We start from the raw sequence: 57671 nt of genomic DNA on the forward strand, positions 1-57671 counted from the left end.
ACTGGCTCACGCTCACTGGATGCGGCAGCTTACTTCATCGGGCATGGCTTTACGGAGACAAAATGCCTCGCTGGCGGCATCGACGCCTACAGCACGGAGGTCGATGCCAGTCTGCCGCGTTACAAGCTGGAGATCGAGGCTTAGAGAGCTCTGGACTCACAGCACATTCACCGCAGCACCGCCATCGACGACGAGTGCCTCACCGGTGATGTAGCTGCCAGCATCACTGGCCAGCAGCAGCGCAGGCCCAGCCAGCTCACGCGGGGCAGCCCAGCGCTTCAGCGCCGTGCGATCTGCGAAGTATTTTTTCTCCTCATCATTGAGCAGCTTCCCCGGCATGTCGGTGAGGAATGGGCCAGGGCAAAGGCAATTCACCGTGATGCCATAGGGGCCTAAATCCAGCGCACTGGCCCGTGCTAGGCCGATCAGGGCGGCCTTGCAGGCACAGTACACGTTCCGCTTCAGTCTGCCGCCCACACCCAGCACGCTACTGATGTGGATGACGCGGCCCCATTTCCGCGCCTTCATGCCGGGCACGATAGCGCGGGTCAGGGCCATCACGGCGGTGAGGTCCACTTCGACATTTTTGTCCCAAACCTCATCCGTGATCTCATCAATGGCCTGCGGGTTATTGATCCCGGCGTTGTTGACCAAGATGTCGATCTTTCCCAGCCGCATCTCTGCCTCGGCGGCCAAGGCGCGGACTTGCAGGCGATCCGCCATGTCGGCCACCATCCACTCCACCTTCACCGAGAGTCCCTGGCCGATCTCTGCCGCCGCAGCACGCAGTTCATCCGCATTCCGGCTGGAGATGAAGACATCGGCTCCCGACTCGGCAAAACCGCGTGCCATCGCCTTCCCCAGTCCTTTGCTGCCGCCAGTGACGAGTGCGCATTTACCGTGGAGATCAAAAAGAGGGTGGGGGGAGGTCATTTATGCGGTTTAGGCAGTGAATGCACGCTGGCAACTCCGAGCCGCACTCCCCTGCCCCATCCCGGCCTTGCGCCTGCCGCATTGCTGGTTAGAAAAGACCACCGCCATGCCACGCATCCAATACACCACTCCCAGCGGCTCCTCCGGCCTGCTCGAACTCTCCGCCGAACGCCTCTCCCTCGGTCGTGCGGACGACAATGCCCTCGTCCTGGCGGACGACTCTGTCTCCAGCCACCATGGCGAATTCGTGTATGACAACGGCTCCTGGTTCTTCACCGACCTAGGCAGCACCAACGGCACCAAAGTCGGCGGGCAGCGTGTCGAGAGCCTCGAACTCAGCGAAGGCGGTGCCTTCACTCTGGGCCACGTCGATTGCATCTTTTTCAGCGATGAAGCCGCCGCAGCAGCCCCACACGGTGGTGCCGCAGCCTCCCGCACCTTCTCCAGCGGTGATTTTGCCTCCCGCCCTTACAATCGCAACCAGCGTACTGGTTTTGGCACGGCCAAGACCCGCAAAAAATCCACCAAAGGTAGCGGAGCTGGTGCCCTCATCGCCCTCGGCATGCTGGGGCTCATCGCCTGCGGCGCAGCAGCCTACTTCGCCATGCAGCTCGCCTGAAGCACAACTCTCTAGGCAGCAGGGATGCGAGATCCGTGGTGCGTGCGCCGAAACAAGGCCACGCATGAGATTCCCGCGTCACTCGGCATGGCCGCCATGCCTGCGCCTCGTTCCCCGTCCCACTCACTCTCCATTTCCCAGAAAAAACACCCTCCCATGTCCAATACCATCATAGTCGGCGCCCAATGGGGCGATGAAGGAAAAGGCAAAATCGTCGATTACCTCACCGAAAACACCGACGTCGTCGTCCGTGCCGCAGGCGGTAACAACGCAGGCCACACCGTCATCTCTGGCGGTCAGAAATACATCCTCCACCTCATCCCCAGCGGTATCCTCTGGAAGGATAAAATCTGCGTCATCGGCAACGGCGTCGTCATGGACCCCCTGGGCCTCCTGGAAGAAATGGCCAAACTACGCGGCCAAGGCGTGACCATCACGCCAGAGAACCTCCTCATCAGCGAGACCGCGCACCTTGTCCTCCCCTACCATCGCGGACTCGATAAAGCCCGCGAAACCCAGCGCGGAGACAAAAAGATCGGCACCACCGGACGCGGCATCGGTCCTGCCTATGCTGACAAAGTCGAGCGTGATGGCATCCGCACCATCCTCATGACTCAGCCGGACATTCTCGAAGAAGAACTCCGCTCCCGTATCGACCGCCACAATCAATTCTTTGCCCAAGTCGGTGTCGAACTCGTCCCTGTCGAAGAAACCGTGCAAAAAGTGCTCGAAGCCGCCAAGACGCTCGCCCCGCACATCACCAACACCACCGTCTATCTCCACGAAGCGATCAAAGCCGGCAAAAACCTGCTCTTTGAAGGAGCGCAGGGCACTTACCTCGACATCGACCAAGGCACCTACCCCTTTGTCACCTCCTCCAACACCACCTCCGGCGGCGCATGCACCGGCTCCGGCGTCCCACCGCGCATGATCGACAAAGTGGTCGCTGTAGGCAAGGCTTACACCACCCGCGTCGGCTCCGGCCCCTTTGTGACTGAAAATGACGCTATCGGCGACATGCTTCACAACATGGGCCGCGAATTCGGAGCCACCACGGGCCGCGCACGCCGCTGCGGCTGGCTGGATGCCGTCCTCGTCCGCTACGCCGTGATGATCAATGGTGCCGACGAGCTCGCCATCACCAACCTCGATGGGCTCGATGGCCTGGAAGAAATCAAAATCTGCACCGCCTACAAACTGCGCGGCAAAATCATCCATTACCCGCCCAGCACGGCAGCCGACCTCGCCGCCTGTGAGCCCATCTACGAATCGCACCAGGGCTGGAAGCAGGACCTCAGCGCCATCACCCGCTTCGCGGATCTGCCACCTTTGGCCAAAGCCTACCTCAAGCGCCTCGAAGAGCTCACCGGAGCCCGCATCAGCCTCCTCGGCGTGGGCCCTGCCCGCGAACAGACGCTGGTGGCCTAAGCATCGCAACAACGCTTCGTATTGTCCCGGCAAGTCGCTCTGACTCACTGCCGGTATCAAGGCGCAGCCCTGTAGTGCAAAAGGTTTGCTCTCTCAGCCGCGTTTCTATTTCACCTACCCATGAAGCCTCTTCGACTCGCACTTTTCCTTTTGGTCGCCGCTACCGCTTTTGCAGAGCCTGTGGCACTTTTCGACGGAAAAACCTTCACCGGCTGGGAGGGCGACATCGGCAGTGTTTGGCGGATTGAGGATGGTGCATTCGTCGCGGGCTCATTGCAGAAAAAGCAGGAGAAAAACAACTTTTTGGCCACGACAAAGTCATACGGCGACTTTGAGCTCACGCTAAAATGGAAGCTGGAAGGAACCGAGGGCTTTGTGAACGGCGGAGTGCAATTCCGCACGAAGCGTATCCCGGATCACCACGAGGTCTCCGGCTATCAAGCCGATCTCGGGAAAGGCTATGACGGTGCCTTGTATGACGAAAGCCGCCGCAAAAAGATGCTAGCCCAACCCACGCCCGAGCTGCTGGCGAAAGCACAGAAACCGCTCGGTGAATGGAATGACTACCGCATCCGTGCCCAGGGGAATCGCATTCAAATCTGGCTCAATGGCGTGCAAACCGTCGATTACACCGAAACAGAGCCTGGGATCGATATGAGCGGCATCATCGCCGTGCAGATCCATGGCGGGGCCACTTCCATCGTCCGCTACAAAGACATCCAGATCGAGGAATTGAAGTGAGAGGCCACCGTTTGCGTGTCACACAGGCACCAAATGCTGCTTCAGACGTGCCTAGGGTGAAGATTGTGCTATGGCCACGCCTTTGCAGCATGGATGAGCGAGAACGAATTGTGACCATGGGCTAGAAACTGCGATAACAGCAGTGCATCGCGCCCGTTTGTTGCCATCCTCCGAGCCAACCAATCACCACGCCTCTCCCACAAGCACACTCCTCATGTCGAACTCCGCCACTGCACGCAATGCCGCTCTCCTCGCTGCCTTTTTAGGATGGATGTTCGACGGATTCGAGATGGGCCTCTTCCCACTCACTGGCCGCGATGCGCTCAAAGAGCTTCTCGGGGCAGATGGCGCAGCAGATCTGAATAAATGGTTCGGCGTGATCATGGCCATGTTCCTGGTTGGAGCTGCGACGGGAGGTGTGGTTTTCGGCTGGCTGGGAGATCGCATCGGACGGGTAAAGGCGATGTCGCTGTCCATTTTCACCTACGCTATTTTCACGGGCTTGTGCGGTGTGGCTAGTGAGGCCTGGCACGTCGCGGTGTATCGCTTCGTCGCCTCCCTGGGGATGGGCGGCGAGTGGTCACTGGGTGTGGCTCTGGTGAATGAGGTGTGGCCTGGCAAATCACGCATGCTCGTGGCAGGCCTCATCGGTGCTGCGGCCAATGTGGGCTATCTCCTCGGTGGATTCCTCAGCCTGGGGCTCTCCAGTGTCCTCGGCAGTGTCAATGACATGCTCATTGCCATCGGTCTCACTCAAAAAACCGTCACCACGCTGCTCTCGAACAACGGCTGGCGCATCCTCATGATGAGTGGTGCTGTGCCGGCCTTTTTGGTCTTTTTCATCCAGCTCTTTGTCGGTGAATCGAAAAAGTGGGAGGAAGAAAAAGCCCGCGGTGCCACCGATCACTGGGCGACGAAGGATCTGCTCGGTGTGCTCATCGGCTGCGTCTCTGCATTGAGCATCGTGGCGGTCTGGTCGCCCTTTACCGCGGTCCCAGTCCCATTGGCGATTCTGGTGACAATCGTGGGACTCGTGATCACGCTCTTGGGCTATCTTTACCCCGTTTGGCAGTATCTCGGTCGTGCGGCATCCCAAGACCCTGCGCATGGCAGGCCATTCATCATCAAACGCATGCTACTCGGTGCTGGGCTAGCTGGTGTGGCTCTCATGGGCACCTGGGGAGCCGTGCAATGGGCTCCGAAGTGGGCGGAAGAGCTCGCAGGTGACCCCGCGCTGCATGCCAAAGACTGGGCACAAATCTGGACCGCCACCGGAGCCATCATCTTCACCATGGTCGCCGCACTCATGGGCGATAAATTTGGCCGCCGCATCACCTACACCATCCTGTGTGTCGCTACGATTATCGCTGCGCTGCTGTTTTATCAGACGAATGAGAGCTACACGAATTGGTTCCTCTTCACCGGCTTCCTCATCGGTGGCATCAGCGCCTCGTTCTACGGCTTCTTCCCGCTCTATTTCCCGGAACTCTTCCCCACCCAAGTCCGTGCTACGGGCCAGGGCTTTTGCTTTAACTTTGGTCGCGTCCTAGCCGCTATCGGAGCCCTCCAGACGGCCAATCTCATGTCCTACTTCGGCGGCTCTTTCGCGAAAGCGGGCAGCGTCTTGTGCTTCATTTATTTGCTAGGCATCGTGCTCGTGTGGTTCTGCCCTGAGACGAAGGGCAAGGAGCTCTCTTGAGCGCTACACCTCGCACGCGGCCCCAAAGCGCCACTTCACGGCATTCACCCAGCACTGACGCGGCGACGGAAATATTTCTCCACCGCGAGCACGGCCAGCGTGCCAAATAATCCTCCCAGAGTGTCTGCGAACCAGTCGCCGACATCTCCGCCGCTGCGGCCAGGGACGTGGAGCTGATGCCACTCATCCCAAATGCCCACAAAGGAACAAAACAACACGGTAAGCAGTAGCGCCAGCCACTTGCGCTGCGCCTTCCCCGCCAGCCGCAGCCCCATCAGGAAACAAAAACCACCCAGGGTGAAGTAACCTGCATGCTCGATCTTATCGATGCCCTGGACTCCTGGCGGCGATGGCAGCGTGCTCTGCGCTGAGAGCCAGTACAACACACCGATCCACACCAGCACGGCGGATCGCCAAAAAAGCGGCTGCTGAAGAAATCGCGGCATCATGAGCACTTCGGACGATTTTTTAGAGCACCTTGCTCAAGGTTCCCAGCCCATGAGGCCGATGGAAGTGGAGTCCAGTTGCCCCAAAATAGGCCTGGAGAGTGCCGCATATACCTCTGGTGCCGTGGTGGAGGGGCCTGGGCCGAGGAGGGGGATGTCAGGGATGGTATCGAGCGCATGGGGCGGGACGGTGCGGCTTTTACTCGGGATTTGCCGTGCCGCTAGTGTTTGCGAGAGGCCTTACTATGCTGAAAGAGACAATCCGATGCGCCCCTTGCCCCTTTTCCTCGCCCTCTCAACCTCGCTCGCAGTGGAGCCAACTAAACCCCACCCACAGGCCCTGGCCAACACCCATCCTCCAGGTGAAGTGGATCGGCCTGAGATGGTGAAATTCATCGTCGCAGATCCAGCGACACTGCCGGGCATCCTCGTCGATGAGACCAGCGCCGAGCTCACTGGCCAGTGGCAGTATTCCACGCACACACCGCCTTATGTCGGGCTGGGTTATCTGCATGATATGAAGGCAGGCAAAGGCCACAAATCCGTCACCTTCACACCGGATTTACCCACCGCAGGCTGGTATGAAGTGCGGCTGGCGCATTGCTACAATGTGCGCCGTGCTACCAATACTCCCGTAACCATCCACCACGCTGATGGAGAAACCACCCTGCGCATCGACCAGCAGAAGGAGCCCGCGCATGGCCGACTTTTCCGCAGCCTGGGCATCTTTCGCTTTGCCAAAGGCCACATGGGTTTTGTCCGCATCTCCAATGAAGGCACAGATCCCTCCAAAGTTGTCATAGCCGATGCCGTGCAGTTTTTGCCCGTCGTCGCACCCAAATGAATGGGAGATTCAAAATACTGCCTAGCGGATCAGGCCCCAATTTCTCCCAAAGGGGAAATAGCAGAACAGCCCTGGCCCAACGAGGTTCCGCTCAGGCACATGGCCCCAGTAGCGGCTGTCTGAGCTGTTGAAGCTATTGTCACCCATGGCCCAGTATTGACCAGAGGAGAGCTGCTTTTGGTCTCCGGCCTGAAGGTGATAAATCGCTCCGTAACCACGATATTGCCCCTCCTTGGAAGCAACGCGTTTCATGCCGGGCTCTTCGGCAGGCTTACCATTGACCCAAAGCTCAGGTTCTTTGACTTCCAAAGTATCTCCAGGGACGCCGACAAGGCGCTTGATGTAGTGCTGAGATCCCTGTTCAGCCGGAATGTGCATATTGGGGCTGTTGATGTTCTTGGTGGTGAAAACAAAGACCTCACCACGCTCTGGACGACGAAAGTGGTAGGCGAATTTATTGACGAGAACATGATCTCCCGTGTCGAGCGTGCCACGGGCGAGAGTTTGCCCCTTGGTCACGAGACGTCCGCTAAGTCCGCCTGGATAATGCTGCCCCACGCGATCTGGCGTGATCACCGAGCGATCCACCTCTGGAGCTGCTCCGACATACTGGAACAGACCGAGATTGAAGTGGGTATTGATGAGCTGCGATAAGGGAGCCCAGATTCGGATGCTATGACCATCCTCAAAGTGCAGCTTGCAGTGGGTAAAGAAGCCGAGGACGCCATGCTCCGTGAGTGGCTCACGGGAGCGTATGGTGCCGGTGTGATCGGAGACGACATTGATGTAGCTGCGCCCGGTGACGAAGTCTTTCGCCTGTGCCAAGATGTTCGGCGAGGTGTCGTCCTCCGTGTGATTAGCGACAATGCCGTACAGCGTGGGCTGCATGGACCCGGTAGGGATTTTAAATGGCTGTGCGATGTAGGTGCGGATGCCAAAGGCGACGACGATGGCGACGAAAAAGACCTCGATATTGTCTGCGATCTCCGAGTGCGGCGTGACAGGGAGCGCCTTTTCGCAGGTAGCATTGATTTGCTCACTGAGGGTGTCGATGCGCTCTTTATCTTTTGCACGCATGGCATCCTCCAGACCAGATCGAAGCGTGGTGATCTCATCGAGCTTCGCGGGAGGGAGAATGTCCCGCTTGTAGTTGATGAAGCGAGTGACCCCTTTGTGGAGGAGCTTGGCGTTCTTGAGGTAGCGCGGAGTCAGAAAGAACATGGATGGATTCCTGTGTTGAGATTCACGATTCCTGGTTCTGGGGGAGCTTGATCGATGAACGAGGAATCTGGATTCATAAATCAGCGATTCGAGCAGCTTTAGTTATTCTTGAGCACCTCGATGAAGGCCTCTTGGGGGATATTGACCTTACCGATGGCTTTCATCTTCTTTTTACCTTCCTTCTGCTTATCGAGGAGCTTGCGTTTACGGCTAATGTCGCCGCCATAGCACTTGGCCGTCACATCTTTGCGCAGGGCACTGATGCTCTCACGGGCGATGATTTTGCCCCCGATGGCGGCCTGGATAGCGACGACGAAAAGTTGCTGTGGAATGACTTCTTTGAGCTTTGCACAGAGCTGGCGACCACGGCTCTCCGCTTTGCCACGGTGAACGATGCAGGAGAAGGCATCCACGGGATCACCCGCGATGAGGATGTCCATTTTGACGAGTTCTGCGGCCTCATAGCCTGCGTGCTCGTAGTCCATGCTGCCGTAGCCACGGGTGATGGACTTGAGCTTGTCGTTAAAGTCCACCAGGATCTCATTGAGTGGCAGGACGGTGTGCAGGAGCACGCGGCGGTCATCGAGCGTCTCGGTGTTATTGACCTGGCCGCGTTTATCCATCACGAGCTGCATCATGTCACCAATGTGTTCATTGGGGATCATGATATTGACCTTCACGATGGGCTCGCGGATTTCGTCGATCTCCTGGGCACTGGGGAGGAAGCAGGGATTATCCACCTCCATCTCCGTGCCGTCGGTTTTGCGGACTTGGTAAATCACGGACGGATAGGTCGAGATGACGTCCATGTTAAACTCACGGCGCAGCCGCTCCTGGATGATCTCCATGTGCAGTAGGCCCAGGAAACCGCAGCGGAAGCCGAAACCGAGCGCGGCGGAGCTCTCACTCATGAAGGTGAAAGCGGCGTCATTGATCTGGAGCTTGCCGACGGCGGCTTTCAGGCTCTCGAAGTCATCTGTACTGACTGGATAGATGCCACTGAAGACGAGCGGATGAATTTCTTTGAAACCGGGGAGAGGCTGCGGCGCAGGTTTGCGTGTCTCGGTGAGCGTGTCGCCGATTTTCACATCGGCGGTGGTTTTCACGTTGGCAATGAGGTAGCCGACGTCGCCGGGCTCCAGCTTTTCACAACTGACCATCTTCGGGCGGAAGATGCCGACGTCTTTGATCTCGTAATCGAGCCCGGTGGACATCATGCGCACCTTTTGGCCACGAATGATGGTGCCCGAAATGACACGGACATAACTGACGACGCCACGATAAGGGTCAAAAATGGAATCAAAGACGGAAGCGCGGAGGTAGCCATCCCCTGGATCGGTAGGATGCGGGATGAAGGCGATCACGGCCTCCAGAATGTCCTGGATACCGATGCCCATCTTCGCACTAGCGGGGACGGCTTGGTCCGCTGGGAGCTGAAGGATGTCCTCAAGTTGACGTTTGCACTTTTCGATGTCGGCGCTGGGCAGATCGACCTTATTGATGACGGGGATGACGTGCAGATTTTGCTGGAAGGCCAGGTTCAAATTCGCCACGGTCTGGGCCTCTACGCCCTGTGACGCGTCGATGAGCAAGAGGGCACCTTCACAGGCGGCGAGAGAGCGACTCACTTCATAGCTGAAATCGACATGACCAGGCGTGTCCAGCAGGTTGAGTTTGTACTCTTTACCATCGCGGCCCGTGTAGTTCATGCACACGGGGTGTGCCTTGATGGTGATGCCGCGCTCGCGCTCGAGGTCCATGCTGTCGAGGAGCTGGTCCTGCTGCTGGCGCACGGTGATGGTGTTGGTGAACTCCAGGAGACGGTCGGAGAGCGTGGTCTTCCCGTGGTCGATGTGTGCGATGATGGAGAAGTTTCGGGTAGTTTCGATGGGCATCCGGCAGTGGTGTGGAAAAGGGCGGCTATCTAGGCCACAGGTAGATGGAATGCAACGCAGGATGCTGGAGCGACCTGATAGCCCCAGGAAACAATCTCTCAATAGTCCCCAGCACTCCCCAGCAGCCGAATGCTAGGTCAGGACGCCCACCAATGCTCAATCTCGACAAACCAACCTAATCTTGGCGTGTTAGGTGAATTAATTCATAAAAAGCACAAAAAATACCGTGCTGTTGTAGCGTATCATGCTACACGCCTCCCCGCCACGAGCGCCACACATTGATGCCTATAATTGTCACACCTTCTTCCGGGTATCCTACGACTACCAGAAACCTCTGGATGCTTCTCTGTGCCCTAATTGCTTTTTTGGCCGTGGAGACTCCTTCTTCTGCCCAGTTTGCAAATGGGATACTGCGTTCTAACGGCATAAGTCAGCAGCCCATGATGTTGCCACAGATCATCCTGGCCCCACCCGTTCCTTCTAGCCCAGTAAGTGAGCCAGCCGAAGCCGCCAAGAGCGACTACCAGTCTAGCTCGGGCCCCTGGGGTGATCTACGAGGTCATTTTATTTACCTAGAGGCACCGCAGTCGCTTTTAGAAAACTTCTCGTTACCTAGCACGCAGCCGCGCTGGACTTTCCCTGCCGACTTTGAAGCATCCTTACCTACTTTTCTAAAATCAGCAGGGCTCCCAGAGGAGCTTGTCCAAAAATCTCTCCACAAAGCCTCACATCGTCCACGAAGATGCTTTTCTGCACATCATTCCGAGTGTCGCAGATGTCGAATCCCTCACCTCAGAATCCCGTGCAACGATCTACACGGAGCTATCGAAATACCCGCCGAACGAATACCACGTCGATCCAGTGCTCATCATCGGTGCGAGTGTGCAGGAATGGTACAAAGGCAGTAAACTGCGCCCAGAGCTGATCGATAAGATCGACAAACTTAGCTACAAACGCGGCGAAACCACGGCCTTTAGTGACATCCCGCTCCTCATTAGCTACGCCAAATCTGACACCGAAGCGAAGACCATTTTTAAGGCCTGTACTCGCACCCGTGCGCTGATGGTTCGTCTCCACCTCGATCACAGCACAGACGTACCTGCTCTGCTGAACTATTGGTCCTTTGGCGTCGGTATCCGGCGCAAAGACATCGAGCCTATCATCACCTCCATCATCGAGAATGAAACCCTGCCCGACTTGGGCATCTCACAGATTCTCCCGGCCCTCGCTCGCAAGCTGCTCTATACTTACCCCGGTCTGGACATGGCCAAAAACGGCCTCCTTCCAGACTGCCACTGGACCTGCCTGAACTTCTATAACTTCGAGCCCCATCAGTATCTACTAGACTCTGGTCTGGCCACCAGTCAGGTTCTTGAGCAGTTCACGCCCGTCGAAGCACCTTATCAATTTGGAGACGTTTTATTCTTCCTCGATAACAACACTGGAGATGCCTTCCACTCCTGCGTCTTCCTCGCTGATCAGCTCGTCTATACTAAAAATGGGCGAAACCTACTCTCCCCCTGGGTGCTCATGACGTTGGACGATGTTAAAAAAGTTTATCTCTACCGTGGTAATGGCCGAGTTCAGGGCTTCCGCCGCAAGGACATCGCCGCAGCGAAAGCATCTTCCACAGCCTCCACACGCTGATTCTGAATGTGAAGTCCAGAGAGTCACCTCCAGCGGCATCTCTTCTCAGTTCCCCATTTGACCTTTCCGTCCCGACCGTGGACTAAAATGTCCATGAACTGCCACCTCCACACGCTGCACCTCCGCGAGCCCTTTCGCATCGCCCACGGCACCTCCAGCACGCGCCAAGTGCTGCGCATCCAGCAAGACTCGCACACTGTCGAGGCACCTTTCGTTCCCTATTACGGCGAAAACCCAGATGAAACACTTCGCATCGTAACACAGGCAGTTTTGCCCCAAAAACTGCCCCAAACAGCCTCCCTCGCCTTCAATCTCCTCCGTCACGACATCCTCTGCACGGCGCAAAATCAGCCCCTCAGCAGCATCGCGGCGGATTCGCTCGGCAGCGCTGGCGTCGTGCCCCCAGGCTGCCGCTCACTCGGCATTCCAGACGATCTCGCAGCTTTTGCGGATAAAGTCCGCGCACTAGCAGCAGATTTCCGCGTCTTGAAGCTCAAGCTCGGCAGTGGCGACCTCGGGCTCGACATCGCCACCGTCTCCGTCGCACGCATGGCCGCACCAGAGGCCCAAATCATGATCGACGTAAATGGTGGCTGGGATGTTGTGCAAGCCGTCTCCATGATCGAAAAACTCGCAGAGTACGAGCCAGCACTCATCGAGCAGCCCATACACCATCGCCATGGCATTGATGCATGGATCGATCTGCGAGCCAATCTCAGCGCCAAGGCACCGCCCATCTTCGCAGATGAAAGTGCTCAAACTGCTGCCGATGTGGAAGCCCTCGCGCCCTATGTCGATGGCGTGAACGTGAAGCTGCTCAAATGCGGCAGTTTTGATGGCGCTGTGGCCATGATCGCGGCAGCACGGAAGCACAGCCTCCGTGTCCTCCTTGGCTGCATGATCGAGACGAGCCTCGGAGTCACCACCGCAGCCCATCTCGCCCCCTGGGCCGATTGGATCGACCTCGATGGCCACTTCTACGTCGCCAATGACGATTTCGATGGCCTCTATTACGACAAAGGCACTCTGCTCATGCCTCAGCGTCCCGGCATCGGCGCTCGCAGCATCACCCCGGCCTGAAAAATGCCTCTTCGGCATCAAAGTCATGTCGAAAGTCTATTTTCGTTACCGTCGTGTTGATGGATTCTAGCGGTCCACATGAATCCCGCCAAAATCGAAGACCACCTCAAGCTCGTTCTCCTCGGCTGGATCGTCATCATCGCCGCCTCGTGGCTGATGGGCCGTCTTTGCCGCCGCATCGGGCAACCACCTGCTGTGGGCGAAATCGCAGCCGGTTTACTTCTGGGCCCTTCCTTTCTCGGCCTCTTGGCACCGGATTGGGTCGCCTTCATCTTTCCAGATGAGATCAAAGGCTCACTTGCTCTACTCGCAAAAATCGGACTCATGCTCATGCTCTTTCAGGTCGGCATGGAGTTCGACTTTTCACATCTACGGGCCAAATCACGCGTCGTCTTTGCATCCTCGCTCATGGGCATCCTCGCCCCACTGTTAGGCGGGCTAGCCATCGCACCATGGTTGCACCGCACCTTTGCACCCGAATTACCCGAATTTGGCTTCAAGCTCTTTATCTGCATCGCCTTAGCCATCTCCGCCCTCCCCATTATGGGCCGCATCCTGTTAGAAATGCGGCTGGAGCGCACCGCACTCGGTGCCACAGCCATTAGCGCCGCCGCCATTGATGATGCCATCGGCTGGATCTTCCTCGGTATCGCCAGCGCCATTGTGAAACTCGGTAACTCTTTCTCCTGGCTGCCCTTTCTCGGCCAAGTGGCGCTCATCACCCTTTACTTCGTCGTAATGATGAAAGTCGTCGGCCCGCTGCTCATCCAACTCTGGCGCAAACAGTGCGCACAGCACCAAACCACCACCTTCACGCCGGGTTACCTCGCGCTCTTGCTTTGCGCTCTCTTCATCTCCGCTCTCATCACCAATAATCTCGGCATTTTTGCCATTTTCGGAGCCTTTGCCCTCGGAGTCGCTCTTCACAGCGAAACCAGTCTCGTGCGAGCCTGGCGTGAACGATTCGCCGACTTCGTCATCGTCGCCCTCGTACCCATTTTTTTCACCAACACGGGCCTCGGCACCAAAATCGACTCTTTCAACGACGCTACGGCATGGATCGGCTGTGCGCTGGTCTGTGGCATCGCCATCCTGGGTAAGCTCGGTGGCTGCACCCTCGGCGCACGCTGGGGTGGAGCGAGCTGGCGTGAGGGACTCAGCATCGGAGCCCTCATGAACACGCGTGCGCTCATGGGCCTCATCGCCATCAATGTCGGCAAAGATCTGGGCCTGCTCAATGACAAGCTCTTCACCATGTTCATCATCATGTGCCTGATCACCACCGCCACGACCGGCCCGATGTTGCGAGCATGGCTGCCGGCGGATTTGAAAAAATTGGTGCCGGATATGAAATGACAAAATAATGCCGCAGTCTCGAAGGACCCGAGCTTCCACATGCGTCCTTTTCAGCTCCGCATACCATGAACCGCACCATCCTCGCCATCGGCGCTCACTACGACGACTGTGTCTTCGGCATACCTGGCACGCTGCTACGGGCGGTAAAGAAGCACCAGCGAGTCGTCATCCTCAGCCTCATCGGTGATTACTCAAACTGGCCCCCCGTTCGCGGACGTGACCAGGATCTGCTCAAACTCAGCACCGACATGGCCCGTGAGCGCGGCATGGAGATGCGCTTCCTCCCTTGGAAGAGCATGGGCTTCGAGCCCACTCTGGAGGCAAAACGTGCCGTCGCCCAAGTCGTCGCCGATGTGAAGCCAGACACCGCCTTCATGCTCTGGCCGCGTGACCGCCACCCAGACCATGAGGCCGCCAGCGCCATCTGCCACGCTGCCTTGCACCAGCCCGCTCGCCTGCTCGGCATCGAAGAGGCTCGCGTCCCCTCCCGCGTTTATTGGTATGACAACGGTCCCGGTCACACCATCGGCTTCGAGCCAGACACCTACGTCGATGTCACCCCCGAGTGGGAGGCCTCGCGCGAGTGGCTCGGCCGCCTCATGGCCTTCGTGCGCAAAGAAGAATACGACCCAGCCAAGGTAGATGCCGCCATGGACACCAAGACCGTCCTCTCCCGCTACCGCGGCCTCGCCAGCGGCGTGCGCTACGCAGAGGCACTCCGCAGCGTGAAGCCCATCGTCAATGCAGAGCTTTGATCACGCTAGAAGGAGCCACCAGTCCCCTCCCAGCGCACCTCCAGCTCCTGAATCCGCGCTCGCACCACACGGCGCACCTTAATGTCTGCCTCATGCAGCTTCAATCGCTCACCCGGCTTTGGCACATGGCCGAGCTGGTTAAAAACTAGCCCACCCAGCGTGTCGATCCCGCCCTCATCATCGAATGGGATGCCTAGCTCATCACGCAGATGATCCAGACGCGTGCCACCATCCACCAGATAGCGCCCCTGCCCTAGCTCACGGATTTCAGATGCCTCACCCAGCCATGGAGCCGTATCATAGAGCAGCCAGTCCGCGATCTCACGCCGCGTCACCAGCCCCTCCAGACCACCGTACTCATCCACGATGATGAGTGGCGCATCATTCGCATGCAGATGCTCACGCAGTGCATCCAGAATAGGCATCGTCTCCGGCACAAAGACCGGAGGCCGCAGCAGCCCACGCCAGGCAGGCCGTCCAGCATGCCGCCACTCTGACACATCCAATAAACCCACGACACTGTCCGGCGTCTCACCATACACGATGACAAAACGCCCCGCCGCACGCTCGAGCTGCCCAGCGATCTTCGCCTCCGAGTCCTCTGCACTCACCAGCGCCAGATCGACACGCGGGATCATGCAGTCACGCACCGTCAGCCCCTCGATGTCCAGCACCTCATGGATCATCGCGCTCTCACTCTCCTCCAAGATTCCCTGCTCATGAGGCATCTCCACCAGTGTCTCAAACTCCTCCCGCGTCACCGGCAGCCGCGTCTTCACATGCTGCGGCACAAAGCGGGCCAGCAAAGCATCCGCAGCACGATCCGCCAAATTTGTCACCGGGTCCAAAACCGCACGCAACGGCCTCAGCAGCCGCAGACTGCCCAGCAGCACCGCAGAGGGCGATCTCGCCGCGAGAAACTTCGGCAACAAATCACCAAACAGCAGCACTCCGCCGAAAAGCACCCCGCCAGGCAGCCAGGGGCGCCATCCCGCCTCACGCAACGGTCCCGTGATGATCCACAGACTCAGCGCCGCCAGCGACAGATTCAGCGCCGCAGACACCAGCAGCGAGCGCTGCATCTGCGCAAAGGGATTCACCGTGATCTCACGCAACCGCCGCGCCACAGAGCCCTCACCCGCCGCTAGCAGCTCCTGCTCCAAATCGCGTGCGCTATGGATCGCCGTCTCCGCCGCAGAAATGACCGCCAATAACGCCAAAAGAGCGAAGTAGAGCAAGAGAGCGGCAGCGAGTAGCATGGAACGTATGACGCAGCAGCATGACGAATGCCGAGTGAAGTGCAACAGTGTGCTTCGAGCCTCCTGCAACTCGCTCCTCCGCTAGATCACCTCCCTCATCCGCGTTTCCTCCGTCCCCCAAAAATGTCCCTTCGCCTAGTCATCTTCTCCCTCGCCTGGAGCGGCCTCGCTGTCGCTGCGGATAGCTTTCCACCAGACCAGATCGAGTTCTTTGAGAAAAGCGTCCGCCCCGTCCTCGCCGAGCGTTGCTATGAATGCCACGGAGCACATAAGCACCAAAACGGCCTCCGTCTCGACTCCCGCGCCGCCGTCCTGCGCGGCAGCGATTACGGCAAAGTCGTCGAACCCGGCCAACCCGCCGCCAGCAAGCTCATCAAGGCCATCACACACGCCCCCGGCGTCGAAGCCATGCCAAAAAAAGGCGACAAGCTCACCTCCAGCGAAATCGCCGCACTCGAAAAATGGGTCCAGCTCGGACTCCCCTGGCCCCCAGAGGCAGAAACCGCCTCCCACACTGAAAAGGCCGATCCCATGCAGCATTGGGCCTTTCAGCCCGTGAAAGCTGATCGCTCAAAATCCCTCGATCAACTCGTCGCGGCAAAACTCCAGGCCGCTGGCCTCGACTTCGCTCCTACCGCAGACTCAGCCACACTGGTTCGCCGCATTTATATCTCCCTCACAGGCCTACCACCGAGCTACGACGAGCTCCAATCCTCCATCCGCAGCAATCCGCAGTCCACCATCGCGAAGCTCCTCGCGACGCCCGCTTACGGCGAAAAATGGGCACGCATCTGGCTCGATGTCGTCCGCTACGCCGACACGAACGGCTACCAAGTCGCCGGCCGCTCCAACTTTTATCCCTACGCCTACACCTACCGCGATTGGGTCGTGAAATCGCTCAACGATGACATGCCCTACGACCAGTTTATCATCCGCCAGCTCGCCGCAGACCGCGTTTCATCACCGGATTCACCGCAATTAGCAGCCCTCGGCTTCTTCAATATTGGTGAACGCTTCATCAACGACCGCGTGCTCATCACCGATGACCGCATTGATGTCATCGGACGCGGCTTACTCGGACTCACCATCGGCTGCGCACGCTGCCACGATCATAAATTCGATCCCATCCCCAGCCGTGACTATTACGCCCTCTACAGCGTCATGAATAGCTGCACCGAGCCGGAAGACCCCGCCATGCCCATCATCGGCAAAGCCGCCAATCCAGCCGATGCCGCCGACTACGACCAAAAAGTCGCCGAGATCGACAAAAAGCTCCTCGACTTCAAAAAGAAAATCCACGCTGAACTGCGCACGCCCACGCAGATCGCCAGTTACCTGCTCTTCGCCCAGGAAACGCAGCACATGGAAAAAGATGCCGAATTCCGTGGCAAAGCTGGCCAGCGCCAGCTCCGCGACAGCGTCGCCTTCAAGTGGAAAAACTTCCTGAAGCGCTACGCACTCAATCCAAAGCCGCACCCAGCTCTCACGACATGGAAACGCTACGCAGAGGCCAAACCCGAGCAATTCGCCTCCATCACCACCGAACTCGCGAAAACGCCCAATGACCCCGTCGCCGCCGAAATCGTGAAAAAAGCCCCCAAGTCGCTTCCCGACGTCGCCAGCATTTATGGTCAATTATTCGCCACTGGGAAAATCGACTCCAAACTCCTCCAAGACCCACTTTGCCCACTCTCCGTGCCCGTGGAGCAGATAGACGCCTTCCTCACCCGCAAAGACCGCGAAACCGTGGTCAAAAACGAAAACGAACGCACCAAGCTCGACAGCACCCACCCCGGTGCCCCACCCCGCGCCATGGTGCTGCTGGATAAACCCAAGCCCGAAGACGTCCGCGTCTTCATGCGTGGCAATCCCGCACGCCAGGGCGAGCCTGCGCCGCGTGCCTGGCTCACCATGTTCGGCGGACAAAAATTCACAGATGGCAGCGGCAGGCTCGAGCTAGCCAACCGCATCGCCAGCAAAGACAATCCGCTCACCGCACGCGTCCTCGTCAATCGCGTCTGGATGCAGCACTTCGGCAAGCCGCTCGTCGCCCAGCCCAGCGACTTTGGCGTGCAGACACAGCGCCCCGTGCAAGCGGACCTGCTCGACTTTTTGGCCGACTACTTCATCCAAAACGGCTGGAGCCTCAAAAAGCTCCACACCCTCATTTTGACCAGCCGCACATGGCAGCAGAGCAGCCACGCCACACCGGAAAAACTGCTCAAAGACGCCGACAATGAGCTCCTCAGCCGTTTCAACCGCCAGCGCCTCGATTACGAGACCATGCGGGATGCCATCCTCTCCGCCACGGGCGAGCTCGATGCCCAAAAACGCGGAGGACGAGCTATCGAGCTCACGGCGAAGGACGCCGACACTCGCCGCACGCTGTATTTGAAAGTGGATCGCTACGACCAAGCCTCCGTGCCCGCTATGTTCGACTTCGCCAACCCGGAAAGCCATAGCCCACAGCGCTTCAACACCACCGTGCCACAGCAGTCCCTCTTTTTGATGAACAGCCCCTTCATGCGTGCCCGCGCAGACATCTTCGCCACAGCCGAGGTCGAATCGCTCTACCGCCGCATCCTCGCCCGCACACCCACGAAAGACGAGCTCACCCTCGCCCAGCAGTTCATCAAGGAAGCAGAGGCCCTCAACGGCGAAAAACCCTTCCGCTGGAGCTACGGCATGATGAAACTCCATGGCGACAACACCTTCAGCGACTTCCAGCCCTTCACCCACCTCACCGAGCGTGCAGGCGGTGGACAGAAGCTCTGGAGTCCCGGCGAAAAAATCCCCGACAAACAATGGGGCCACGCCTTTTGGGCCAACTACGGCGGCCACGCCGCTCCGAACGGCTACGTCGTCACCTCACGCTGGCATGCACCTGCCGACATGCAGATCCGTATCGAAAGCGTGCTCAGCCGCAGCAGTGATCGTGGCGACGGCGTGCGTGGCTGGGTCCACAGCAGCCGCACCGTCATCCTCACCGAAAGCACCGCTACTCCGCAGGCAAAAAAATCGCCCATCCAGCTCACCACCGCCGTGAAAGCGGGGGATGTCATCAGCTTCATCGTCCACAACATCGGCGGCACGGATAGTGACAGCTTCGACTGGCAGCCCATCATCCACCGCGCGGACACAGACGAAGTGCTCACCAATGCCAAAAATGACTTCTGCGACGCCTCCCACTGGCCCTTCGGTCGCCAGCGCCCGCAGTCTCCCACCAGCCAGCTCGCCCAAGTGCTGATGATGAGCAATGAGTTCCTTTTTGTGGAGTGATCGGGAAGGTCTTGCCACAGATTCAGGAAAGCCGCCGATTTTCTCCCGAACAATTCCATCTGTGGTTTTCCTGAATCTGCGGCAAAAATTTGGACGGATGATGAATCAAGGCATCACGGCTTCACCGCATCTTCCACACCATTCAGGCTCCGCACGACGCTTTCTAGCCAGTCTTCGAGCTGCTGACGCATTTCGGCCACACGTTCTGGCTGCTCGGCGATGAGCACGTTTTGCTCCTCCGGGTCGGTGGAGAGGTTGTAGAGCTCCCAGCTCACATCCGAGCCTTTTTTCTCGATGCGGTGCAGTTTCCACGGCCAGTCAGTCCACGCAGCATGGCCTAAAAATGTATCCAGCGGATGCTGCGTGGTGATCTGGCCCGCATCAGCACGGATGCGGGCGGGATCAGCCGGTTCGATGCCTTTGGCCTGATCGGCGAGTAAATCGCTCATCCATTTGTCCGAGGGCGTGCTGATGCCTTTCGTGGGGTGATCCCAGAATCCCATAGGCTTGCGGCGCTTGTTCGTTTCGCCCTCCAGCAGCGGCATGAGGTTTTCACCATCCAGAGGCACCTGCTTTTCCAGTTTGGAGTCCGTGATGGCCAGCAGTGTGGGGAAAATGTCACTGGTCACGCATGGCGTGCTGATGACCTGCGGCTTCTTGAACTGCGCGGGCCACTCGATCAGCGATGGCACCGGCAAGCCGCCCTCATAGATGCTGCCCTTATTCCCACGGCGCTTGCCCGCACTACCCACTTTGGGCAAAGCACCATTGTCGCTGCAATACCACAGCAGCGTGTCGTCACGCAGGCCCAGTTCTTTGATTTCGCTACGCAGTCGTCCAAAAGCGCGGTCCATCGCGGTGATCTCGCCGTAAAAGTTACGCACGTTCGCCGGCTGGTCCGCATAGAGCGCACGATCAGCCTCCAGCGCCCGGTGGGGACTGTGAGGCGAGCCAAACCAGATCACCGTGAAGAAACGCTGCTCCTTTTCTGCGCAGCGGCGGATGAACTTCAGCGCCACATCCATCGTCACGTCCGAGCTGTCGCCGTGAAACTGCGTGGCCTTTCCTGCGTCGCTCAAAATGGGATCTAGGTCGAAAAAGTTCGGCGCAGACACCCATTCGTCGAAACCGCTCGCACCTGGAGACACCGGGCTGGCTTTTTGCACCGATCCGAGATGCCATTTCCCGAAGTGCCCGGTGCGGTAGCCGCTCTTTTGCAGCACCTCCGCGATCGTCACTTCCTGCGGGCGCAGCGTGTGCCCCCAGGAGAAGCAGCCAAAGCGATTCGGCGTGCGTCCCGTCATCACACTACCGCGTGTGGGCGAGCACACTGGTGCAGCGGCATGAAACTGGTCAAAGCGCACTCCCTCCCGGGCCAAAGCGTCAAAATTCGGCGTCTGAAGATGCGGGTGACCATTGTAAGCCATGTCCCCCCAGCCCTGATCATCCGCCATCACCAGCACGATGTTTGGCGGGCCACCCGGCTCGGCCTGGAGCGTGACACAAAGCGGTAAAAGCAGAGCGAGTAGGATTTTCATCGGCATTTTCTAGCATGAGCGGCGCTCCCAGGACCACCAGTTTTTGCGCAAGCACATTTTCCGCCGCTATTCCGGTTTGCATCCAGGCGGTGGCTTTCTATGACATCTGCCTATGGCAAAACCCGCACTCGGAAAAGGACTCGGAGCACTCATTTCAGCACCAGCGGCTGTCTCGGGCGTCGCTCGCCCACCTGTGCTCGCCCAGCCAGCGCCCGGTGATGTCGTACAGCGTGTCTCGCTCGATCAGATCGTCCCCAGCCCCCTCCAGCCGCGCAAAGAATTCCAGCCCGAGCAGCTCACCGAGCTCATGGAGTCCATCCGCGAGCACGGCATCATTCAGCCGCTGATCGTCCGCCGCGTCGCAGGCAAGCTGGAGCTCATCGCCGGTGAGCGCCGCTTCCGCGCCTCACGTGAGCTTGGGCTCAAAGAGGTGCCCGTCATCACCCGCGAGGCCAGTGATAAAGATGTGCTGGAGATGGCCCTCATCGAGAACCTCCAGCGTGAGGGGCTCAATCCGATCGAGGAAGCCCAGGCCTACGCCCGCCTCTCCAAGGACTTCAACATGAAGCAGGAGGACATCGCGCAGCGTGTGGGCAAGAACCGCGCCACCGTGGCCAATGCCATCCGCCTGCTCGACCTACCTACGAGCGTGCAGGAGATGCTCTCCAGCACCATCATCACCACCGGTCACGCGAAGGTCATTCTCGGGCTCAAGAAGCCTGAAGATCAAAAGAAGATCGCTCACGACATCGTGCAAAAGGGGCTGACGGTCCGCGCCACGGAAAAAGCAGTCCAACTGATCCTCCATCCACCCGCTCCGAAGCCACCGCCCGCTGGCGCAGGTGAGCTGGACAGCGCCATCGCCTCCGTCGAGCAAAAGCTCATCTCCAGGCTCTCCACAAACGTCACCATCCATCACTCGGAGAAAAAAGGCCGCATCGAGATCGACTACTACGGCACAGAGGACATGAATCGACTCCTCAGCCTCCTCGGAGTCGAAGAAGAAGCCTTTTAAATGATGCACCCTGACCGCAGCGCAATGAATACGCCCACTCGCAGCATGCCGAGCTGGGTTTATTCCTTCCTTTGCTATTTCTCTTGCCTGCTGCTCCTCGCACTCGCTTCCTGTGCACCACAATCCGCACCCGCCGCTCACCCGGATGAGCCTGCGGTGCGCACCTTCCTGGATCGCTATTTCTCCACCTGGTCTGCACAGGACATGGATGGCTATGGTGGCTGCTTTCACCCGCAGGCACGCGTGACCTTTGTGCACGACGGCGTCGCTGACACGCAGGGGCTCACGGATTTCCTGCATGGACAAAAAATGGGTCACCAGACCGCCAGCGTGCCGATGAAGGAAATCCCTACCAGCATGCGCATCCTCATGGACGACCGCACCGCGCAGGCCAGCGTGCGCTGGAAGCTCACTCAGGGCTCACGCGTCGTCACGGGCACAGATTGCTTCACGCTCATCAAAACACCGCAAGGCTGGCGCATCGCGAGCTTGGTGTTTTACAATGACTAAGCCTTCGTCCGCATCGACTCCGGCACCATTTCATAAAAGGAAGGCAAAGGCCAGGAATACTCTGGATAGGCCGGATCACGTGCGGAGCCATCTGCTAGCGGCGTGTAGCGCCAGTGCTTGTACATCCACATCCAGCACTCGGGGTGCTCACGGATGGCTTTTTCGAAATCATCCCACACACGCTGCGTCAGCTCACGCGTGTCATCATCTGGCCCGGGCTGGATCGCCTCAAAGAGCCGCGCCTCATAGCGCCCATCTGGCAGCGGACGGCACACACCGGTGATGATGGAGAGTCCCAGCCGCTTCGCCAGCTCCACATGCAGCGTCGGCACGCAGGTCCACATGCCAAAGCACTGAATCGCCGCCGCAGCCTTCCCTGGCTCCAGATTTAAGTCGGTGAGCAATCCGGCGTGGCCTTGGCGCTTCAGCGTCTTCATCAGCTTCAGCATCGCATTCTCCTGCGGGATGATCGTATGCCCACTCTGCTCACGCAGCTTCTTAAAAAGGCGTGTGAGAGCCGGATTTTTGAAATCCTGCGCCACCACGGTGAATGGGAAGCCCCGAAAGCCCCATACCATGCTCACCAGCTCGAAATTCCCGAAATGCGGCGTCACCCACACGCCGCCGGTGCGCCGCGCCTGTGCCTCGATCTCTGGCTGTGGGATGTGGATGTCGAAAAAGGGCTGCCAGTTATTCTGAGTCAGCCGCGTGGACCAGAACAGATCCAAAAATGTCCGCGCAAAAGTCTGATACGAGCCCTTGGCGATACGACGGCGAGCTGCATCATCATACTGGTCACCGAAAGCACAGCGCAGATTCTCCAGCGCCGTCGTGCGACCACGTTTGTCGAAAAAGAACGCCAACGAGCCTACTCCGCGAGCCAGCGCCAGCAGCAGCCCACGGGGCAATCGGGGCAAAATCCACGCCACCGACTCCAAAACAGCGGTTTCTAGGAAATGACGGAGCTTCTTCACGAGAGAGTTGGCGTTGATGAAAAGTGCGTTACGGTGCCTACATGGCCCAATCCCTCACTAGCATCCTCAAACGACTTCTCAAGCTCCCCACGGCTCCCTTTCACGAGTACCATGTCCGCGCTGAGATCGAGGCCATCCTGAAGGACTGCCCGAATGTGAAGCTCAAGTGCGATAAATTCGGCAACCTGCTCGCCACTTACAAAAACGGCACCTCCCGCAGCAAGCCCACCTGGGTCTTCGGAGCCCACATGGATCACCCCGCCTTTGTACAAGGCGAAGACGGCTGGGAATTCCTCGGCGGCAGCGTCACTCCAGAAATGGATGGCGCCATCAAAAGCGGCCTGCGCAAATCCCACGGCGAAATCGCCACCTGGAACTTCCCCGTGAAAGTCACCGGCACTCGCATCGAGGCCCCCGCCTGCGATGACCTCATCGGCTGCGCCATCATCGTCTCCACGCTCCTAGAGCTCGCACGGCTAGAAATCAAAACCACAGTCCATGCCGTCTTCACGCGTGCGGAAGAGGTCGGTTGGCTCGGAGCATGGCATCTGGCTCAAAACTGGCCCTTTGGAAAAGACAGCGTCTTTGTCTCCATCGAAACCAGCCGCCCCGTCAATGGTGCCGTCATGGGCGAAGGGCCCATGGTCCGCGTCGGTGATCGCATGAGCGTCTTTGACAGCGAAGCCGTCGCTATCCTCTCCAAGACAGCGAAAGAACAAGCCATCCGCGTCCAGCGCTGTCTGCTCGATGCCGGCGCCTGCGAGGCCACCGCTGTGCAAGCCGCCGGCATCCGCAGCGTCGGCATCTCCGTCCCGCTGGGCAACTACCACAACATCGGAGTCCAGCGCCAAATCTCCCCCGAATACGTCATGATGGACGACGTAAAGTCCCTCATCGACCTGCTCAAAGCCCTCGTCGCCACCAAGCATGATGGCATCGGCGAGCGCACCATCCGCGAACGCGTGGAAATCCGCATGGCTGAGCACGCCGAGCACTACAAGGCTGGCTCGAAGCTCTTCGAGTGAGGTTTCAAGTTTCAGGTCCAAAGTTTTAAGTCTTCCAGGCGCAGGACTGGAAACCTCCAACTTTAAACTTGGAACTCGGCCCGTCCTCGCCTTCTTCCGCGCCCCTATGTCCAGCGAGCAGCGCAAAGCCTTCCCTTTCTCCGAGTTTGAACCGAAATGGCAGGGCGAGTGGGAGGCGAAAAAGGCCTTCCGCACGCCCAACCCCGGTGATGCCGACTTCGATGCCTCCAAGCCGAAGTACTTCGTGCTCGATATGTTCCCCTACCCTAGTGGCAATGGTCTCCATGTCGGCCACCCGGAGGGCTACACCGCCACGGACATCATCGGCCGCTTCAAAAAGATGTCCGGCTTCAATGTGCTGCACCCGATGGGCTGGGATGCCTTTGGCCTGCCTGCGGAGCAATACGCCATCAAAACCGGCACGCATCCCCGCGTGACCACGGAGGCGAACATCGCCAACTTCACCAAGCAGCTCAAATCCCTCGGCTTCGCCTACGACTGGGATCGCGAGGTCAACACCACCGACCCCGGCTACTTCAAATGGACGCAGTGGATCTTCCTGAAGCTCTACAACTCCTACGTCGGCGACGACGGCAAGGCGCATCCGATCAGTGAACTGGAAGCCAAAGGCCTCTCGCGTGAGGAAATCGACGCGAAACGCCTCGCCTACATCTCCTCCGCGCCAGTGAACTGGTGCCCGCAGCTCGGCACCGTGCTGGCGAATGAAGAAGTCGTGGACGGCAAAAGCGAAGTCGGCGGTTTCCCCGTCGAGCGCCGCCCCATGCGCCAGTGGATGCTGCGCATCACCGCCTACGCCCAGCGCCTCATCGACGAACTCGACGGCCTCGACTGGCCAGAAAGCATCAAGCTGCTCCAGCGGAACTGGATCGGCCGCAGCGAAGGTGCGCATGTGAAATTCCAAGTGCATAGCACTGAGCACTCCATAACGGTGTTCACGACCCGCCCCGATACCCTCTTCGGAGCGACTTACATGGTCCTCGCGCCCGAGCATGCCCTGGTGGATCAAATCGTCACCAAGGAGCAACTTCCATCCGTCGAGGATTACCGCGCCAAGACCGCGCGGAAGAGCGATCTGGAGCGCACCGAGCTCTCGAAGGACAAATCCGGCGTCTTCACCGGCGCTTTCGCCATCAATCCGGTGAGCAACGAGCAAATCCCCATCTGGATCGCCGACTACGTCCTCATGGGCTACGGCACCGGAGCCATCATGGCCGTGCCTGCACACGATGTGCGTGACTTTGAGTTCGCACAGAAGTTTGCCTTACCGATTCGTGAGGTCGTAGCCGCTTCACCAAAGCTCGTGGGCGAAGGCTCACCCGTTTGCACGATGGAGCCGCTGGTTTGCTTCCAAGAGGATGGTTTCGCCGTGAACTCGGGCTTCCTCGACGGCATGCCCACCGCCGAAGCGAAGAAGAAAATCGCCGCCTGGCTCGAAGAACAAGGCCTCGGCAAAGGCACCACCAATTTCAAACTCCGCGACTGGCTCTTCAGCCGTCAGCGCTACTGGGGCGAGCCCTTCCCCATTGTGTGGGAAGACGGCAATCATCGCAGCATTCCCGAAAGCGAGCTGCCGCTGCTGCCGCCGACGCTGGAAGACTTCAAACCCACCGGCACGCCCGAGCCTCCGCTCTCCAAGGCCACGGATTGGGTGCGTTACTCCGCCACCGCCACGCGTGAACTCAACACCATGCCGCAATGGGCCGGTTCGTGCTGGTATTACCTGCGGTATTGTGACGCCCGCAATTCGGAGCGCTTTGTCGGTGTGGAAGCCGAGAAGTATTGGATGACGGGCAAGTGCTCAGTGCCCAGTGCTCAGTCCTCAGACTCTGAAAAACTAAGCACTCCCCCACTAAGCACTGAGCATTCCGCTCCGACTCGCCCCGGCGGCGTCGATCTCTACGTCGGCGGCACCGAGCACGCCGTGCTCCACCTGCTTTATGCCCGCTTCTGGCACAAGGTGCTCTTTGATCTCGGTTACGTCAGCACGCCGGAGCCTTTCCAGCGTCTGGTGAACCAAGGTCTCATCCTTGGTGAAGATGGGCAGAAGATGTCGAAGTCCCGCGGCAACGTGGTGAATCCCGACGACGTCGTGCGTGAGTACGGTGCCGATGCGTTGCGCCTGTATGAGATGTTCATGGGTCCGCTGGAGCAGGTGAAGCCGTGGAGCATGAAGGGCGTCGAGGGCGTGTATCGCTTCCTCGCCCGCGTGTGGCGTCTGGTGATGGAAGTCGATGACGAAGGCGTGTGGAGCATCTCCAAGGCCCTGCAAGACGTGCCTGCGAACAAGCAGCTCACCAAAGCACTGCACGAGACGATCAAGAAATGCGGCGAAGACATCGAGAAGCTCAGCTTCAACACCGCGATCAGCCAGATGATGGTCTGCACCAATGCCTTCACCGGAGCGGAAGTGAAGCCTGCGGGAGCCATCGTGACCTTCCTCAAGGTGCTCAGTCCTTTCGCACCGCATCTCGCCGAGGAGCTGAATGCGATCATCCGCTCCCAATTCCCCGCCTTGGCCGCTTCCAGCTTCCTCAGCGATGAAACCTGGCCGAAATACGATCCCGCCGCCCTCATCGAGGACGAGGTGGAGGTCGTCTTCCAGGTGAACGGCAAGCTACGCGACAAAGCCCGCGTGCCCATCCAGGCCACGAAGGAGGAGATCGAAAAAATCGCCCTCGCCAGCGCCCGCGTGCAGGAATTCATGGAGGGCAAGCCCGCCAAGAAGGTCATCGTCGTCCCCGGCAAGCTCGTGAACGTGGTGGTCTAAAGTAGCCTTGTTGCTGCGCAACAAGGGCTGTGCTGTTCCGCAGGAACAGCACTACTTTTGCTCATCGTCATCCCCATGGGTGCTCGCGAACGTCGCGGCCTAAAGTAGCCTTGTTGCTGCGCAACAAGGGCAGTGCTGTTCCGCAGGAACAGCGCTACTTTACAGATACTCCTGAATCGGCAGCACGCCGTTCCAGGCGCAGATGAACATGGTGCCGGGCTTGGTGGTGCTCGGCTTCGTGGTGACTTTCCCACCCGCGTTTTCGATGAAGAGCTGGCCTGCGGCGATGTCCCAGAGGCTGATTTGCTCCTCAACATAAGCATCGAGCCTGCCACTCGCGATGTAGGCCATGGCGAGGGCGGCGCTGCCGAGCATGCGTGTTTTCCGCACTTCGTAGGCGATGCGTTTGTAGCGATCAAAGCCGAGATCGAGCGCCTCTTTGCTTTTGCTGAAGCCCACCGTGACGACGGCTTCGGCCATGGTGGCGCGGGTGCTGCATCGGACAGGTTTGCCATTCAAAAGTGGCCCTGAGCCCGCGACGCCGGTCCAGGTCTCGTTCTGCATCGGATCAAAGATGACGCCCACGAGCAGTTTTTTGCTCGCACGGTCGCGTGCGGCGATGGAGACGCAGAAGTGCGGGATGCCAAAGAAGTAATTCACTGTGCCGTCGATGGGATCGACGATCCACTCGATAGGGCCATCTCCACCTGTATCGCCGCCTTCTTCACCGAGGATGGCGTGATCTGGATGCGCGGCGAGGATCATCTCGGTGATGAGTTGCTGACTGCGCACATCGAGCTCGAGCTTGATGTCGTGCCGCTGCATTTCGTTGACGGTGAGCTCGGAGCCGAAGTTTTCTTTGATGAAGGCGCCGGCGGCATGTGCGGCGGCAGTGGCGGTGGCGAGGAGGGCTGGGAGGTCGTTCACGAGGCGGTTTTTTTCTGGGCTAGCGGGATAATCTCGGCGAGCAAAGCACGCGCGAGGCCGGTTTTTGTCTGACGTGGTAGCGGGAGTGCCCGGCCACCGGGAAAGCAGAGGGTGACGGCATTCTCTGCGCTGTCAAACCCGATGCCGGGCTGTGTGACGTCATTGGCGATGATGAGGTCGCAGTCTTTGCGTGCGAGTTTTTCACGAGCGTTTTCGAGCAGATTTTCTGTTTCTGCGGCGAAACCGACCAAAAAGCCGCGAAAGCCGAATTGAGGCCGTGCGGAGCCTAAAATGTCCTCGGTGCGCTCCAGCTCCAAAGTGAGCGACTCGGCACTTTTTTTGATTTTTTGGCCTGCGGTGGTTTTGGGCCGGTAATCGGCCACAGCGGCAGTCATGATCGCGATGTGGCTACTGCTGATGTGCTCGGCCACAGCTTCAAACATCTGCCGCGCCGTCTCTACCGGCACCAAGACGGCTCCAGGAGGCGGCGAAAGGCTCACAGGGCCGGAAATGAGCACGACCTCATGCCCCGCAGCCAATGCAGCCTCCGCCAGCGCATAGCCCATGCGCCCGGAGGAACGGTTCGAGAGGAACCGCACCGGATCGAGCGGCTCCCGTGTCGGACCTGCTGTGATGAGAATGCGCATGAGTGGGGATGGTGTGCCGGATGCGGTCAAAAGGCAATGATTGTCAGGATTCGGCTAAAAGGGTAGAATGTGCGCATGAAATCGCTCAAAAATCACTCTGTGCTTGCTGGTTTCACGCTCGTGCAAACGCTGGTTGTCCTCGCCATTTTGGCTGTGTTGGCGGCTTTGTTTCTGCCTTCTGGCAGTATTGCTTTAAAAAATGGAAAGCGCCGAACGAATGAGTCCATGCTCACAGCAGTCGAGTCAGCTTTGGAACTTTATCATGATGAATATGGTGAATTTCCGGAGCCATCGAATAGCGATGAAACTGCCGAAGTTATGCCTGGAAAAGTTTACCGCATCGGCGCGGCCAGATGCCTGTATCAGGCGATGACCGGAGAGGCAGGCGATGCGATCCAACAAAGGACCAAGGATGAGTCTGGCCTGAGGATTTTTAAAGACATGCCGAGTAGCTTCTGGCGCGATGTAGGCGGGAAACGAATCCTAGTGGATGCTTTCGGTGCCCCTTTTCAATACACGAAGGCGGAAGCAGGCCAAAACAACACGGTAAACTCAACTTACGATCTATGGTCATTCTCTGGCGATGATGAGAACATCATGGCGACATCAAAGCAAACAGAGAGCAATCCGCAGTTGGGCTCGAAGTGGATCAAGAATTGGTGATCAAACCGCCTGTGGCAAGGTCACTCGCACGGCGGCTCCGTGGGGAGAGGTGTTTTGGATGGTGAGTTGGCCGCCGTGGGCTTGGATGATGGTGGAGACGATGTTGAGGCCCACGCCCATGCCGCCTTCTTTTTCGCTGAAGAAAAGTTCGGTGCCGCGGGCTAGGGCGGCTTCGGAGAATCCGGGGCCGCTATCGGTGAAGATCATGGCGGGGCCTTCCCTCTCAATGCGCAGGGTGCCACCGCGGGGCATGGCCTGGATGGCATTGAGGAGGATGTTGCGGAAGGCTTGGGCGAGGCGTGAGGAGTCTCCCTGGACCCAATAGGGAGCAGCGAGGCTGTTTGTGATCTGAACGCTGGCATGCGTGGCCTGCGGGGAGATGTTTTGGACGACGCCATGCACGCAGGCGGTGAGATCGAGCCGTGTGAGCACGGGCGGGAGCGGATTGGCGAGGTGGAGCCACTGATTGACGAGGCCTTCGATGACACGGGATTCGCTTTCGATGAGTTGCACTGCTTTGGCATCCTCCTCGCCACTGGGCTGGAGGAGTTGGGAGTGGAGCTGGATGGAAGCGAGTGGGTTTTTAATGTCGTGCGCGAGGCTGGTGGCGACTCGCCCGAGCATGGCGAGCCGCTCGGACTCTGCCCGCTTCCCACGCTCGCGTGCAAAGAGCCATCCCACTGCACCAGAGGCGAACCAGAAGGCGAGTAGCGCATTCCGCGTGGCGGGATCAGCGAGGGTGAGAGTGGCAGCGGGGTGAGAGCGTGTGAAGACCATCTCATGGGCTCCATCGAGCAGGATCGTGATGCTGTCTGGGGTGGTGGAGCGCACAGGCAGGTCACTGCCGGCGGGGCGGAACTGGATGCTCATTTCTGTGAGGCGCTCTAGATCATGGGCGAGCTTTTCGCTGCGCGGTAGATTCATCTGCCGGACGAGCTCGGCGCTTTGTTGGGCGACTTTTTCGAAGAGATGCCGTGCCTCATCCTCCTGGCGGTGACGTAGCCAGAGGAGCAGCACCAGGGTGCCGATGAGGACAAAGCCAGCAAAGCCGAGTCCGAAGGCAAGGCGTGAGCGTGTGGCGGTAAAGAGCATGGGCGGCGCGGTTTTCCGTTCTCGACTGGGACAAAAAGGTCAAACGGAGAACTGCGAACAGAGCTCCGTTTTATCGCTCTTCGATGGGGACGACTTTTTGGCCGTAGGGCTTGCCGGTGTACTCGCTGAGGGGGCGGAAGAGGCGGTTTTCGCTCCATTGCTCCAGCACGTGGGCCGTCCAGCCGCTCATGCGTGCGATGGCGAAGATGGGCGTGAAGAGATCCGTCGGGATGTCGAGGCTGTAATAGACCGTGGCGGAGTAGAAATCGACGTTGGCGTTGAGGTTCTTCTGCTCGCGCATGATGGTGGCGATGCGTTCGCTCATCTGGATCCATTTTGCCTCGCCGAGCTGCTCGGTGAGCTTGATGGCCATCTCGCGGAGGTGCGGGGCGCGGGGATCGAGCACTTTGTAAACACGATGGCCGATGCCCATGATCTTCTTTTTCTGAGCGAGTGCGTCTGCGACCCAGGCATCGACTTTATCGAGGCTGCCGATTTCCTGGAGCATGTGGATGACGCCTTCATTGGCACCGCCATGGAGGGGGCCTTTGAGGGCACCGATGGCGGCAGAGATGGCGCTGTACATGTCGCTTAGAGTGGAGGCGACGACGCGTGCGGTGAAGGTGGAGGCATTGAAGCCATGCTCGGCGTGGAGGATGTAGGCGATGTCGAGGGTGCGCTCTGCTTCCTTGCTGGGGACTTCCCCATTCATGAGGTAAAGGAAGTGTGCGGCTTCGCTGAGGTCTTTGCGCACAGGTGGCAGTTCCAGCCCCTGACGAGCACGGTGGAAGTAAGCTGCGATGACGCCGATCTGGGAGGTGAGGCGGATGGCGTTGGCGAGATTTTCACTGACGTCGATGTCGTGGCGCTTCTGATCATAGCAGCCGAGCATGGAGACGGCGGTGCGCATGATGTCGATGGGCTTGGCGGTCTTGGGCGCGGTCTTGAGGAATTCGATCACGCCCTGAGGTAGCTCACGCTCAGCACGGAGGGCGGTAGTGAGCTTGTCGAGTTCAGTCTGATTGGGCAGTTTGTTGTAGTAGAGTAGGTGGACGACTTCCTCGTAGGAGACTTTGACGAGTTCGTTGATGTCGTAGCCACAATAGAAGAGGACGCCTTCGGCTCCTTTGACTTCTCCGAGGCGGGTTTCGGCGGCGACGATTCCTTCAAGACCTTTGCTAACGATGGATGACATGGCGTGACTGGCTTTCTAGGCGGTTTTTTAAAAGTGAGCCTTTGCCTTAGCGGGAACGCCCGGCGGCACAAGAAAAAGTCCGTGAGAAATCCATCTCATTGGCCATTTTGGTGCCAAAATTTGATCTGGGTGAAACTAACGCCCTGGGACATCCGCGTCACACCTTGCGCGGTGGCGGTGGCGCGGTAGCGTGGGGTGTATGAGTAGAAAAATAGGCTGTTTGTTCGCTTTTCTCGTTTTCGTGCTCTTCGCGAGCTTTGCGCTGAATCTGGTCTTTTGGGCCCGAATGGGCGATGGAGACGGGGAGGCCTTTGTGTCCTCTAAAGCAACCCCGAAGACGAAATATAGCGAAAAGCTCATCGAGCCGGCCTTGGGCGGCATCTCGGATAAGATCGTGCAGATCGACCTCGATGGCATGATCTCATCCATGGGGTCTTCCTCGCCGATTTTCGATGCTTTGCCGGATATGGACGCGATCAAGCACCAGGTCGAACAGGCGGCAGCAGATGCCCAGGCAAAGGCGATCATCCTCCGCATCAATAGCCCAGGTGGCGAAGTCACCGCCAGTGACGTCCTCTATAATAGCGTGAAAAAAGCGGCAGCGGTGAAGCCTGTGGTCGTCCACATGGACAGCCTCGCAGCCAGCGGCGGCTATTACATCGCCTGCGGTGCCACCAAGATCGTCGCCAGCGAGACCACGCTCACTGGGAGCATCGGGGTGATCATCGAGACGCTGAATTACACGGACCTTTTTGGCAAAGTGGGCCTGGGGATGAATACTTTCACCAGTGGTGCCTTTAAAGACAGCCTGAGTGGCGCTAGACCGATGCGTGAAGACGAGAAGGCCTATGTGCAGAATCTGGTAGCGCAGATGTATGAGCGTTTTCTGGGCATCGTCAGCCAAGCGCGGGGGGTGCCTACGGAGCAGCTCCGCACCACCGTCGCGGATGGGCGTGTCGTCACTGCCCGTGAGGCACTCGCGGCGAAGCTGGTGGACCAGATCGGCTACATCGAGGATGCTTATACGCTGGCACGGTCTCTGGCGAAGGCACCGCAGGCTGGCGTGGTGCGCTATTATCGAGACGTGGGCTTCTTTGAGACGCTGGGCATGGCTACAAAGGCCGGAGCCTTGCCAAAAACCGCGTCGCGGCTGGAATTGAGCCTCGGTGGAGCCTCTGCTCTGCCACAGCTCCGCCCAGGGGTGCCCTACTACCTTTCCACCACCCACGCACGCTGATCCACGCTCATGTCCGACGCAGTCAATATCGGCATCCTCCAAGACGTGACCTTCATCGCGGGCGTGATGATGTTCTTCGGCATCATCGGCTACAAATTGCTGCGTATCGCACGGCCTAGCGCCGCATGGAACCATGAGGGGCAGGTGCTCTCACGCCCTTACGGTGATGTGGACCTCCTCGTGGCCGTCGCAGGCATGGCGGTGCTACTCACTGGCGTCATGCAGCCGGTGGCAGAGATCGGTGTGAGTGCGGCTGCTCGCGTAGTGAAAGCCGAAGATGTCGCTCTCGGCGTGGTCTTCCAGCTCCTGATGTGTGCCGTGTTGCTGATGTATCTGAGCCAGTTCCGGCATCTGAATCTTCCAGAGATCTTCGGACTGGAAAGCGTCCGGTGGCGCAGGGCACTGCTCACTGTCCTAGCAGGCATGCTCATCATTTATCTAGTGGTGGGTGGCGTGGCGCTGGTCTGGATGCAGTGGCTGGAGCAGATGGCACCTGGGGCGGAGGCACAGGACTTGGTAAAGGCTTTTTCGGAGTCGGATAGCTGGAGCTTCCGGCTCCTGATCACGCTGGCGGCCGTGGTGGTAGCCCCCGTCGTCGAGGAAACGCTTTTCCGAGGCTTCTTTTACGCCGTGCTCAAACGCTACACGGACGCCCCCTTTGCTGCGGTGGTCACGGGTTTATTCTTTGCCATCATGCATCTTCATGTAGGCAGCCTGCTACCACTATGGGCACTGGCCATGCTGCTGTGCGCCGCGTATGAGTTCTCTGGCTGCTTACTCGTGCCTATCCTGCTGCATGCCGTCTTTAATGGCACCAGCATCGTTCTGATGCTGATCGGCGTGGAGTGAGAAAAACCACCCATGGGCAAGATGCGGGGCTGAGAGCCGTACTTCTCCATAGCCAGCTGCCCACGATGAAGCGATCTGCCCTCAGCGTCCTCGCCTATCTATTCGTCACGACTCTCGTTCGTGGCGCGGGAGTTCCATCCGCTGACGGGGCGGCATTTTTTGAAAAAAACATCCGTCCCATCCTCATCGAGCGCTGCTACGAGTGCCACTCTGCGGAGAAAGGAAAGAGCAAAGGAGGACTCACACTCGATACACGAGACTCCGTGCTCAAAGGCGGTGATAATGGCCCCGCACTCGTCGCTGGCTATCCAGAGAAAAGCCTGCTCATCGAATCCATCCGCTACAAAAACCAGGACATGCAAATGCCGCCGAAAGGGGCACTACCAGCACGGGAAGTCAGCCTCATCGAGCAATGGGTGAAGATGGGAGCTCCAGATCCGCGCAGCGGTGCCGCAGCGACTCCCTCGCACGGACCGCGTGTGATCGACATCCGTGCGGGAGCACAGCATTGGGCCTTCCAGCCTGTCGCACGCCCGGCTGTGCCAGCGGATGCATCACTGCCAAAGCCAGCCAATCCCATCGACGCGTTTATCCGAGCGAAACAGCGCAACAGCGGCCTCCAGCTCTCTCCAGCCGCAGATCCGCGCACACTTATCCGCCGCATGACCTTTGATCTCATCGGTCTGCCGCCCACGCCACAGGAGGTGGCAGACTTTGTCAGGGAAAGCAGCCGCGACGCCGCCTCTGCCACGCGGAATCTCATCGATCGCCTGCTCGCCTCACCGCATTACGGAGAGAAATGGGGCCGTCACTGGCTGGATGTCGCACGATATGCAGACTCGAATGGTCTCGATGAGAACATCGCTCTCGGCACAGCATGGCGTTACCGTGACTACGTCATTCAGGCTTTTAACAACGACCTGCCCTTTGATCGCTTCGTCCTGGAGCAGCTCGCAGGAGATCTGCTGCCCTCCAAAAGCGCCGAACAGCGCCAGCGCCAAGTCACCGCCACCGGCTTCCTCAATCTCGGTGCCAAAGTCCTCGCCGAGCCCGATAAGGAAAAACTCAGCATGGATGTCATCGACGAGCAAATCGACGTCATGGGCCGCGCTTTCATGGGCATGACACTCGGCTGCGTGCGCTGTCACGATCATAAATTCGATCCCATCCCCCAGGATGACTACTACGCACTCGCCGCCATCTTCAAAAGCACCCAGAGCTTCAGCAAAGACCGCATCGGAGCTCTCAGCACCACCTTTGAGGCACCGATGGGCGACCTCGACGCCTTTGCCCGAGTGAAGTCAGCCGAGCGTGTGCTCTCTGAGCATAAAAGCGCCGTCGCCAAGCTCGAAACAGAGGCCAACAAAGCGCTCAAAGACGAAGTGCGTCGTCAGGCCGTCGGCTACCTCATGGCCGCCGCGCAGCTCCCTCACTCCCCTACCCTGAGCACGGTGCGACCCATCGCAGAAAAGGCCGGTCTCCGCCCGCAAATCCTGCTCAACACACGCGTCTGGCTCGCAGCCAATGAGAAGCATCCAGTCTTCAAGCCTTGGCAAGATGCCCTCCGCCAGCGCGGTGCCGTCTCGCATCTGCGGGAGTATTACATGCTGCTTTTCGCCCAGGCAGAAAAAATCACTCCGATTCCTGCGAAGTCGAAAAAGCCCACCGGGTCCGACCTCGCCGCTGATAAAGAGCAAAAGCCACTGGCAGGCTCGATCCTACACCAGACCCGCGCTGCGCTGGATGATGCACGCGGCTTCCTCGCACTACCGCCGGAGCCAGAAGTGCTCTACCCCAAAGAAGTCGTCGCCAAGCTCCACCGGCTCAAAGACGTCATGATGAGCACGGAGAGCAATCTACCGGATCTACCCACCGCCCTCGCCGTCTCCGATAGCGACACGATTCTCAAAGAACTCAAAATTCACATCCGCGGCAGTCATCTCAGCCTGGGCAAGCCCATCCCGCGTGGCGTGCCGCAGGTCATGCAGATCGCCATGCGCACACGGCCAACCTTCTCCGCAAAAAGCAGTGGCCGCCTCGAGCTCGCCCAATGGTTGGCAGATGCCACTCACCCGCTCACCAGCCGCGTCATCGTCAATCGCATCTGGGGCTGGCATTTCAATCAAGCCATCGTGCCCTCCGCGGACAACTTCGGCCTCCTCGGCCAAAAACCGAGCCACCCCGAGCTGCTCGACTTCCTGGCATCTTGGTTCACCCAAAATGGCTGGAGTGTGAAAGCCCTACACCGCCTCATTTTGACCTCCCAGACCTATCAGCAGAGCAGCCAGGCGACAAGCACCGCGCAATCGGTCACAGTCGATCCAGAAAATCATCTTCTATCCCACTTCCCCATCCGCCGCCTGGAGGCTGAAGAGGTGCGTGATGCCCTGCTCCATGCTGCGGGCATGCTGGATGCCACCACAGGCGGGAAAACCATCCCTCGCCGCAATCGTGAGTTCGTCTTCAATCACACCAGCAAGGATTTCACCACATACGGCAGCACGCGGCGTGCGATCTACATGCCCGTCATTCGGAACAACCTCTACGACCTCTTCCAGCAATTCGATTACCCTGATCCCGCCACCTCCACCGGCATGCGGAACAGCTCCATCGTCTCCCCACAGGCTTTATTGCTCATGAATAGTGAGCTGTGCACTGCTGCGGCAGAAAAATTCGCCCAGAGGCTACTCGCAGGCAGCAGCGATATCGACTCCCGCGTGCGTGAGGCCGTGCAGATCGCCTATGCGCGGCCAAGCAACGCTACCGACCTGCGCCGTGTCCGTGACTTCCTCACCACCGCAGAGGCAGCCCTCGCCTCCGACCAGTCAGACGCTGCCAAGCGAGAGCTCCAAGCCTGGACACTCCTAGCCCAGGGGATACTCATGAGCAGTGAGTTCATTTACCTGCGGTGATCGCGTTGTTGGCTATTGAAACCATGGCAGTGGAACTGTAAGCCTCCCTTTGACATGGTCCGCCCGCGAAAAAAATACACCGTCCACGATCTCCGTAAGCTCAAAGGCAAGAGATGCCTCACGCACATCCATGTGAAATCGCCACAGGAGGCTGCGGCGGCGGATGCAGCAGGGATCGACCTCATGAGCTGTAGCTTTGACTCGCCAGAGGCACAGGCGCGGCTGCCGTCGCTGGTCGAGGCAGCGCCCACGGCATTTCTTTCTGGCTCCACGCCCCATGGCATGGCCACGCAGGAGGAGGCCATCCGCACAGGATTCCGAGCTCTCGAAATGGGGGCGAGCTCCGTGTACTGCTCTGGCAGCCCCTTTCTGATCGAGGCGATGGCTCGTGAGGGCATACCGATCGTTGGTCACATCGGCATGGTGCCACGCCATGTCACCTGGACGGGCTACCGCAGCATCGGCAAGACCGCAGATGAGGCGAAGGCCATCTATCGCAAGATGAAGGAGCTCGAAAGCGCTGGTGCCTATGCGGCCGAGATCGAGATCGTGCCTCACAACCTCGCCACCTGGCTCTGCAAGCAAACGAGCATGCTGCTGATGTCCCTGGGCTCTGGCACAGGCTGCGATACCCAGTTTCTCTTCTCCTGCGACATCTTGGGGGATTACGATGAGCGCATCCCGCGCCACGCGAAGTCCTACCGCAACTTCGCAGAGGAAAACCGCCGTCTGCAAAACGAACGCATCGCGGCCTTCAGTGAATACATCGCCGATGTAAAGGAGGGCCGCTTTCCAGAGCGCTGCAATCTCACCGAAATGGACCCCGCTTTGCTCGATGAAGTGATGCGTGATGTCGCTCCTTGACGTCTAACCCTGTCCTCCATGCACAAGGGCATCCTTCAGGTCTTCAATCGCTATCTTTTCCCCGGTGGGGAGGAGAAGAGTGTGGACCGCATCTACAATCATCTCCAGGAGCGGCATGCGATGCATCGCTGCTTCTTTGAAAGTGCCGATTGGAAGAAAGAAGGTGCCCCTAGTGCCCTGGGGCAAGTGCAGCGCCTGTTTTACAACAAAGAGAGCCGGGCAAAATTCGAGTCCATGCTCGATACGAGCCGTTCAGAAGTCGCACTCTTTCATAACATCTACCCTGTAGGCTCCCCCTCCCTCTACCATGCAGCACGGGATCGCGGCGTGCCCGTGGTGCAGTATCTGCATAACTTCCGCCCCTTTTCCGTGGGTGGTGCCTTATTCGTCAAAGGGAAGGTCAACGCGGATAGCCTAGGAGGAAAATTCCGCACCGAAGTGCTGGCAGGCGTGTGGCAGGGCTCCGTGCTTAAAACGGCCCTCTTTGCGCTCATGCTCAAGCGCCTACACCGCAGTGGTGCCCTCCAGAGCGTGAAGGCGTGGATCGCGATCTCAGACTTCATGCGTGACCGCATCGTGGAGTCAGGCTGGATCGCGCCAGAGCGGATTCACACGCTGCGGCATTCCTGGGATGCGATGCAGTCCCCACCACCAGTGGAGGATGCGGGGCATTACCTTTTCTCGGTCGCTTGGTGCCAGAAAAGGGCCTGCGCACGCTTTTGGATGCCTGGGATGAGCTACGCGGCAGTCTAGGCAAACAAACGCCGACACTGCTCATCGCGGGCGAAGGCCCCGAGGAGGCTCTAGTGCAGCAAAAAGCGAAGGAGAACCCCTTTGTCTGCTTCATGGGCCAGATCGGCGGCGCGAGGAAGCAGGAGGCCCTCCGCACCTGCCGGGCGCTGATCGCACCGTCCCTCTGGTGGGAGCCGCTGGGGCTGGTGACCTATGAGGCGTATGATTTTAGCAAACCGGTGCTAGCCGCACAGAGTGGCGGCTTCACCGAGACGGTACACCCAGGCCGCACAGGCCTACTGCATGCTCCAGGTGATGCGTCCGCATTAGCGCGGGATGTACGGACACTGGAGAATATGCCTGCTGGCCAGCGTGCTGCCTGGGGGGCGGCTGGACGTGCCTGGCTGCTGGAGGATGCAGGCGTGGGGCGCTGGAAAGACCGCTTTGAGTCGATTTTGGAAACGCTGCACAGAGAGTGAGCTTGTTTCTCCTGTGCTGGAGCTTGAAGACGCGGCGCGGCGTTTCATGCTCTCCCTCCGATTCTTCGCTGAAAAAAACTCCTGTATGCTGTCCCTCAACCGCCGCTGGCTGAAATGGTCGCTGCTCGCCCTCCTCGCGTGCGGGGTGGCGACATGGGCCGTGGGGGAGCTGTACTTCAATCTGGGCAGCAATCTGGTCTATCTGTCCGTGAAAGACTCCCGCAATACGCTGAAGGTACGACTGAAGCGCGGCGTGTGGAGGATGCCCACCGACCTCACTCCCGCAGATTTGGCTGCGGCGCTGATCGAGCGGCATGCAGAGCGTGGACTACGCTGGAGCACCTTGCGGGTTCACCGTGAGGCCGGGCTGCGTGCAGGCATGGTGCAGCGGCTTTTCGGAGCAGAGGTGCATGTGATGACGATCTCGCCAGAGCGATTTGATTTCATGACGAGCTTTTTGCCCAAATTCGCCCTGACGACGGCTGCGGAGCGCATGGAGAGCGAGAATCTGTGGTTCTCCATCACCGCGAATTTCCGTGACCCCAAAGGTAAGCCCATGGGCTGGGTGTATCACTCGGGTGTGCGTGTGAATGCGCCCTTTGGTGACTGGAGTGGCTGTTTTTTTGTCAAAGAAGGCAAACCATGGTTAGGGGCCAAAATCCCTGCTCGATGAGGTGCCAGGGCCGATCGAAGAGGGCTCGCAGATTTACCCGGCGGTGATGAAGAATCACACCATCTTCCCCTACGTCGAGATGAAGCCTGATACCTTCTTCGATGGCTCCAAGATCACCTACCGTGCCCTGGGCGGCATGCGCAAAGATGGGACCATCGTTTTTGTGCTCTCTGGCGATGGCGGCGTGATGAATGTGGCGGAAGTGTCCGAACTGGCACGGAAGCTCGATGTGCAGCATGCGACGCTGCTGGATGGCGGGCGGGCATTGCAGTACTCGCTGCGCACAGCGGATGGTCCGTGGCATTTCACCGCGTTTAATACCAGACTGCCTTTCACGCGGCCACAGCTAGAGCAGCAGCGCTCACCCGTCTTCATCGCCGTGCGGCGGAAGGCTCCGCAGGTCCTGGTGCCACAAAAGACGGGAGGCTGACGAGGAAAACAGGGGGCCTCAGAGCTTGTGGCCCATCTTTTTGCGCTTGGTTTCCAGATAGCGGGCGTTCTCCGGCTTCGGCAGGGATTTGACCGGCACTTGCTCGGTGATTTGCAGTTTGTGACCTTCGAGCCCGATCACTTTACGCGGATTGTTGGTCATGAGACGGATTTTCCGCACTCCGAGATCATAGATGATCTGGGCACCGATGCCGTAATCACGCAGATCCATGGGAAAGCCGAGCTTGAGATTCGCCTCTACCGTATCGAGCCCCTGCTCCTGGAGCTTGTAGGCCATGATTTTGCCATGGAGACCGATTCCGCGCCCTTCATGGCCGCGCATGTAAACAATCACGCCACAGCCAGCGGCGTCGATTTGGCGCATGGCAGCGTGGAGCTGGCTCCCACAATCACAGCGGCGCGAGGCGAAAATGTCACCTGTGAGGCACTCACTATGCACACGGACGAGTGTGGGCACGGTGGCCTTGATGTCGCCTTTGACGAGCGCGACGTGGTGGATGCCATCGAGGTGGCTTTTGTAGAGGTGGAGCTTGAAATCGCCGTAGTCGGTGGGCATTTCGACGACTTCGATCTTTTCGACGAGCTTTTCACTCTTGCGCCGCCAGGCGATGAGATCGGCGATGGAGCAGATTTTGAGCTTATGCTTCTTGGCGAATTTTTTCAGGTCGGGCAGGCGGGCCATGGTGCCGTCTGCGTTCATGATCTCGATGAGCACCCCAGCCTCACGCAGGCCAGCGAGGCGTGCGAGATCGGTGGCCGCTTCCGTATGGCCTGCACGGCGCAGGACACCGCCGGGCTTTGCCACGAGGGGGTTGATGTGGCCGGGCTGGACGAAGTCCTTGGCGCTGCTTTTCGGATCGGCGAGCAGGCGGATGGTGCGAGCGCGGTCTGCGGTGCTGATGCCGGTGGTGATGCCTTTAGCTGCATCGACGGTGACGGTAAAAGCAGTGCGGTGGGCCTCCCGGTTCTGAGTGACCATGCTTTCGAGGCCTAGGTTTTTGGCAATCTCAGTGGAGACAGGCACACAGAGCATGCCCGCGCCTTCACGGACCATGAAATTGACCATCTCGGGCGTGATTTTTTCTGCGGCACAGATGAGATCACCTTCGTTTTCACGATCTTCGTCGTCGGTGACGATCACCATGCGCCCAGCGCGGATGTCGGCGATGACGGCCTCCACGGGGTCACAGACCAGTTGTTTCGAGCGGGGCATGAGCGGATGAAAAGGGAGCCGCCTCGGAAGAAGCGGGGCGCATGCAGTAGCAGGCTGCCGTGAGAAAGCAAGGCGTGGGCGGCCCGCTACTTGCGAATCAATGCGCCTTTTTCACATGCTCTCCGAGGATGTCGCGGCCAAAGTCGCCGTCGAAGCTGCGGAAGACGCTGTGGACGTGGTTGGCGTCGTTTTGCGTGTTGTCGTATTCGATGAGGAAGGCCTTTGTCTGCACGCGGTAGTAGTGTGGCTCACCGCGCTCTTTGCCACCTGCCCAGGCGAAGAAAACGGGCGTTTGGGATTTTTCGAGCTCGGCGAGCACTTCGCTGGCGATCTCTGGGCGCATGCGCTCGGTGTATTCGCGGATGATGCGGCGGAGCAGGTCTTTCTGAGGAGCCGTCAGTTCGGAATCGGCCAGGCCTTCGGGGCTGAGGGGCTTCACCTGATGCTCGGCAGCGGTGATCATCTCCTTGGGGGCATCTGTGGCGACAAAGGCTTTCTTAAACTGCGCTTCATCGAGACTTTTGACGAGTTCACGCCCGAGTTCTTCCTCCAAACCGAGGACGCGGAGGCCGCTGAGGGCTCCTTGGCGGACCTCGCCGGGATTGCTGCCCATGAAGGCCGGGGAGGCACGGAGAAGCTGGCCGTCTTTGAGGGTGAAGTTGAGGGAGAGGGGATGCCCTTCCACACGCCAGCCCCAGGTGCCTTTGGCCTCTGGTTTGCCAAAGATGGAGATGAATGCATTTTCAGGATCACGCTTTTCACGCACGGCGGCTCGCTTGGCCTCATCAGCGCCTTCGATCTGGTAGAGGACCTCTTCGAGGCTCATGATGGTGACAGCCTTGGCGGCTCCACGGAAGCTGAGACCGGTATTGAGCAATGCAGTGGCCAGGAGGCGCTGCTGTGGGCTCATTTCCTTCATGGAGAGGCCTAAACGCTCGCGGGGGATGAAATGCCAGTTTTCACGCTCTTCGCTAGCGAACTCAAAAGTGGCCTTTTTTTGCTGCTCTGGGGTCAGTACGGCAAGAAAGGCATTCGCGACTTCTGCCATCTGCGCAGAGGCATCATGGGCATGAGAGGTGATGGGAAGCTGTAGCGATAGAGCGGCCGTGAGGCACAGGAACGAGCGAGAGATGGTCATGGGTAGAGATAGGAGAGTGACGAACGCAGTGAGAGCCGCCAGTTTGTCATGAGAAGTGATGAACGCGGACAAAACAAGAAACCAGCCGGGCAGCCCGACTGGTTTCTGAAAATAAACGCTGAGGTAGCGTGGATTACTCGGCGTGGTCTTCGACGTAGCGAACGACGTCACCGACGGACTGGAGCTTTTCAGCCTCTTCATCTGGCACGTCGATGCCGAATTCTTCTTCAAACGCCATGACGAGTTCGACTGTGTCGAGGGAGTCAGCACCGAGATCTTCGATGAACTTGGCCTCCAACGTGACCTGTTCTGGATTCACGCCGAGCTGTTCAACGATGATGTCTTTGACTTTTTCTTGGATATTGTCTGCCATGTGTTTGGGTGGGGTTAAGTGGGGCGGAGCTTTAGTGGCGGGTTTTCTTTTGGCAAGGGAAAAAAATACGAGCGTTTTGCGGTTATTTTTCAGGCGTCTGGAGCTGGCTTTCAGGGCTACTGCCTGCGGCAGGCTCTGGTTCTTCCTGTTGTTCATCCTGTTCGATGACTTTTTCGATGAGTTCGCCATTGAATCGGCTCAGGAGGCGATCGAGCACCAAGTCTGCTCCGCCATACATCAAATCATCAATGGTGGCCTTTTTCTCACTGCCCGTGCCGCCGGGCTTGTACCAGGCATAAGCGAGGCCTTTGGTGTCCCAGGGGCGTTTGTCGATCTTGAACACATCCGCAAACATGACCTTTGCACCATTGGGAGTGACAAAATGATCCGACTCACCCCGCAAAACCGTGTTTTTCCGCAAAAGCAGGACGATGAGCACCAGCGCCGCTGCGCCGAGGCAGCCGTAGCCAAAGTAGAACTGCTCGGCAATCTCGCGCTCAGTGTACATGTGCGGATCTTCGGGCCAGCCGTTTGCTGCGGCATAGGTGACCCATTTGGGCGGCTCGCCATCGGTGCCCGTAGGCAGCCCCTGCTTTTGCGCATCGGCAGTCCAGGCATCGAGCGTGCCCGCCTTTTTGGCCTCATCGTGTGATTTGGCGAATTCATTGACGAACCATTCTTTGCGCTTCGCGATGCCGAGCTCCTTTGGGTAACCGATGTTGCCGTCGTAGAGGAAATACAGACCAAAACCGGCAAACATGGCAAACATGAGCAGGCGGCGCTTGTAATACCAGCGTGTGACGCGGCAGATGAGGGTATCGGTGCCACTGGAGGCGGAGGCTTCGGCTGCGGGGGTATCGTCGGTCATGCGCTGTGAATGAAGCGCCCCTCCCAACGCCGCGCAACCGCCGTTTTGTATAGGCGAAGGCGTGGAATAATTCCCCGTCTTTGCAGTGATGCGGAGCTTTTCATTGCCTAGATGGCTGCTATCGAATGGGAAACCAAAAAAACTCCCCACCCATCTATGGACCCACTCTATCTCATCATTCTCGTCGGCACGATGATCCTATCTGGCATCGCATCCATGCGTGTGCGCAGTGCGTATAGTCGCTGGTCGCAGGTGCCCGCTAGCTCAGGCCTCAGCGGTGCCCAGGTGGCACAGCGCATCCTCGATCTCAATGACATCAGGGACGTCGAGGTGCTGCCCACCAAGGGGCTCCTCAGTGACCACTACGATCCCTCGAACAAGCGGCTCGTTCTCTGCGAAGAAAACTTCTACGGCACCAATGTGGCCGCCCTGGGTGTGGCAGCCCATGAGGCCGGGCACGCCATCCAGCATAAGGAACACTACGCCCCGCTTCAGTGGCGGATGGCCGCCGTAGGCATCACCAACTTCGCCAGCCAAGCGGTGATGTGGATCCCGCTCATCGGTGGCTTTTCGGGTCTGATCCCGCTGAAACTCGTCATCACCATCATGGCAGTCGGTTTTGGCATCATGATGCTCTTTCAGCTCATCACGCTGCCAGTCGAGTTCGACGCGACAGCCCGTGCCAAGCGCATCCTCGCCCACACAGGAGCCGTGCGGGAAGGCGACGAGACCACCGCCATGAACAAGGTGCTCGACGCCGCCGCCTTCACCTACGTCGCAGCTTTCATCAGCACGCTGAGCTGGTTCCTTTTCTACGCCTTGCGCCTCATGGGCAGCCAGCGTGATGATTGATAATCATCCTCCAAACGGAACTCTGGCTGGACAATGCCGCGCCGCCATGCCATGCAGGCAGCTCAAAATTTATGGCCGCTCCCGCCTACCGCCCGCTCCTCGTCAAACGTACCACCTGCCGCGCCTGCGGCTGCCGCAGTTTCACTGATGTCGTCGCCCTCGGCGATCAATACATCGGTGGGCTGATCGTCAGCGAAGACGGCTCTGGCACGATCAAACGCCGTATCCCGCTCGATCTCGTCCGCTGCGACCCCGCGTTCGATGAAAATGCCTGCGGCCTCGTGCAGATGCGCCACAGCGTGCCGCCAAAGGTCCTCTACCACCGCTACTACTACGAAAGCGGCATCAATCAGTCCATGCGGGACAATCTTGCTGGCATCTCCGCGCTCGCAGAGGAGACCCTGAAGCTCAAAAAAGGCGACATCGTCCTCGATATCGGCTGCAATGACGGAACTCTCCTCGCCAGCTACAAAACACCCGGCCTGCGCCACATCGGCATCGACCCCAGTGATGTCGCTCTGAAGGCCCGTGAGCGTGGTTTTGAAGTGGTGAACGACTTTTACAGCGCAGACGCCTTCCGCCGTGTGCACGCCACGGAAAAAGCCCGCGTCGTCACCAGCATCTCCATGTTTTATGACCTGGAAGACCCGCGTGCCTTTGTCTCAGACATCGCCAGCGTCCTCGCAGAGGATGGCATCTGGATCCTGGAGCAGAGCTACCTGCCCTCCATGCTGGAGGTCAATAGCTTCGACACCATCTGCCACGAGCATCTGGAATATTACTCCCTGGCCGTGCTGGAGCGGCTTTTCGGCGAATGCGGCCTAGAGGTCGTCGATGTACATCTCAATGGCGTCAATGGTGGCAGCTTCCGCCTCTGCGTCGCCCACCAAGGCCGTGTGAAGCCCTCCGCAGAAGCTGCTCTCCGTGTGCAGGAACTCCGCATCACCGAGTTCGAGATGGCACTGGATACCGACAAGCCCTACGCCCAATTCCGCGCCAACATCGAGCGCATCCGCGCAGAACTCTCCAACTTCCTGCTCAAAGCCAAAGCCGAGGGCAAGCTCGTCCACGGCTACGGTGCCTCCACCAAGGGAAACACCACGCTGCAATACTGCGGCATCACTCCCGAGCTGCTCCCGGCCATCGCCGATCGCAATCCGCGCAAATGGGGCAGCTACACCATCGGTAGCCGCGTGAAAATCATCAGCGAAGAAGACTCCCGCGCTGCAAAGCCGGACTACTACCTCGTTCTGCCCTGGCACTTCATGCCAGAGTTCCAGACCCGCGAGAAAGACTTCCTCGCCCGTGGTGGGAAGTTCGTGGTCCCCTTCCCTCAGGTGCATCTGGTGGGTTGAGTTTCAGCATAGTGCTCAGTGCTCAGTGCTCAGTGCTCAGTGCTCAGTGCTCAGTGCTCAGTCCACTGGGCACTATGCGATGATGCTTCGCGTCATCATGATTTGTGAATTCATGAGATGGAGGTGGGGGAATCTAAACCGCTGATATGACGCTAATTTAACGCTGATATTTGATTTGGGTGATTAGCGTCACGTTAGCGTCGAATTAGCGGTAAAAAATCCCAAAACCTCACGACGTAAAGCATACATGGATGGGCAGAGAGATGCGGAGAAAAGTGCAAAGGAGGCCATGAGCAGGCATTCAGCCTGCTGTGCACGCACGGCATAGGATGGGCAGAACCTTAGCAGATCATGCCTTGCCCCAGCGCTTGAGCAGCGTGGTCGCCATATCGGCGGGGGAGTCACTCACGGCGATGCCACACTCTGCGAGGATGCGTTTTTTCGCAGCGGCCGTGTCGTCTTCGCCACCGATGATGGCTCCGGCGTGGCCCATGCGGCGTCCGGGAGGTGCGGTAGCACCTGCGATGAAGGCTGCGATAGGCTTTTTGCAGTGATCCTTGGCCCAGCGACCGGCTTCGACCTCGGCGTTGCCACCGATTTCACCGATCATGATGATGGCTTCGGTTTCAGGATCATCATTGAACATCTTGAGCACGTCCAGATGGTTGGTGCCGTTCACGGGATCACCACCGATGCCTACGCAGGTGCTTTGGCCGTAACCACGCGTGGTGAGCTGCCAGACAGCTTCATACGTGAGAGTGCCGCTGCGGCTGACGACGCCGACATTGCCGCGCTTATGGATGTAACCTGGGGCGATGCCGATGCGGCAGCCTCCGTGAGATTTTTCACCGCGACCTGGGGTGACTAGGCCGGGGCAGTTCGGGCCGATGAGGCGTGTTTTGCTGCCCTGCATGGCGGATTTCACCCGGATCATGTCATTGACGGGGATGCCCTCGGTGATGGCCACGACCAGATCGAGCCCCGCGTCGATGCCTTCGAGGATGGCATCCGCCGCGAAGGGCGGCGGGACAAAGATGACGCTCACGGTGGCTCCGGTCTCGCGGGCTGCCTCGCTCACGGTATCAAAGACGGGCACTTTTTTGCCGCTGTGCTCGAAGATCTGGCCGCCCTTGCCGGGGGTCACGCCTGCGACGAGCTGGGTGCCGTAGTCGATGGATGCCTTCGCGTGGCGTGAGCCGAAGTCTCCAGTGATGCCTTGGACGAGGATGCGGGTGTCAGTTTCGACGAGGATGGCCATGTGCGTGCGTGTGAGAAGGGGTGAAAAGGAGCGCGGAGAGTAAGAGGGCGCGGGGCCACGTCAAACGCTGGTAATACCGAATGACGAGTTTCTGAATCTCATGGCCCTCTGTGAGGGCACCTAGGCGTAGCGACTTGCCCACGTTGGCCACCCACTTTGGCCAATCCCCCCCCCCCTGTTCACCGCCGCAAGGCGTTCACCAGGTTATTGTAGGCGTTGCGGAGGGATTCCATGTCGGGATCGGCCATGGGCGAGTCCAGGGTGGTCACGTTGTTGGAGTTGTTGCTGCATTGGCTCAGGGTGTTTTGCAGGGCGTTGTTGAGGTCGGTTTGCGTGACTTCGCCGGGGATTCCTTGCGGGCCTTGGATGCCGTCGTTGCCGCGTGGGATGGCAAAGGTGAAGTGCACGTTCGTTCCATCGAAGCTGACGCTGACCGTGGCGTTTTGGCCAGGGTCGAGCGTGTTGACGTTATCCACGACCGCACTGGCAAAGGGCGGGCCTTGGGGGCCGGTGCCGCCATCGTTGCCGGTGTTGCCCTGGGGCCCTTGCTGGCCCTCTGGCAGTCCAAAGCTGAAGTGCAGCACGCTGCCATTGAGACTGAGGCCGACGCTGGCGGCACTGCCCGGTGGTAAGGTGCTGACGCTGTCCACTTCCACGCTGGTGATGCCGCTCTGGATCGCGTCGATGAGGTCTTTGAGGCCGTTAAGCTGCGAACGCAACGGCGCGGACTCGATCAAGGCGTTGGTGGGTGGGTAGTTTGGGTCGAAGGGCATGGCGTGTTCTTGGTTCGTGGTTCCTTGTTCTTGGTTATCTGCCTCCGCCTCCCTGAGCCCAGAAGAGTTCTACCACAGAGCACAGAGGGGGGGAGGGTTCGTGGTTTCTTGTTCTTGGTTTCTTGTTCGGTCACGATCCTGCGGCGTCTTTTTACCACGGATGAACGGATGGTTTCACCACGGATGATACGGATGGGGTAAGGGTTCGATGTTCTTGGTTCGTGGTTCCTTGTTCTTGGTTATCTGACTCCGCCTCCGCCTCCGTCTCCTACTCCTCCTCTTCCTCCCGGAATGATCATCTCCAGGCATTCGCTAGGCGGTTTGGCCTGCGTTTCGGGGAGTAGGAGTAAGAGTAGGAGTAAGAGTAGGATCACTTGGCAGTGGGCTTTCAAAATCCTCCTCTTCCTCCCGGAATGATCGTCTCCAGGCCTTCGCTAGGCGGTTTGGCCTGCGTTTCGGGGAGTAGGAGTAAGAGCAGGAGGACGAGTAGGATCACTTGGCAGTGGGCTTTCTGAGTCTTGCTCTTGATCTTGCTCTTCATCTCACTCTCTCAATGAAGCGCGGAGCTGCTTCGCAGGAGCGGAGCCATCGAATCGAGGACGAGTCGGAGTCGGAGGACGAGTAGGATTCGTGCTTCGCGCGGATCACGGGGCCATGCACACAGCTTCATCGCTCCACGGGCTTTGGCCCGCAGCACCGATGGCGGCCATGCGGTAGGCGTAGTTTTTGCCACTGATCAGACCGGTGATGTCGTTGCGGCTCTTCGTGCTCAGCTTCGCCTGCTGCCAGGTCTGGTTCGGCTCGTCATGCAGGCGGCACTCCGTCACATAGGTTTGCGTGCCCTTGATCGGGTCGCAGCTCACGCGGATCACACCGGGGAACTGGCCCATGCTGGCACGCACATTCTCAGGGCGCGGCAGTGGCCCGATGGGGGTGCCTGGGGTGCCTGCCACGGCAAAACCAGACAGCGGGATCTTTGCCGGATCACCGCCGGACTCATCCTCCACATAGGCTGCGCGGCTGCGCATGTTCACCATGTGCTCGTCCACCGCCACCGGCAGGGCCGAACGCGCGGCGGAGAGCTGCCCCTCCAGGCTGGAGACCAGATTGATCGCCGTGCTCAGGCCATTATGCGTGATGAGGAAGTCCGCCACGCTGGGGTCCGGCGTGGGGAATGTAGCCGTTCCCTCCGGGGTCGCCATCGCTGCGATGTGGGTGCTGGAGGCTGCGAGCACTTCCAGCGGCTTCTGGGTATTGAGATCGAGTTTAACTTTAGCCATACGATAACGGGGTGTTGCAGGAGTCGGCGTGGCTTGGTCAAACCGGACCGCGCTATCAAAGCGGGCTTGCTGGTCAAACCGGGCCATGGTGCTTTCTCCTTGGGTTGATGGTGGGTTCAGGTGTTCCGTGGCGCGAAGGGCGGGCTGCTGCGCCATACAGGCGGCCGACACGCGGCCACCGCAGCCCATCCCAAATTCAAGAGCCGAAAAATCCGGCCCAAAGGCCCAGGCATCCCGGCCACCCAGCGCTTCATGCCAACTGCCCCTCCTGGAAGCCTAAAAAACAGCGCACCCGCCGCGCCCAAGCTCGCCGGTCTTAAAAAGACCCTCGGAGGTATTTCGGATAACCTCGAAGGTATTGGCAAAAAGATCGAGAGTCTTGAAAAGACCCTCGAAGGTCTTTTGGATAACCTCGAAGGTATTGGTAAAAAGATCGAAGGTATTGAAAATACCCTCGAAGGTATTTTGGATAACCTCGAAGGTATTGCCCAAAAGATCGAAGGTATTGAAAATACCCTCGAAGGTATTTCGGATACTTGGGAAGGTATTGGCAAAAAGATCGATGGTATTGCAGCTACTTCCGAGGGTATCGCCACGCCAATCGAAGGCGGACCGGGAAATGCAGGTAGCAGATGGAGCATCAGTTGCATGCGGCCAAGAATCCCATGGGGCCGAAATCAGGCGAGGAAACAAACGTTTCCCCGCGCCGGACCGGATCATGCTTCCAGAGGTGTCAGCAGCGCCAGCAGCGGCATGGTTTTCTGCAAAAGATACTCCAGCACACGCATCAGCCGCAGGTGCAGGCCATTGCAGAGCTGCCCCGTGACACAGAGGTTCACATGCACGTCTTCACGCGCATCGGCATGCGGATGCAGCTTGAGTTGGTGCTGGTGCGTCACGCAGGTGAGTTTCTCCACCTGGAAAGGCCGCAGATGCATCACCGCGATCACCCGCTGGAAAAACACCAGCACCGCATGATTGAACTTTTCCCAGTCCACCTTCCGGAAATCCCCCGCCGACTGCTCCCGCCCCAGCAGCGCCTGGATTTCCTCGATCTCCTCCGGCCGCATCCCCGCCAGCACCTCCTCCGCCGTCAAACTCCGCTGCCTCGTCTTCTTCGCCCGCTTCTGCTTCTTCAAGCCCGTGGGCTTCTTTTTCCCGCCTACGGCGCATCCCTCCCGGCGCTTCGGTCGGGTCCGGGCAAGAGACGAGCCAGTCTTCATCACGCGGCTTAGGTTGAAGGCTATTTCAACAAATGGGGCCGAGTTTGGGAAGGGGAATTTTTAAAAAAAGGTTCCGGTGTCGCCATGATGAAGCTGGCCTGTCAAAAAAGCCCCCGACCCTTTCCTGCTGGCTCAGGTGGTGCCAGAGATTCAGCCACAGCATCCCGGAGGGAACATCCGTCAATTGTTGCACTCTGACATCGTTTCCTGCTGGCGTCGTTTCCTGAGATGAGTGCTGGCCCACAGTTTAGGGGCTACGATGGAGGGGGCACTTTTCCGCTACAGTCGCCAACATCAGCACTTGAGTTGCTGGCTATTTTGTTGATTGTCAGCACTCGCCTGAATTCTTCCCATGCCAATCCAAACGACCATCGCATACGAGGAAATCGACAATTTGTTGCTCGATCCCGAAAACCCGCGTCTGGGACGGCAAACATCGGGCAAGAAGCTAAGCCAAGAGGATCTCCTCGATGAAATGGCGCAGTGGAAGGTCGATGAACTAGCGATTTCATTTCTCTCGAGAATGGCGGTTTTTGGACTCAGGAGGCCTTGATCTGCATCAAGGGACCAAAGCCCGGCAAATTTGTTGTGGTGGAGGGCAATAGGCGACTCAGTGCATTGCTGCGGCTGCGTGATGCGTTCGACGGCAAGCCGGCAAGCCCAAAGTGGAAGGAGCTTGTTGACGGGCGGCACCCATCTAAGGGCTTGTTCAAGCAGATTCCCTACTTGCTGGCCCCAAGTCGGGACTCAGTGCAGGCGTTCCTGGGATTCAGACATGTTACCGGCATCGAACCTTGGGCACCTTCTGAGAAAGCTAAGTTCATTGCCAACATGGTAGAACAAGGCATGACATATGATGAGGTGCGACGAAAGATTGGGTCTACCAAGGAGGCGGTGTGTCGAAACTACGTAGCCCACAGACTCTACCTTCAAATTGAAGAGCAGGCCAACATTCCAAGGGAGAATTTTGAGGACCGATTCAGCGTCTTGTTTCTCTCACTGAGAACACAAGGGGTGAAGCAGTTTCTGCATATCGACCTAAATCTTCCGCCCGATAAGATAAAGGAGGGCGTGCCACAAAAGCACCTGAAGGCACTGCAAGATTTTGCCATCTGGCTGTTTGGTGATGACAAGAAGCTGCCTCTTTTTTCAGACTCCCGACAGGTGGACAAATTTGGCAAAGTGCTGGAGTCGGAGGAAGCCATCAAATATTTGAGAAGATCGCCAACGCCTAATTTTGAAGTAGCAGTCCGCATGTCGGGAGGCGACCTTCAAGAGGTTATTGATTTAGTTTATGAGGCAGCGGACAAGATTGAAGAAGCTTTACGGATTGCCCATCACCATTCAAAAAATGCCGAATTGGAGGAAGCCAGCAACCGCTTGGGCCGCAGCACCAAACAACTGCTCAAGCTATTTCCAAATACTCTTCGCACCCTTTGCTCTGACGACTGATGAAGTTGGAACTTCCCAGCGGCTTTCGCAAGCCTGACAATGACGATGCTGGTCCTCAGATCGAGCAAGCTTGTGATTGGATCGAAAGCGAAGTGCTTTTCCTCTCCTCACAGGTAACTCGCACAGAAGTGGGCGATTCCCTTGAAGAGTCTGGCATTCTTAATGGCGCAGAATCACGCGATTTTGCCGAAGAGCTTTGGCGTCGATTGAGAGAACGTATTCATCAGTCCGGCGGCAATTCTCCGTTCACCGTCAAAGATCAGACCATCAGTTCAAAAGTCAACACGTTCAAAGATGCTTCGTCCTATGCCTTTTGCCTTTTGGTTTCATATGCGCACCATCACAAAACATGGGCGACAAAGTGTAAATTCAAATACAACCTCCAAGGGGCTAATTTCGAAGACTTGGTATGTCCGGCCATGGGCAAGCTTTTTCCTGGGTGGACAGTCTATCCCACCGGATGGGCAAAAGGGCGCACAACTGGCGGGAGAAAAATCATACAAAATATCGCGGACCTCTTGTGTGGTAACATAGGTGATCTCAAAAGATGGACAAACCGCCAAGTCAAAGAGGCACAACTCGATGCATTGTGTTACCGATCCTTTCCCGATCAGCGTGGAAACCTTCCGGCCTTCTTTATTCAATGCGCGAGTGGTGCAAATTTAGAAAAAAAACTTCGTGAACCTGACATGGAGCTTTGGAATAAGCTGGTCTGCTTAGTGCCAGCAAGTTTACCGCGCCGAGCCGTGGTAACACCTAATGTGCTACCAAGGCGCAAATTTGATCATTTCGCCAACAAATCGAGCGGATTGTTGATCGACCGGCTGCGCATTGCGTCTGCTGGGCCTGAAAACGACTGGCTGGAAAAGACCACTCAAAAACGATTGAGTTCCTGGCTGACCGCTTATGTGAAAAAGCTTCCTTTCGCAGCATGAGCGAGCACAAAAAAAAGACCCTCCCCTTCAGGTTTATCGATTTGTTCGCAGGCCTTGGCGGGTTCCATCAGGCTGCGGCTAGGCTGGGCGGAAGATGCGTGTTTGCGTCTGAACTTAAGGAGCCTCTGCGGCAATTGTACGTGAAGAACTTCGGCCTTCTGCCAGATGGAGACATTCGGGACGTGGTGCCGACTGATGTCCCTGATCATGATCTGCTTTGTGCTGGCTTCCCGTGCCAGCCGTTCTCAAAGGCTGGTGAGCAGATGGGATGGAAGGATGCTGTGCGGGGCACCGTGTTTCACAACATTGTCGAAATTTTGCGAGCGAAACAACCAGCTTTGGTGCTGCTGGAAAATGTGGCGCACTTTGTCCATCATGATTCAGGCAACACCTATAGAAAAGTTCAGCAGGCGCTCACTGACTTGAATTATGATGTGCGCTACCATCAGTTCTCCCCTCATCAGTTCGGAGTACCGCAGATACGTGAGCGCATCTATATGCTCGCATCCAAAGTGCCTCTAACTGACTTCGAGTGGCCCACTCCCACTTTAGGCGATCTTGATCTTGTTTCGTGTCTCGATGTGAATCCTACTGATGCCCGAGCACTAAGCAGCCAAGTCAGCCGTTGCTTGGAGGTTTGGCAGGAGTTTCTGGACTTGTTTCCTGAGTCCGTGAAGCTCCCGTCGTTTCCAATTTGGAGCATGGAGTTTGGAGCAACTTACCCGACCACGTCTGAGACGTTGCACGAAGTGCCGCTCAAGAAATTGCGCGCTACGCATGGCTCCTTTGGGCAACCCTTGAGCCGACTATCCCTAGAGGACATCCTGGCAGCAGTACCAAGCCACTCACGTTCCTTAGTTGGGACCTTTCCGCGCTGGAAACAAATTTTCATCAAACAGAACCGTGAGTTTTATCTGGAGCACAAAGCCAAGCTGAAGAAATGGCTTCCCAAAATTCAACAGTTTCCGCCTAGCCTCCAAAAACTTGAGTGGAACTGCCAGGGCGAAGCCCGCAACATTTGGAAATACGTGATCCAGTTCCGGGCTTCTGGCGTCCGCATTAAGCGTCCAAGTACTTCGCCGTCACTTGTCGCAATGACAACCACCCAAGTCCCAATCATTGGCTGGGAGAAGCGCTACATGACCGCACGGGAATGTTCACGGCTTCAGTCGATGGGAAAACTTAAACATTTGCCTGAGGGCGAGGCAGCGTTTGAGGCCCTTGGTAACGCGGTTAATGTGGAAGTTGTCACTCGCATTTTATCGGAAGCATTGCGACTTCTTCAATAATACTTCACCAGCCCGTCCTTCCACAGAGCCTTAAGCTGATCGATGGGGAAATGGGGGGGGGCGACGTGCAACTGTCTGGCAAATCGTCTTTCCAGCATTGGCTGCCCGTCTGCTGGCAAAGGTGGCGCGGCAGGCTGAGGGCATCCGCGCTCCTGCCTTGGACTCTGGCGGTGTGGCTTCGCCGAAGACTGGGAGAGCGGCTTAGCCGCGAGACTGGGAGACTTAGACCTGCCCGCAGAACCTCTGCGGTGAACCTGCCTTGAACCGGGAGCGGAGTCGCGGACGACTTCACCCTGAGCGGGAGGCAAACTTGCTCCTGCTCTTGATCTGACTCTCTGCGCCGGGGAATCGAGTTGAGATGAAGAGCCAGCGCATGAGCACGATGACCGGGAGAGAACATCGAAAACCTGAGCGGGCTCAAGCGCGAACGAAGAATCCTGATCCCAGAACGAAGAACCCGGGAGGAGGAGAGCCGAGCGAAGCGAGACAGACTGCCGCAGGCAGCCCGAAGGGGAGCGAAGCGAATCAACGAGGAAGAGGAGGATTGCTCGGACCGCTGAGGCTCTAATCTCTGATCCATGAGCGTCCCGTTAGCGTCCTATCAGCGGTGAAGAAGTCATGGCCTTTTCATGCGTTGTTCTTTGGCACCTTTCCGAGCTCGCGCGGTGTGGCAATCAGGGAGGCGTTGGACGCTCAACGTTCAAGGACCCAGAACCAAGAACGACGAACGAAGAACAAGGAACCAAGATGAAGAGCAAGAGCGAGAGCAAGAAATGGAAGCTCGGGGGCTCAAAAACGGGGGAAGAACGTTCAACATCGAACGCTCAACATTCAACGTTCAAGAACCAAGAACAACGAACCAAGCACTCTTACCTCATCCGTATCATCTGTGGTGAAACCATCCGTTCATCCGTGGTAAAAAAGACGCTGAAGGATCGAGGACGAGGACGAACGTAGGCGGAGAGAGATGGAAGATGAGATCGGCCTCGTCGGAGGCTCCTAACTCCCGGCTAACTTGAATGATGAATCTACCGGTTTCTCAGATGACTCAGATAGGCTTCCATCTGTGAAATCTGCGCCATCTGGGGATACAATCTGAAATGACTCTCTCCTCCACAGCCCGACCTATCCTGATCGGTTGCTCCTGTTTTCCACAGAACTCACTCAGAGACCGAGCTTGGCCCGTAGGAGGTGTTTGGCGAGGATCCAGAGCTTGTGCGGGCGGCTGATGCGCACCCGCTGCTCAAAGACGGGGTAGTGGCTGGCGCGGAGTTTTTCGAGGATGGTGGAGTAGATTTCCGCCATGATCTCGGAGGCGGTGAGGCAGGGGCGGTCTGCATCCGGTAGGGCTCGCTGCGCGGCGTCGTAGTAGCCGCGGGCACGCTGATACTGGAATTCCATGAGCTGGAGGAACTGGTCACTGCTGCGACCGGCGAGGATGTCGGCCTCGGTGACGCCGAATTTCTGCAACTCGCTCTGCGGTAGGTAGATGCGGCCGGTGTCGCGGGCGTCCTGGCCGACATCACGCATGATGTTGGTGAGCTGGAGGGCGTAGCCGAGCTGGATGGCGTAGTCGCGTGTCTCCTGGCGCTGGCGGCCAAAGATCTCGATGCTGACGAGGCCGACGACGCTGGCGACTTTGTAGCAGTAGCCCAGGAGCTCCTCAAAGGTGGCGTAACGTGTCCGCGTGATGTCGGAGGCGACGCCTTCGATGATCTCGGCCAACCAAGCGCGGGGGAAGCCGTACTTCGCGGGCAGGGCCACGGCTTCATCGAGCACGGGGTGGCCGGGAGGGGTGCCCTCCAGCACGCAGCGTGTCCAGTGGGCGAGCTCGCGCTCTTTGGCATCCTCGGTGGTGGTGGGGTCGTCGGCGATGTCGTCCACCACGCGGCAGAAGGCGTAAAAGCGGATCATGTCGCGTTTGCGCTCTGGGGGCAGGCAGGCGAGTGCGAAGGCGAGATTCGACTTCGCACGGCTGGTGATTTGTTCCGGTGAAAGGGCGGCGCTGCTCATGGACGCGTCTTTTCCACGCTAGGCGCGGGATCGGCTGGAGGGTTGGTTGGAAAGCCGTGACGCAGCATGGCGAGGAGGGCAGCCAGACATAGCCAGCCATGCAGCATGGCAAGCACCAATGCACGCACCACCGCGACGATCTGGTGCAGGACGGCGTATTCCTCTGCCCCGGCCAATGCGAGGCCCATGTCCACCGCGTAGCGAGTCAGTGCGAGCCATGCCAGCGCGGTGGGGGCGAGCATGAGGAGCGGCAGCGCGGCATGCAGCAGCACGCGTAGCGCTACCGCGCCTGTCTGCCAGAAAGGGCTGCTACCCGGTGAGACAGCCACCGCCAGCGGCAGTGCGGCACACAGGATGAGTAGCTCCGGCAAGAGCCAGGCGGAGAACGTCTCTGCATCCGTATTCCAGCCGAGCCAGGCCATCCAGAGTAGATTGAAGCCGCCCAGGGCCACCACCCCCTGCCAGCGGGCAAAGGTGCTCTCCAGCGCCGCCACGGCATCACGCTCGGCATCGGTATCGGGTGGTTTTTCCCAGGCGATGACCAGTCGTGCGAGCCACACCTGCGTGCCCGCGACCATGAGGGCGATGTAGAGCGTTCTGGCGGCCATTTTGATCGTTTGCAGCCACTCGGGCAGCTCTGGCCGCAGGGCTGCCACGGCCTCCATAAGCAGCCACAGCACGCCTCCGGCCGAAAGGGCCACGAGGATGAGTTTTTGCTCCGGCACGGGCATGCGCTCGCCATAGCGATACGGCCAGCGCCAGACGCGGACAGCCAGTAGCACTAGGGAGAGCGGCAAAAGCAGCGCCAGCGGCCATGGCGGCACGAGTTGATGAAACAGCAGCGCAAAGTCGGTGAACGCATGGCGCAAAAGTGGCCGCCACAGGACAGCCCAGTCATTGAGCTCGATCCAGGTGAATGTCCCTGCCGCGTCCCAGCCCGCCAGCAGCGCTGCACCGGCCAGCATCAGCAGCAAAGACTGCCGCAAGCGCAGAAAATCCCACGCATCCGACAGCTCACGCCGCAGTGGGTGCCAGCGCAGATGGAGCGCTAGGCCGACCGCGCACGCGACGAGGGCGATGAGAGTGTGTGAGAGCATGTGGAGCCCCTGCTATGGATGCGAATCTCTGCCAAGTCACGCGCGGCGAGTTTGCTGCGCAGCTCACACCCCCAGCACTTGCAGATAAAAGTAAAACACCGGTGCCGTGAAGATGAGGCTGTCGGTCAGATCCAGGATGCCACCGATACCGGGGAGCTTATGCCCGCTGTCCTTGATCGCCACGCAGCGCTTCAGCACGGACTCGGCCAGATCGCCGCTCACAGCCACCGCACAGAGCAGCGGAGCCAGCACCATGGCGTGCATCCACGTCAGCGGAGCCAGTTTATCCGCCATCAGGCCCATCAGCAGTGCCGCACCGCCAAAGGCACCGAGAAAGGCACCCACCAGTCCCTCCCAGGACTTCGCCGGACTGATATGCGGGATCATTTTATGCCGACCAAACAGCACCCCGATGACATAGGCACCCATGTCGCTGAATTTTGTCACCAAGATGAGGAAAAGCGCCAGCCACAGCCCGCCCATGCCTGGCCCCGGACGACAATCCATCACCCGCAGCAGAAAGCCGAAGCTCACCACTCCATAGAGCGTGCCAAAGACCACCGCAAAGACCCGCCGCAGGGTGCGCTCCCCCTCCAGTTCTCGGCGGTAACTCAGTAAAAAACCACCCTGCAAACTGATCGTGAGTGCCACCAGATCCATCCACATCGGAGGCCCACCGCCCTCTGCCCCATGCTGCGCCATCCAGTAAAAAACCGCGATCCACCAGCCCAGAGCCACCAGCATGCCCAGCACCCCATGCGCACGCATATCCGCGCCCGC

General features: G+C 58.5%; 52 protein-coding genes and 1 pseudogene (2 of these 53 cut by a window edge). 30 read left to right on the forward strand and 23 right to left on the reverse strand.

What is annotated here, in order from left to right:
• Positions 1–144, forward strand: partial view of a rhodanese-like domain-containing protein gene (locus tag IPK32_00990; protein ID MBK8090595.1) — the 3' portion only. Its footprint begins 453 nt before the window's first position; only the last 144 of its 597 coding nucleotides appear in the window; the start codon falls outside the window, past its left edge; it ends in the stop codon at positions 142–144.
• A 12-nt stretch (positions 145–156) separates the two neighbouring features.
• On the opposite strand, the gene IPK32_00995 is transcribed toward IPK32_00990, so the two are convergent.
• Positions 157–933 (reverse strand): SDR family oxidoreductase, encoded by a 777-nt coding sequence (locus IPK32_00995; protein MBK8090596.1) that lies wholly within the window; start codon positions 931–933, stop codon positions 157–159.
• A gap of 16 nt (positions 934–949) precedes the next feature.
• Here IPK32_00995 and IPK32_01000 point away from each other — a divergent pair, with 16 nt between their 5' ends.
• The 4 genes from IPK32_01000 (at position 950) to IPK32_01015 (ending at position 5420) form a co-directional block, all read left to right on the forward strand.
• On the forward strand, positions 950–1552 hold the full coding sequence (locus IPK32_01000; GenBank protein ID MBK8090597.1) for an FHA domain-containing protein: 603 nt from the start codon (positions 950–952) through the stop codon (positions 1550–1552).
• Positions 1553–1708: 156 nt separating this feature from the next.
• The gene (locus tag IPK32_01005) at positions 1709–2980 is read left to right on the forward strand and encodes an adenylosuccinate synthase (protein ID MBK8090598.1); all 1272 of its coding nucleotides are present in this window, start codon (positions 1709–1711) and stop codon (positions 2978–2980) included.
• 120 nt (positions 2981–3100) lie between these two features.
• Positions 3101–3721, forward strand: coding sequence for a DUF1080 domain-containing protein (locus IPK32_01010; protein MBK8090599.1), 621 nt, complete (start codon positions 3101–3103; stop codon positions 3719–3721).
• Positions 3722–3935: 214 nt separating this feature from the next.
• A complete protein-coding gene (locus IPK32_01015; GenBank protein ID MBK8090600.1) occupies positions 3936–5420 on the forward strand; it encodes an MFS transporter in 1485 nt (494 codons plus the stop codon).
• 44 nt (positions 5421–5464) lie between these two features.
• On the opposite strand, the gene vanZ is transcribed toward IPK32_01015, so the two are convergent.
• Positions 5465–5869: a VanZ family protein gene (gene vanZ / locus IPK32_01020; protein MBK8090601.1), complete on the reverse strand. Its 405-nt coding sequence runs from the start codon at positions 5867–5869 to the stop codon at positions 5465–5467.
• Positions 5870–6188: 319 nt separating this feature from the next.
• Between vanZ and IPK32_01025 the strand changes: the two are divergent.
• Positions 6189–6710, forward strand: a pseudogene (locus IPK32_01025) (xanthan lyase).
• 21 nt (positions 6711–6731) lie between these two features.
• Here the strand turns inward: IPK32_01025 and lepB are convergent.
• Together lepB and lepA are read right to left on the reverse strand one after the other, a co-directional pair.
• Positions 6732–7931: a signal peptidase I gene (gene lepB, locus IPK32_01030; GenBank protein ID MBK8090602.1), complete on the reverse strand. Its 1200-nt coding sequence runs from the start codon at positions 7929–7931 to the stop codon at positions 6732–6734.
• Positions 7932–8029: 98 nt separating this feature from the next.
• Positions 8030–9826: an elongation factor 4 gene (gene lepA, locus IPK32_01035; protein MBK8090603.1), complete on the reverse strand. Its 1797-nt coding sequence runs from the start codon at positions 9824–9826 to the stop codon at positions 8030–8032.
• Positions 9827–10525: 699 nt separating this feature from the next.
• Here lepA and IPK32_01040 point away from each other — a divergent pair.
• From IPK32_01040 to IPK32_01055, 4 genes are all read left to right on the forward strand, one after another.
• Positions 10526–11473 carry a hypothetical protein gene (locus IPK32_01040; GenBank protein ID MBK8090604.1) on the forward strand — a complete coding sequence of 316 codons (948 nt, stop codon included), beginning with the start codon at positions 10526–10528 and terminating at the stop codon, positions 11471–11473.
• A gap of 93 nt (positions 11474–11566) precedes the next feature.
• Positions 11567–12553, forward strand: a complete 987-nt coding sequence (locus tag IPK32_01045) for a hypothetical protein (protein ID MBK8090605.1) — start codon at positions 11567–11569, stop codon at positions 12551–12553.
• A gap of 78 nt (positions 12554–12631) precedes the next feature.
• Positions 12632–13909: a cation:proton antiporter gene (locus tag IPK32_01050; GenBank protein ID MBK8090606.1), complete on the forward strand. Its 1278-nt coding sequence runs from the start codon at positions 12632–12634 to the stop codon at positions 13907–13909.
• A gap of 65 nt (positions 13910–13974) precedes the next feature.
• Positions 13975–14664, forward strand: coding sequence for a PIG-L family deacetylase (locus IPK32_01055; protein MBK8090607.1), 690 nt, complete (start codon positions 13975–13977; stop codon positions 14662–14664).
• 5 nt (positions 14665–14669) lie between these two features.
• On the opposite strand, the gene IPK32_01060 is transcribed toward IPK32_01055, so the two are convergent.
• Positions 14670–15923 carry a DUF21 domain-containing protein gene (locus IPK32_01060; protein MBK8090608.1) on the reverse strand — a complete coding sequence of 418 codons (1254 nt, stop codon included), beginning with the start codon at positions 15921–15923 and terminating at the stop codon, positions 14670–14672.
• A gap of 123 nt (positions 15924–16046) precedes the next feature.
• On the opposite strand from IPK32_01060, the gene IPK32_01065 reads away from it, so the two are divergent.
• Positions 16047–19202 (forward strand): PSD1 domain-containing protein, encoded by a 3156-nt coding sequence (locus tag IPK32_01065; protein MBK8090609.1) that lies wholly within the window; start codon positions 16047–16049, stop codon positions 19200–19202.
• A gap of 113 nt (positions 19203–19315) precedes the next feature.
• Here IPK32_01065 and IPK32_01070 read toward each other — a convergent pair whose 3' ends face one another.
• Positions 19316–20746, reverse strand: coding sequence for a sulfatase-like hydrolase/transferase (locus IPK32_01070; GenBank protein MBK8090610.1), 1431 nt, complete (start codon positions 20744–20746; stop codon positions 19316–19318).
• A 106-nt stretch (positions 20747–20852) separates the two neighbouring features.
• Here IPK32_01070 and IPK32_01075 point away from each other — a divergent pair, with 106 nt between their 5' ends.
• Together IPK32_01075 and IPK32_01080 are read left to right on the forward strand one after the other, a co-directional pair.
• Positions 20853–21755 carry a ParB/RepB/Spo0J family partition protein gene (locus IPK32_01075; GenBank protein ID MBK8090611.1) on the forward strand — a complete coding sequence of 301 codons (903 nt, stop codon included), beginning with the start codon at positions 20853–20855 and terminating at the stop codon, positions 21753–21755.
• The gene (locus IPK32_01080; GenBank protein MBK8090612.1) at positions 21756–22265 is read left to right on the forward strand and encodes a nuclear transport factor 2 family protein; all 510 of its coding nucleotides are present in this window, start codon (positions 21756–21758) and stop codon (positions 22263–22265) included.
• Here IPK32_01080 and IPK32_01085 read toward each other — a convergent pair.
• Complete coding sequence (locus tag IPK32_01085) at positions 22262–23239, reverse strand: lysophospholipid acyltransferase family protein (protein ID MBK8090613.1); 978 nt, start codon at positions 23237–23239, stop codon at positions 22262–22264. The genes IPK32_01080 and IPK32_01085 overlap by 4 nt on opposite strands.
• Before the next feature lie 41 nt (positions 23240–23280).
• Between IPK32_01085 and IPK32_01090 the strand changes: the two genes are divergently transcribed.
• Complete coding sequence (locus tag IPK32_01090; GenBank protein ID MBK8090614.1) at positions 23281–24264, forward strand: M20/M25/M40 family metallo-hydrolase; 984 nt, start codon at positions 23281–23283, stop codon at positions 24262–24264.
• Positions 24265–24370: 106 nt separating this feature from the next.
• Entirely contained in the window at positions 24371–27052 is a 2682-nt protein-coding gene (locus tag IPK32_01095; GenBank protein MBK8090615.1) for a leucine--tRNA ligase, read from the forward strand.
• A gap of 159 nt (positions 27053–27211) precedes the next feature.
• On the opposite strand, the gene IPK32_01100 is transcribed toward IPK32_01095, so the two are convergent.
• Positions 27212–27979 (reverse strand): inositol monophosphatase, encoded by a 768-nt coding sequence (locus tag IPK32_01100; GenBank protein MBK8090616.1) that lies wholly within the window; start codon positions 27977–27979, stop codon positions 27212–27214.
• Entirely contained in the window at positions 27976–28626 is a 651-nt protein-coding gene (locus IPK32_01105; GenBank protein ID MBK8090617.1) for a phosphopantothenoylcysteine decarboxylase, read from the reverse strand. Before IPK32_01105 ends, IPK32_01100 begins: the two co-directional genes overlap by 4 nt.
• Positions 28627–28701: 75 nt before the next feature.
• Between IPK32_01105 and IPK32_01110 the strand changes: the two genes are divergently transcribed.
• Positions 28702–29289 carry a hypothetical protein gene (locus IPK32_01110; protein MBK8090618.1) on the forward strand — a complete coding sequence of 196 codons (588 nt, stop codon included), beginning with the start codon at positions 28702–28704 and terminating at the stop codon, positions 29287–29289.
• Here the strand turns inward: IPK32_01110 and IPK32_01115 are convergent, their stop codons facing one another.
• The gene (locus IPK32_01115; protein MBK8090619.1) at positions 29290–30381 is read right to left on the reverse strand and encodes a HAMP domain-containing histidine kinase; all 1092 of its coding nucleotides are present in this window, start codon (positions 30379–30381) and stop codon (positions 29290–29292) included.
• Between the two features lie 70 nt (positions 30382–30451).
• Positions 30452–31576 carry a citrate synthase gene (locus IPK32_01120; protein ID MBK8090620.1) on the reverse strand — a complete coding sequence of 375 codons (1125 nt, stop codon included), beginning with the start codon at positions 31574–31576 and terminating at the stop codon, positions 30452–30454.
• A gap of 313 nt (positions 31577–31889) precedes the next feature.
• Between IPK32_01120 and sppA the strand changes: the two genes are divergently transcribed.
• The 8 genes from sppA (at position 31890) to IPK32_01160 (ending at position 39752) form a co-directional block, all read left to right on the forward strand.
• Positions 31890–32813: a signal peptide peptidase SppA gene (sppA, locus tag IPK32_01125; GenBank protein ID MBK8090621.1), complete on the forward strand. Its 924-nt coding sequence runs from the start codon at positions 31890–31892 to the stop codon at positions 32811–32813.
• 9 nt (positions 32814–32822) lie between these two features.
• Entirely contained in the window at positions 32823–33662 is an 840-nt protein-coding gene (locus IPK32_01130; GenBank protein MBK8090622.1) for a CPBP family intramembrane metalloprotease, read from the forward strand.
• Positions 33663–33727: 65 nt separating this feature from the next.
• On the forward strand, positions 33728–36574 hold the full coding sequence (locus tag IPK32_01135) for a PSD1 domain-containing protein (protein ID MBK8090623.1): 2847 nt from the start codon (positions 33728–33730) through the stop codon (positions 36572–36574).
• Positions 36575–36628: 54 nt separating this feature from the next.
• Complete coding sequence (locus IPK32_01140; protein ID MBK8090624.1) at positions 36629–37438, forward strand: 3-methyl-2-oxobutanoate hydroxymethyltransferase; 810 nt, start codon at positions 36629–36631, stop codon at positions 37436–37438.
• A gap of 18 nt (positions 37439–37456) precedes the next feature.
• Positions 37457–38191, forward strand: a complete 735-nt coding sequence (locus tag IPK32_01145; protein MBK8090625.1) for a glycosyltransferase — start codon at positions 37457–37459, stop codon at positions 38189–38191.
• Positions 38131–38649, forward strand: coding sequence for a glycosyltransferase (locus tag IPK32_01150; GenBank protein MBK8090626.1), 519 nt, complete (start codon positions 38131–38133; stop codon positions 38647–38649). The genes IPK32_01145 and IPK32_01150 overlap by 61 nt, the downstream gene beginning before the upstream one ends.
• 85 nt (positions 38650–38734) lie before the next feature.
• Positions 38735–39322 carry a hypothetical protein gene (locus IPK32_01155; protein ID MBK8090627.1) on the forward strand — a complete coding sequence of 196 codons (588 nt, stop codon included), beginning with the start codon at positions 38735–38737 and terminating at the stop codon, positions 39320–39322.
• A gap of 46 nt (positions 39323–39368) precedes the next feature.
• The gene (locus tag IPK32_01160; GenBank protein ID MBK8090628.1) at positions 39369–39752 is read left to right on the forward strand and encodes a phosphodiester glycosidase family protein; all 384 of its coding nucleotides are present in this window, start codon (positions 39369–39371) and stop codon (positions 39750–39752) included.
• Between the two features lie 18 nt (positions 39753–39770).
• Here the strand turns inward: IPK32_01160 and IPK32_01165 are convergent, their stop codons facing one another.
• The 4 genes from IPK32_01165 to IPK32_01180 form a co-directional block, all read right to left on the reverse strand.
• A complete protein-coding gene (locus IPK32_01165) occupies positions 39771–40985 on the reverse strand; it encodes a bifunctional 3,4-dihydroxy-2-butanone-4-phosphate synthase/GTP cyclohydrolase II (GenBank protein MBK8090629.1) in 1215 nt (404 codons plus the stop codon).
• A gap of 97 nt (positions 40986–41082) precedes the next feature.
• On the reverse strand, positions 41083–42123 hold the full coding sequence (locus IPK32_01170) for a DUF3500 domain-containing protein (protein ID MBK8090630.1): 1041 nt from the start codon (positions 42121–42123) through the stop codon (positions 41083–41085).
• Positions 42124–42256: 133 nt separating this feature from the next.
• The gene (locus IPK32_01175; protein MBK8090631.1) at positions 42257–42496 is read right to left on the reverse strand and encodes an acyl carrier protein; all 240 of its coding nucleotides are present in this window, start codon (positions 42494–42496) and stop codon (positions 42257–42259) included.
• An 82-nt stretch (positions 42497–42578) separates the two neighbouring features.
• Complete coding sequence (locus IPK32_01180) at positions 42579–43364, reverse strand: hypothetical protein (GenBank protein ID MBK8090632.1); 786 nt, start codon at positions 43362–43364, stop codon at positions 42579–42581.
• Positions 43365–43520: 156 nt separating this feature from the next.
• On the opposite strand from IPK32_01180, the gene IPK32_01185 reads away from it, so the two are divergent.
• Both IPK32_01185 and IPK32_01190 read left to right on the forward strand, forming a co-directional pair.
• A complete protein-coding gene (locus tag IPK32_01185; protein MBK8090633.1) occupies positions 43521–44216 on the forward strand; it encodes a zinc metallopeptidase in 696 nt (231 codons plus the stop codon).
• Between the two features lie 71 nt (positions 44217–44287).
• Positions 44288–45571, forward strand: a complete 1284-nt coding sequence (locus tag IPK32_01190; GenBank protein MBK8090634.1) for a class I SAM-dependent methyltransferase — start codon at positions 44288–44290, stop codon at positions 45569–45571.
• Positions 45572–45920: 349 nt separating this feature from the next.
• On the opposite strand, the gene sucD is transcribed toward IPK32_01190, so the two are convergent.
• The 5 genes from sucD to IPK32_01215 form a co-directional block, all read right to left on the reverse strand.
• Positions 45921–46829, reverse strand: coding sequence for a succinate--CoA ligase subunit alpha (sucD, locus tag IPK32_01195; protein ID MBK8090635.1), 909 nt, complete (start codon positions 46827–46829; stop codon positions 45921–45923).
• A 179-nt stretch (positions 46830–47008) separates the two neighbouring features.
• A complete protein-coding gene (locus IPK32_01200; protein ID MBK8090636.1) occupies positions 47009–47602 on the reverse strand; it encodes a hypothetical protein in 594 nt (197 codons plus the stop codon).
• A 644-nt stretch (positions 47603–48246) separates the two neighbouring features.
• Complete coding sequence (locus tag IPK32_01205) at positions 48247–48882, reverse strand: fibronectin type III domain-containing protein (GenBank protein MBK8090637.1); 636 nt, start codon at positions 48880–48882, stop codon at positions 48247–48249.
• Positions 48883–49158: 276 nt separating this feature from the next.
• The gene (locus IPK32_01210) at positions 49159–49602 is read right to left on the reverse strand and encodes a hypothetical protein (GenBank protein ID MBK8090638.1); all 444 of its coding nucleotides are present in this window, start codon (positions 49600–49602) and stop codon (positions 49159–49161) included.
• The gene (locus tag IPK32_01215; protein ID MBK8090639.1) at positions 49599–50021 is read right to left on the reverse strand and encodes a hypothetical protein; all 423 of its coding nucleotides are present in this window, start codon (positions 50019–50021) and stop codon (positions 49599–49601) included. The genes IPK32_01210 and IPK32_01215 overlap by 4 nt, the downstream gene beginning before the upstream one ends.
• A gap of 436 nt (positions 50022–50457) precedes the next feature.
• Between IPK32_01215 and IPK32_01220 the strand changes: the two genes are divergently transcribed.
• The 4 genes from IPK32_01220 to dcm are packed head-to-tail and all read left to right on the forward strand — an operon-like array spanning position 50458 to position 53781.
• Positions 50458–50658, forward strand: coding sequence for a hypothetical protein (locus IPK32_01220; protein ID MBK8090640.1), 201 nt, complete (start codon positions 50458–50460; stop codon positions 50656–50658).
• Positions 50655–51557: a hypothetical protein gene (locus tag IPK32_01225; protein ID MBK8090641.1), complete on the forward strand. Its 903-nt coding sequence runs from the start codon at positions 50655–50657 to the stop codon at positions 51555–51557. The genes IPK32_01220 and IPK32_01225 overlap by 4 nt, the downstream gene beginning before the upstream one ends.
• A complete protein-coding gene (locus IPK32_01230; protein MBK8090642.1) occupies positions 51557–52492 on the forward strand; it encodes a hypothetical protein in 936 nt (311 codons plus the stop codon). The genes IPK32_01225 and IPK32_01230 overlap by 1 nt, the downstream gene beginning before the upstream one ends.
• Positions 52489–53781, forward strand: coding sequence for a DNA (cytosine-5-)-methyltransferase (gene dcm, locus IPK32_01235; GenBank protein ID MBK8090643.1), 1293 nt, complete (start codon positions 52489–52491; stop codon positions 53779–53781). Before IPK32_01230 ends, dcm begins: the two co-directional genes overlap by 4 nt.
• A 1164-nt stretch (positions 53782–54945) precedes the next feature.
• Here dcm and IPK32_01240 read toward each other — a convergent pair.
• The 3 genes from IPK32_01240 to IPK32_01250 all read right to left on the reverse strand — a co-directional run.
• Complete coding sequence (locus IPK32_01240) at positions 54946–55794, reverse strand: squalene/phytoene synthase family protein (GenBank protein ID MBK8090644.1); 849 nt, start codon at positions 55792–55794, stop codon at positions 54946–54948.
• Entirely contained in the window at positions 55791–56891 is a 1101-nt protein-coding gene (locus IPK32_01245; GenBank protein MBK8090645.1) for a hypothetical protein, read from the reverse strand. The genes IPK32_01240 and IPK32_01245 overlap by 4 nt, the downstream gene beginning before the upstream one ends.
• 63 nt (positions 56892–56954) lie before the next feature.
• On the reverse strand, positions 56955–57671 hold the 3' portion of the coding sequence (locus IPK32_01250; protein ID MBK8090646.1) for a phosphatidate cytidylyltransferase. The gene runs 198 nt beyond the window's last position; 717 of the gene's 915 nt are visible here — the last part of the coding sequence; its start codon lies off the right edge, out of view; it ends in the stop codon at positions 56955–56957.

It is taken from the genome of Verrucomicrobiaceae bacterium (assembly GCA_016713035.1).
GTDB lineage: Bacteria > Verrucomicrobiota > Verrucomicrobiia > Verrucomicrobiales > Verrucomicrobiaceae > Prosthecobacter.

Bases quoted from the DNA above. Each gene is read 5' to 3' on its own strand.
- IPK32_00995 (MBK8090596.1), bottom strand. From the start codon at position 933: ATGACCTCCCCCCACCCTCTTTTTGATCTCCACGGTAAATGCGCACTC.
- IPK32_01005 (MBK8090598.1), top strand. From the start codon at position 1,709: ATGTCCAATACCATCATAGTCGGCGCCCAATGGGGCGATGAAGGAAAA.
- IPK32_01010 (MBK8090599.1), top strand. From the start codon at position 3,101: ATGAAGCCTCTTCGACTCGCACTTTTCCTTTTGGTCGCCGCTACCGCT.
- IPK32_01015 (MBK8090600.1), top strand. From the start codon at position 3,936: ATGTCGAACTCCGCCACTGCACGCAATGCCGCTCTCCTCGCTGCCTTT.
- vanZ (MBK8090601.1), bottom strand. From the start codon at position 5,869: ATGATGCCGCGATTTCTTCAGCAGCCGCTTTTTTGGCGATCCGCCGTG.
- lepB (MBK8090602.1), bottom strand. From the start codon at position 7,931: ATGTTCTTTCTGACTCCGCGCTACCTCAAGAACGCCAAGCTCCTCCAC.
- lepA (MBK8090603.1), bottom strand. From the start codon at position 9,826: ATGCCCATCGAAACTACCCGAAACTTCTCCATCATCGCACACATCGAC.
- IPK32_01045 (MBK8090605.1), top strand. From the start codon at position 11,567: ATGAACTGCCACCTCCACACGCTGCACCTCCGCGAGCCCTTTCGCATC.
- IPK32_01050 (MBK8090606.1), top strand. From the start codon at position 12,632: ATGAATCCCGCCAAAATCGAAGACCACCTCAAGCTCGTTCTCCTCGGC.
- IPK32_01055 (MBK8090607.1), top strand. From the start codon at position 13,975: ATGAACCGCACCATCCTCGCCATCGGCGCTCACTACGACGACTGTGTC.
- IPK32_01060 (MBK8090608.1), bottom strand. From the start codon at position 15,923: ATGCTACTCGCTGCCGCTCTCTTGCTCTACTTCGCTCTTTTGGCGTTA.
- IPK32_01065 (MBK8090609.1), top strand. From the start codon at position 16,047: ATGTCCCTTCGCCTAGTCATCTTCTCCCTCGCCTGGAGCGGCCTCGCT.
- IPK32_01070 (MBK8090610.1), bottom strand. From the start codon at position 20,746: ATGCCGATGAAAATCCTACTCGCTCTGCTTTTACCGCTTTGTGTCACG.
- IPK32_01075 (MBK8090611.1), top strand. From the start codon at position 20,853: ATGGCAAAACCCGCACTCGGAAAAGGACTCGGAGCACTCATTTCAGCA.
- IPK32_01080 (MBK8090612.1), top strand. From the start codon at position 21,756: ATGATGCACCCTGACCGCAGCGCAATGAATACGCCCACTCGCAGCATG.
- IPK32_01090 (MBK8090614.1), top strand. From the start codon at position 23,281: ATGGCCCAATCCCTCACTAGCATCCTCAAACGACTTCTCAAGCTCCCC.
- IPK32_01095 (MBK8090615.1), top strand. From the start codon at position 24,371: ATGTCCAGCGAGCAGCGCAAAGCCTTCCCTTTCTCCGAGTTTGAACCG.
- IPK32_01105 (MBK8090617.1), bottom strand. From the start codon at position 28,626: ATGCGCATTCTCATCACAGCAGGTCCGACACGGGAGCCGCTCGATCCG.
- IPK32_01110 (MBK8090618.1), top strand. From the start codon at position 28,702: ATGAAATCGCTCAAAAATCACTCTGTGCTTGCTGGTTTCACGCTCGTG.
- IPK32_01115 (MBK8090619.1), bottom strand. From the start codon at position 30,381: ATGCTCTTTACCGCCACACGCTCACGCCTTGCCTTCGGACTCGGCTTT.
- IPK32_01120 (MBK8090620.1), bottom strand. From the start codon at position 31,576: ATGTCATCCATCGTTAGCAAAGGTCTTGAAGGAATCGTCGCCGCCGAA.
- IPK32_01130 (MBK8090622.1), top strand. From the start codon at position 32,823: ATGTCCGACGCAGTCAATATCGGCATCCTCCAAGACGTGACCTTCATC.
- IPK32_01135 (MBK8090623.1), top strand. From the start codon at position 33,728: ATGAAGCGATCTGCCCTCAGCGTCCTCGCCTATCTATTCGTCACGACT.
- IPK32_01140 (MBK8090624.1), top strand. From the start codon at position 36,629: ATGGTCCGCCCGCGAAAAAAATACACCGTCCACGATCTCCGTAAGCTC.
- IPK32_01145 (MBK8090625.1), top strand. From the start codon at position 37,457: ATGCACAAGGGCATCCTTCAGGTCTTCAATCGCTATCTTTTCCCCGGT.
- IPK32_01155 (MBK8090627.1), top strand. From the start codon at position 38,735: ATGCTGTCCCTCAACCGCCGCTGGCTGAAATGGTCGCTGCTCGCCCTC.
- IPK32_01160 (MBK8090628.1), top strand. From the start codon at position 39,369: ATGAAGAATCACACCATCTTCCCCTACGTCGAGATGAAGCCTGATACC.
- IPK32_01165 (MBK8090629.1), bottom strand. From the start codon at position 40,985: ATGCCCCGCTCGAAACAACTGGTCTGTGACCCCGTGGAGGCCGTCATC.
- IPK32_01170 (MBK8090630.1), bottom strand. From the start codon at position 42,123: ATGACCATCTCTCGCTCGTTCCTGTGCCTCACGGCCGCTCTATCGCTA.
- IPK32_01175 (MBK8090631.1), bottom strand. From the start codon at position 42,496: ATGGCAGACAATATCCAAGAAAAAGTCAAAGACATCATCGTTGAACAG.
- IPK32_01180 (MBK8090632.1), bottom strand. From the start codon at position 43,364: ATGACCGACGATACCCCCGCAGCCGAAGCCTCCGCCTCCAGTGGCACC.
- IPK32_01185 (MBK8090633.1), top strand. From the start codon at position 43,521: ATGGACCCACTCTATCTCATCATTCTCGTCGGCACGATGATCCTATCT.
- IPK32_01190 (MBK8090634.1), top strand. From the start codon at position 44,288: ATGGCCGCTCCCGCCTACCGCCCGCTCCTCGTCAAACGTACCACCTGC.
- sucD (MBK8090635.1), bottom strand. From the start codon at position 46,829: ATGGCCATCCTCGTCGAAACTGACACCCGCATCCTCGTCCAAGGCATC.
- IPK32_01200 (MBK8090636.1), bottom strand. From the start codon at position 47,602: ATGCCCTTCGACCCAAACTACCCACCCACCAACGCCTTGATCGAGTCC.
- IPK32_01205 (MBK8090637.1), bottom strand. From the start codon at position 48,882: ATGGCTAAAGTTAAACTCGATCTCAATACCCAGAAGCCGCTGGAAGTG.
- IPK32_01210 (MBK8090638.1), bottom strand. From the start codon at position 49,602: ATGATCCGGTCCGGCGCGGGGAAACGTTTGTTTCCTCGCCTGATTTCG.
- IPK32_01220 (MBK8090640.1), top strand. From the start codon at position 50,458: ATGCCAATCCAAACGACCATCGCATACGAGGAAATCGACAATTTGTTG.
- IPK32_01230 (MBK8090642.1), top strand. From the start codon at position 51,557: ATGAAGTTGGAACTTCCCAGCGGCTTTCGCAAGCCTGACAATGACGAT.
- dcm (MBK8090643.1), top strand. From the start codon at position 52,489: ATGAGCGAGCACAAAAAAAAGACCCTCCCCTTCAGGTTTATCGATTTG.
- IPK32_01240 (MBK8090644.1), bottom strand. From the start codon at position 55,794: ATGAGCAGCGCCGCCCTTTCACCGGAACAAATCACCAGCCGTGCGAAG.
- IPK32_01245 (MBK8090645.1), bottom strand. From the start codon at position 56,891: ATGCTCTCACACACTCTCATCGCCCTCGTCGCGTGCGCGGTCGGCCTA.